At 60.7% G+C, this 56,965-nt stretch carries 50 protein-coding genes (1 of these 50 cut by a window edge); 26 read left to right on the top strand and 24 right to left on the bottom strand.

Translation table 11 applies throughout. The features are described 5' to 3' along the window. The coding region (locus tag HJ536_RS21220) for a DUF7507 domain-containing protein (RefSeq protein ID WP_338082437.1) at positions 1–1,610 on the bottom strand (1,610 nt) is incomplete at its 3' end. A gap of 412 nt (positions 1,611–2,022) precedes the next feature. On the opposite strand from HJ536_RS21220, the gene repA reads away from it, so the two are divergent. The 5 genes from repA (at position 2,023) to HJ536_RS13140 (ending at position 10,644) form a co-directional block, all read left to right on the top strand. Further along, positions 2,023–3,210 (top strand): plasmid partitioning protein RepA, encoded by a 1,188-nt coding sequence (repA, locus tag HJ536_RS13120; RefSeq protein ID WP_177158045.1) that lies wholly within the window; start codon positions 2,023–2,025, stop codon positions 3,208–3,210. Then, on the top strand, positions 3,207–4,181 hold the full coding sequence (gene repB / locus HJ536_RS13125) for a plasmid partitioning protein RepB (RefSeq protein WP_177158046.1): 975 nt from the start codon (positions 3,207–3,209) through the stop codon (positions 4,179–4,181). Before repA ends, repB begins: the two co-directional genes overlap by 4 nt. Before the next feature lie 188 nt (positions 4,182–4,369). Next, positions 4,370–5,578: a plasmid replication protein RepC gene (gene repC, locus HJ536_RS13130; protein ID WP_177158047.1), complete on the top strand. Its 1,209-nt coding sequence runs from the start codon at positions 4,370–4,372 to the stop codon at positions 5,576–5,578. Between the two features lie 120 nt (positions 5,579–5,698). Then, on the top strand, positions 5,699–6,925 hold the full coding sequence (locus tag HJ536_RS13135; protein WP_177158048.1) for an exonuclease SbcCD subunit D: 1,227 nt from the start codon (positions 5,699–5,701) through the stop codon (positions 6,923–6,925). Then, on the top strand, positions 6,922–10,644 hold the full coding sequence (locus HJ536_RS13140; RefSeq protein WP_177158049.1) for an AAA family ATPase: 3,723 nt from the start codon (positions 6,922–6,924) through the stop codon (positions 10,642–10,644). The genes HJ536_RS13135 and HJ536_RS13140 overlap by 4 nt, the downstream gene beginning before the upstream one ends. 24 nt (positions 10,645–10,668) lie before the next feature. On the opposite strand, the gene HJ536_RS13145 is transcribed toward HJ536_RS13140, so the two are convergent. Beyond that, complete coding sequence (locus HJ536_RS13145; RefSeq protein ID WP_177158050.1) at positions 10,669–11,154, bottom strand: CYTH domain-containing protein; 486 nt, start codon at positions 11,152–11,154, stop codon at positions 10,669–10,671. Positions 11,155–11,360: 206 nt separating this feature from the next. Here HJ536_RS13145 and HJ536_RS13150 point away from each other — a divergent pair, with 206 nt between their 5' ends. Further along, a complete protein-coding gene (locus HJ536_RS13150) occupies positions 11,361–11,744 on the top strand; it encodes a response regulator (protein WP_177158051.1) in 384 nt (127 codons plus the stop codon). 257 nt (positions 11,745–12,001) lie between these two features. Here HJ536_RS13150 and HJ536_RS13155 read toward each other — a convergent pair whose 3' ends face one another. The 4 genes from HJ536_RS13155 to HJ536_RS13170 form a co-directional block, all read right to left on the bottom strand. Continuing rightward, on the bottom strand, positions 12,002–12,541 hold the full coding sequence (locus HJ536_RS13155) for a DoxX family protein (RefSeq protein ID WP_177158052.1): 540 nt from the start codon (positions 12,539–12,541) through the stop codon (positions 12,002–12,004). Then, the gene (locus HJ536_RS13160; protein ID WP_177158053.1) at positions 12,529–13,254 is read right to left on the bottom strand and encodes an HvfC/BufC N-terminal domain-containing protein; all 726 of its coding nucleotides are present in this window, start codon (positions 13,252–13,254) and stop codon (positions 12,529–12,531) included. Before HJ536_RS13160 ends, HJ536_RS13155 begins: the two co-directional genes overlap by 13 nt. Further along, entirely contained in the window at positions 13,251–14,084 is an 834-nt protein-coding gene (bufB, locus tag HJ536_RS13165) for an MNIO family bufferin maturase (RefSeq protein WP_177158054.1), read from the bottom strand. The genes HJ536_RS13160 and bufB overlap by 4 nt, the downstream gene beginning before the upstream one ends. Before the next feature lie 64 nt (positions 14,085–14,148). Continuing rightward, a complete protein-coding gene (locus tag HJ536_RS13170; RefSeq protein ID WP_177158055.1) occupies positions 14,149–14,454 on the bottom strand; it encodes a BufA1 family periplasmic bufferin-type metallophore in 306 nt (101 codons plus the stop codon). Positions 14,455–14,608: 154 nt separating this feature from the next. Between HJ536_RS13170 and HJ536_RS13175 the strand changes: the two genes are divergently transcribed. From HJ536_RS13175 to HJ536_RS13185, 3 genes are all read left to right on the top strand, one after another. Further along, on the top strand, positions 14,609–15,160 hold the full coding sequence (locus HJ536_RS13175) for a sigma-70 family RNA polymerase sigma factor (protein WP_177158056.1): 552 nt from the start codon (positions 14,609–14,611) through the stop codon (positions 15,158–15,160). Further along, positions 15,142–15,741, top strand: coding sequence for an NrsF family protein (locus HJ536_RS13180; protein ID WP_177158057.1), 600 nt, complete (start codon positions 15,142–15,144; stop codon positions 15,739–15,741). The genes HJ536_RS13175 and HJ536_RS13180 overlap by 19 nt, the downstream gene beginning before the upstream one ends. Before the next feature lie 85 nt (positions 15,742–15,826). Then, the gene (locus tag HJ536_RS13185) at positions 15,827–16,699 is read left to right on the top strand and encodes a CheR family methyltransferase (RefSeq protein WP_177158058.1); all 873 of its coding nucleotides are present in this window, start codon (positions 15,827–15,829) and stop codon (positions 16,697–16,699) included. A 6-nt stretch (positions 16,700–16,705) separates the two neighbouring features. On the opposite strand, the gene HJ536_RS13190 is transcribed toward HJ536_RS13185, so the two are convergent. Next, positions 16,706–17,734 (bottom strand): AbrB family transcriptional regulator, encoded by a 1,029-nt coding sequence (locus tag HJ536_RS13190; protein WP_177158059.1) that lies wholly within the window; start codon positions 17,732–17,734, stop codon positions 16,706–16,708. An 81-nt stretch (positions 17,735–17,815) separates the two neighbouring features. Here HJ536_RS13190 and HJ536_RS13195 point away from each other — a divergent pair, with 81 nt between their 5' ends. Then, positions 17,816–18,490 carry a GntR family transcriptional regulator gene (locus HJ536_RS13195; protein ID WP_177158060.1) on the top strand — a complete coding sequence of 225 codons (675 nt, stop codon included), beginning with the start codon at positions 17,816–17,818 and terminating at the stop codon, positions 18,488–18,490. Between the two features lie 41 nt (positions 18,491–18,531). Here the strand turns inward: HJ536_RS13195 and HJ536_RS13200 are convergent, their stop codons facing one another. Beyond that, entirely contained in the window at positions 18,532–19,179 is a 648-nt protein-coding gene (locus HJ536_RS13200) for a TetR/AcrR family transcriptional regulator (protein WP_177158061.1), read from the bottom strand. 91 nt (positions 19,180–19,270) lie between these two features. On the opposite strand from HJ536_RS13200, the gene HJ536_RS13205 reads away from it, so the two are divergent. Next, complete coding sequence (locus tag HJ536_RS13205) at positions 19,271–20,548, top strand: prolyl oligopeptidase family serine peptidase (protein WP_177158062.1); 1,278 nt, start codon at positions 19,271–19,273, stop codon at positions 20,546–20,548. A gap of 61 nt (positions 20,549–20,609) precedes the next feature. On the opposite strand, the gene HJ536_RS13210 is transcribed toward HJ536_RS13205, so the two are convergent. Next, positions 20,610–20,819 carry a hypothetical protein gene (locus HJ536_RS13210; protein WP_177158063.1) on the bottom strand — a complete coding sequence of 70 codons (210 nt, stop codon included), beginning with the start codon at positions 20,817–20,819 and terminating at the stop codon, positions 20,610–20,612. A gap of 649 nt (positions 20,820–21,468) precedes the next feature. Here HJ536_RS13210 and HJ536_RS13215 point away from each other — a divergent pair. Then, entirely contained in the window at positions 21,469–23,508 is a 2,040-nt protein-coding gene (locus tag HJ536_RS13215; RefSeq protein ID WP_177158064.1) for a multicopper oxidase family protein, read from the top strand. A gap of 12 nt (positions 23,509–23,520) precedes the next feature. On the opposite strand, the gene HJ536_RS13220 is transcribed toward HJ536_RS13215, so the two are convergent. Further along, entirely contained in the window at positions 23,521–23,964 is a 444-nt protein-coding gene (locus HJ536_RS13220; RefSeq protein WP_177158065.1) for a MarR family winged helix-turn-helix transcriptional regulator, read from the bottom strand. A gap of 149 nt (positions 23,965–24,113) precedes the next feature. Between HJ536_RS13220 and HJ536_RS13225 the strand changes: the two genes are divergently transcribed. The 4 genes from HJ536_RS13225 (at position 24,114) to map (ending at position 28,989) form a co-directional block, all read left to right on the top strand. Then, the gene (locus HJ536_RS13225) at positions 24,114–26,018 is read left to right on the top strand and encodes an FAD-binding monooxygenase (RefSeq protein ID WP_177158066.1); all 1,905 of its coding nucleotides are present in this window, start codon (positions 24,114–24,116) and stop codon (positions 26,016–26,018) included. Between the two features lie 200 nt (positions 26,019–26,218). Beyond that, positions 26,219–27,073, top strand: coding sequence for a hypothetical protein (locus HJ536_RS13230; RefSeq protein WP_177158067.1), 855 nt, complete (start codon positions 26,219–26,221; stop codon positions 27,071–27,073). Positions 27,074–27,171: 98 nt separating this feature from the next. Then, entirely contained in the window at positions 27,172–28,170 is a 999-nt protein-coding gene (locus tag HJ536_RS13235) for an aldo/keto reductase (protein WP_177158068.1), read from the top strand. 69 nt (positions 28,171–28,239) lie between these two features. Beyond that, positions 28,240–28,989: a type I methionyl aminopeptidase gene (map, locus tag HJ536_RS13240; RefSeq protein ID WP_177158069.1), complete on the top strand. Its 750-nt coding sequence runs from the start codon at positions 28,240–28,242 to the stop codon at positions 28,987–28,989. Positions 28,990–29,001: 12 nt separating this feature from the next. Here the strand turns inward: map and HJ536_RS13245 are convergent, their stop codons facing one another. From HJ536_RS13245 to HJ536_RS13260, 4 genes are all read right to left on the bottom strand, one after another. Then, positions 29,002–32,634 carry a hypothetical protein gene (locus HJ536_RS13245; RefSeq protein ID WP_177158070.1) on the bottom strand — a complete coding sequence of 1,211 codons (3,633 nt, stop codon included), beginning with the start codon at positions 32,632–32,634 and terminating at the stop codon, positions 29,002–29,004. A gap of 248 nt (positions 32,635–32,882) precedes the next feature. Next, complete coding sequence (gene arsJ / locus HJ536_RS13250) at positions 32,883–34,148, bottom strand: organoarsenical effux MFS transporter ArsJ (protein ID WP_177158071.1); 1,266 nt, start codon at positions 34,146–34,148, stop codon at positions 32,883–32,885. Then, entirely contained in the window at positions 34,145–35,143 is a 999-nt protein-coding gene (locus HJ536_RS13255; protein WP_177158072.1) for an ArsJ-associated glyceraldehyde-3-phosphate dehydrogenase, read from the bottom strand. The genes arsJ and HJ536_RS13255 overlap by 4 nt, the downstream gene beginning before the upstream one ends. Before the next feature lie 8 nt (positions 35,144–35,151). Further along, positions 35,152–35,976, bottom strand: a complete 825-nt coding sequence (locus tag HJ536_RS13260) for an arsenate reductase/protein-tyrosine-phosphatase family protein (RefSeq protein ID WP_177158073.1) — start codon at positions 35,974–35,976, stop codon at positions 35,152–35,154. A 197-nt stretch (positions 35,977–36,173) separates the two neighbouring features. On the opposite strand from HJ536_RS13260, the gene glf reads away from it, so the two are divergent. From glf to HJ536_RS13275, 3 genes are all read left to right on the top strand, one after another. After that, complete coding sequence (gene glf, locus HJ536_RS13265) at positions 36,174–37,346, top strand: UDP-galactopyranose mutase (RefSeq protein ID WP_177158074.1); 1,173 nt, start codon at positions 36,174–36,176, stop codon at positions 37,344–37,346. Between the two features lie 160 nt (positions 37,347–37,506). Then, a complete protein-coding gene (locus HJ536_RS13270; RefSeq protein WP_177158075.1) occupies positions 37,507–39,177 on the top strand; it encodes an alpha/beta hydrolase family protein in 1,671 nt (556 codons plus the stop codon). Positions 39,178–39,306: 129 nt separating this feature from the next. Continuing rightward, on the top strand, positions 39,307–40,005 hold the full coding sequence (locus HJ536_RS13275) for a tellurite resistance TerB family protein (RefSeq protein ID WP_177158076.1): 699 nt from the start codon (positions 39,307–39,309) through the stop codon (positions 40,003–40,005). A 55-nt stretch (positions 40,006–40,060) separates the two neighbouring features. Here the strand turns inward: HJ536_RS13275 and HJ536_RS13280 are convergent, their stop codons facing one another. From HJ536_RS13280 to HJ536_RS13320, 9 genes are all read right to left on the bottom strand, one after another. After that, positions 40,061–41,212, bottom strand: a complete 1,152-nt coding sequence (locus tag HJ536_RS13280) for a zinc-dependent alcohol dehydrogenase family protein (protein ID WP_177158077.1) — start codon at positions 41,210–41,212, stop codon at positions 40,061–40,063. A gap of 99 nt (positions 41,213–41,311) precedes the next feature. Continuing rightward, positions 41,312–42,766: a xylulokinase gene (gene xylB / locus HJ536_RS13285; protein ID WP_177158078.1), complete on the bottom strand. Its 1,455-nt coding sequence runs from the start codon at positions 42,764–42,766 to the stop codon at positions 41,312–41,314. 54 nt (positions 42,767–42,820) lie between these two features. After that, positions 42,821–43,498 (bottom strand): HAD family hydrolase, encoded by a 678-nt coding sequence (locus HJ536_RS13290; RefSeq protein ID WP_177158079.1) that lies wholly within the window; start codon positions 43,496–43,498, stop codon positions 42,821–42,823. 46 nt (positions 43,499–43,544) lie between these two features. After that, a complete protein-coding gene (locus HJ536_RS13295) occupies positions 43,545–44,606 on the bottom strand; it encodes an ABC transporter ATP-binding protein (protein ID WP_177158080.1) in 1,062 nt (353 codons plus the stop codon). A gap of 12 nt (positions 44,607–44,618) precedes the next feature. Then, on the bottom strand, positions 44,619–45,671 hold the full coding sequence (locus HJ536_RS13300; protein ID WP_177158081.1) for an NAD(P)-dependent alcohol dehydrogenase: 1,053 nt from the start codon (positions 45,669–45,671) through the stop codon (positions 44,619–44,621). Between the two features lie 4 nt (positions 45,672–45,675). Beyond that, positions 45,676–45,927, bottom strand: a complete 252-nt coding sequence (locus HJ536_RS13305) for a DUF2160 family membrane protein (protein ID WP_228028719.1) — start codon at positions 45,925–45,927, stop codon at positions 45,676–45,678. 4 nt (positions 45,928–45,931) lie between these two features. Continuing rightward, positions 45,932–46,768 (bottom strand): carbohydrate ABC transporter permease, encoded by an 837-nt coding sequence (locus HJ536_RS13310; protein WP_072704501.1) that lies wholly within the window; start codon positions 46,766–46,768, stop codon positions 45,932–45,934. A gap of 5 nt (positions 46,769–46,773) precedes the next feature. Continuing rightward, positions 46,774–47,649 (bottom strand): carbohydrate ABC transporter permease, encoded by an 876-nt coding sequence (locus HJ536_RS13315; RefSeq protein ID WP_177158082.1) that lies wholly within the window; start codon positions 47,647–47,649, stop codon positions 46,774–46,776. Between the two features lie 123 nt (positions 47,650–47,772). Next, positions 47,773–49,206, bottom strand: coding sequence for an extracellular solute-binding protein (locus HJ536_RS13320; protein WP_177158083.1), 1,434 nt, complete (start codon positions 49,204–49,206; stop codon positions 47,773–47,775). Between the two features lie 217 nt (positions 49,207–49,423). Between HJ536_RS13320 and HJ536_RS13325 the strand changes: the two genes are divergently transcribed. Genes HJ536_RS13325 through HJ536_RS13355 form a run of 7 tightly spaced genes read left to right on the top strand, consistent with a single transcriptional unit; the run spans position 49,424 to position 55,852 of the window. Next, entirely contained in the window at positions 49,424–50,407 is a 984-nt protein-coding gene (locus HJ536_RS13325; RefSeq protein ID WP_177158084.1) for a sugar-binding transcriptional regulator, read from the top strand. Positions 50,408–50,432: 25 nt separating this feature from the next. Then, positions 50,433–51,317 (top strand): sugar phosphate isomerase/epimerase family protein, encoded by an 885-nt coding sequence (locus tag HJ536_RS13330; RefSeq protein ID WP_177158085.1) that lies wholly within the window; start codon positions 50,433–50,435, stop codon positions 51,315–51,317. Between the two features lie 18 nt (positions 51,318–51,335). Next, a complete protein-coding gene (locus HJ536_RS13335) occupies positions 51,336–52,328 on the top strand; it encodes a tagatose kinase (protein ID WP_177158086.1) in 993 nt (330 codons plus the stop codon). Next, positions 52,328–53,608 carry a D-tagatose-bisphosphate aldolase, class II, non-catalytic subunit gene (locus HJ536_RS13340; protein ID WP_177158087.1) on the top strand — a complete coding sequence of 427 codons (1,281 nt, stop codon included), beginning with the start codon at positions 52,328–52,330 and terminating at the stop codon, positions 53,606–53,608. Before HJ536_RS13335 ends, HJ536_RS13340 begins: the two co-directional genes overlap by 1 nt. A 12-nt stretch (positions 53,609–53,620) precedes the next feature. Then, complete coding sequence (locus HJ536_RS13345; protein ID WP_177158088.1) at positions 53,621–54,352, top strand: SDR family oxidoreductase; 732 nt, start codon at positions 53,621–53,623, stop codon at positions 54,350–54,352. A 27-nt stretch (positions 54,353–54,379) separates the two neighbouring features. Next, positions 54,380–55,108, top strand: a complete 729-nt coding sequence (locus HJ536_RS13350; RefSeq protein WP_177158089.1) for an SDR family oxidoreductase — start codon at positions 54,380–54,382, stop codon at positions 55,106–55,108. Positions 55,109–55,117: 9 nt separating this feature from the next. Beyond that, positions 55,118–55,852, top strand: coding sequence for a GolD/DthD family dehydrogenase (locus HJ536_RS13355; RefSeq protein ID WP_177158090.1), 735 nt, complete (start codon positions 55,118–55,120; stop codon positions 55,850–55,852). Positions 55,853–55,856: 4 nt separating this feature from the next. Here the strand turns inward: HJ536_RS13355 and HJ536_RS13360 are convergent, their stop codons facing one another. Next, positions 55,857–56,965, bottom strand: partial view of a DUF4087 domain-containing protein gene (locus HJ536_RS13360; protein WP_177158091.1) — the 3' portion only. The gene runs 28 nt beyond the window's last position; only the last 1,109 of its 1,137 coding nucleotides appear in the window; the start codon falls outside the window, past its right edge — the gene reads right to left on this strand; the stop codon is at positions 55,857–55,859.

Here is a 56,965-nt window from a genome sequence, read left to right on the forward strand (position 1 = left end):
GCCGAGAGGGTCGCGGTCAGGGCGGTGCTGTCGGCGCGCTGGAAGTCATCGCTCAGGGTCAGGCCGGTCAGGGTGGTGTTGCCCGCGTTCTCGGCGGTGATGGTGTAGGTCAGCGTATCGCCAAGGCTCACCACGCCGTCACTGTCCGCGTCCGTGTGGGCGACGGTCTTGGTGACGGTCAGCGCGGGGGCGCGGGTCAGGGCGCGGGTCGTCGGGGTGCCGTTGCCGTTGCCGGTCGTCTGGTTGCCCGAGGACGAGCTTTCCACTTCAAAGACGCTGGTGGGGTCGTTATCGACGCTCAGAGCCTCGACGGTTGCGAGGTTGCTGATGGTGCCGCTGTCCAGATCGGCCTGCGAGAGGGTGTAGGAAACGGTGAAGGTCAGCGTATCGCCAACCTCGAGGAGCGCGCCATCGGTCGTGCTGGCTCCGCTGCCGGATTTGACGGGGGTTCCCAAAGCCAATGATTGGTTGGTGTTCGCGCCGTTCGTTAACGTATCGCTCCAGCTCAGATCATAAAGGGACACGTTGCCAGAGTTGGTCACGGCCACTTCGTAGATCAGAATGTCGCCGGCCTCGGCGCCGTCATCCAGTGCGCTGGCGTCGACAGATTTCGTCACCTGCATTTTGGGCAGAGGAGTGACGCCGTCGGTGATGGTCACTTCGTCTGTGGTGGAATCCTCGAGCAACCAGCCCGCTTGGTTATAGATCATCGCCGAGACATCATAGGTCTCGCCCGGGGTCAGATCGTTGCCGGTGGGGATCTCAATGCTCCAACTGCCGCTGTTGCCATCGTCAGAGGGCTCGGTGACTCCGTTGCTGGCGGTGTAGACCTGACCGTTGATCAGGATCACCAGATATTCACCGGTGCGCAGGGTCACGGTGCCAGAGACGATCGGTGTCGTGTCAGAGGTCGTCTGGGAATTGACGCTGACAGGGCCAACGGGGCGCTGGTTCTCTGCGGTTGCCAGATAGGCGTTCAGGGCGTCCAGAATGCCCGAGCCATCGGCGGAACCGCCCACATCCTCGCCAGTGTCGATCCCGCGGGGGGCGCTGGTCAGCGGTTTGATGTCGGCCAGCCCGATGCCGAATTTGCTAACGCCAAAGTTTGAATCCGCCGAGATATAGTAAACGCTTTCCCCGCCCACGGTAGTGTAGACATCGCTGGCCGGAACCAGATCCAGAACATCCTGCATCTGGATGCCCGCAGGCAAAGTGCTGCCGGTCGGCATGGTCAGGGCTAACGGCGAAATATCCGAATTCGGCAAGAAGCCGAACAGCATTAGGCTGCCCTGTTCCTTGAGCTGCCAACCGATCCGGCCTGCGATGTCATAGACCGCGTTCCCGCGGCGCAGACGCAGGGTGCCCGCAACGTCGTTCCCTTGGGCGCCAGAGCCGATGAAAAGGCCGGTCGCGCTGACCTGACTAAAGAAGGTTGCATCGAACCCCAAATCGGCAAACGTGACGACCGTGTCCGCGTCCTGATTGTTTGACCCGCGCAAGCCGACAAACCCTTCGTTGAAGGGGACGGTAATCACTTCGGCAAGGGCGCTCGTCGCGCCGAACAAAGTCAGAGCAGCTGCGGCAATGGCCGCCTTCAGAATTTTTTTCACGGGGGGTCTCGGGCTGAAACTAAATCAATGCTTCACTCGTATTCGGTTTATAGCATCATTCAGAGCTACGCGCAGGGAGTGCGCGGGCAGCAATTAGATGGCGCGGGTATACTCGTGATGGAATGGGCAGCCTTTGGCGCGTGCAGCATGACGATTTCGCGTGATCGAAAGGTTGGTTTGGGCCGCTGATTGTGGTTCTGCGGGTGGCCAAAGCACGCGATCGGTTCGCGTTGAAACCGCTCTGAACCTGTGGAAAAGTCACTAAGTTCCTTAGATTTCAAACCCTCTGCCGTAGGGGGGTACGGACCCTATTCGTAGAAAGTGCTTGCAAGAATCTGGTCATCTGTGGATATTCACGGAAAAAGACGACTAAACGACTATTTCCGTGACCACGGTACGGCGGAGCAGGCCAATGAACAAAAACATGGTTCAGGAAGATCTGAACACCGTTATCCGCGAGCATTCCGAATGGCTTGCCACCCAGTTGCATGCGCAACGCGAGAGCCTGTTTCCACCGGATTCCCAGAAAGAAATGCGCAAATTCACCAGTGGTGAGGCCGCAAGCCTGCTGGGAGTGAACGATTCCTATCTTCGTAAACTGAGCCTTGATGGCAAGGGGCCTAACCCCGAGGTGACCAAGGGGAACCGCCGTCTTTATTCGGTTTACGATATCCATGACCTGCGAATCCTGCTCGAGAAAACCGCCCGAAAACCGGGGGATTACCTGCCCGGTCGCCGCGAGGGCGATCATTTGCAGGTTATCGGGGTCATGAACTTCAAGGGCGGGTCGGGGAAAACCACGACATCTGCCCATTTGGCGCAGCGTTTGGCGCTGACCGGTTATCGCGTGCTGGCCATCGACCTTGACCCTCAGGCGTCGTTAACCGCGCTGCACGGGGTTCAGCCCGAATACGATCTGGAAAACGGCGGGACGCTCTATGATGCGATCCGCTACGAGGACCCCGAGCCGATCACCAATGTGATCCGCAAAACCTATATTCCGGGGCTGGATCTGATCCCTGGAAACCTTGAACTGATGGAGTTCGAGCACGACACGCCCCGTGCCTTGGCACAAGGGAATGCGGGTCTGTTCTTTTTCCGTGTGCGCGAGGCGCTGGATCAGGTCGAGCAGGATTATGACGTGGTGGTCATCGACTGTCCGCCGCAGCTGGGGTTCCTGACCATGTCCGCGCTTTCGGCCTCGACCGGTGTGTTGGTGACGATCCACCCTGAAATGCTGGACGTGATGTCCATGAGCCAGTTCCTGCGGATGACCGCGGACCTGATGGATGTGATCGCTGAATCCGGTGCAGACATGAAGCATGACTGGATGCGCTATGTCCTGACCCGTTTCGAGCCGACGGATGCGCCCCAGAACCGGATTAGTGCCTTCTTGCGGACCATGTACGGGGATCGGGTGCTGAACGCGCCGATGCTGAAGTCTACCGCGATTTCCGATGCGGGTCTGACGAAGCAGACCCTGTATGAGGTCGAGCGCAACGCCTTTACCCGCACGACGTACGACCGCGCGCTGGAAAGCGTGAACGCGGTGAACGACGAGATTGCCGTTCTGATCCAGCAGCATTGGGGTCGGCTATGACGGACAACAAGAAAAAGCGCCTGTCCATGCTGGACAACCTCGCGCGGGCGGGGGCCTCCATGCCTGCGGGCGGGGCCAGCATGATGAACACCAACCGCGCCCTGCGGTCGGCCCGTGATGCGGTGGATGGTCATCGCATCTGGGATCTGGACCCCAGCACGGTGCGCGATGAACGCTTTGCGGACCGGTTGGACCCTGCCGATGTAGCCGACCTGCGGGAATCCATCGAAGCGAACGGCCAGACCGTGCCAATTCTGGTGCGGCGTGACCCCGAGAATTCTGAAACCTACCTGCTGATTTACGGTCGCCGCCGCCTTGAGGCGGTGCGCAGCAGCGAGAGCGTCACCAAGGTTCGCGCGATGATCGCGAATATGGATGATGACGCGGCCGTTCGCGCTCAGGTTGTTGAAAACACCGGGCGCCGCGATCTGAGTTTCATCGAGCGCGCCTTGTTTGCGCAGCAGTTGATGGACGCGGAGTTCGGCTCTCAGGCCCAAGTGGCCGAGGTGCTGAACGTGACCAAGTCGGCGATCTCGATGGCGCTGTCCGTGGCGCGATCGGTCGGGCTGGAACTGGCGCAGGCGATCGGCCCGGCCCACGGCATCGGCCGCCCCCGGTGGGAGGCACTGGCCCGTGATCTGGACGCGGCCTCCCTGCCCCGTGAAGAATTGGCAGAGCTGGCCTTGGCGGTCCGCTCGCGCGAAATCGAAGAAGGCGCGGACCCCTCGGTTCTGGCGTTCGATGCAGTGGCCAAGCGTGTGCGCAAGGTCCTGAGCGTTCCCAGCGCCAAGCCCGCGACGGCGGCGCAGATTATTCAGGCGGATGGACGTGCGCTGGCACGTCTGGCCCGCACCAAAACCGGCGTGAAACTGGATTTTTCCGCCGAAGATCAAGCATTTGTGGACTGGCTAGAAGAACAAGCACCCGCCGTCCTCACAGAGCTTCACGCCCGCTGGAAACAGCAGGGCTGAAGAAAACGAGCAGTAGAAACACAGGAAACAGGAGGCACGATCCGGTAAAAGAAAAGGTCCCGCAAAGCATTCACCTCACGAGACCCTAACTTTGATCTTAGCACCTTCAAGGTAATGGTCCAATGCGCTCACCGCAAGTCGTTTTTGATTCGCGGACCGGTATTTCTTTGCCTTCGTGATGAAAAAATATGGGTTATTCCCCCGTCACGCCCTTCAGGCGCGCGGTTGATGCCGTGCACCTTGAGAATGTGCGCGTGCTGGACGCCCCGCGACCCGCGCATTCGGTGAACAAGTGGGAGGCCTTGCGAGAGCTGGCCACTGCACGAACCAGCTATGGCCTGTCCGATCGGGACATGACGGTGCTTCAGGCGCTGATCTCGTTCTATCCGGCGACCGATCTGGAAGGGGCCGAGATGATCGTCTACCCGTCCAACGCCGCGATCTGTGACCGCCTGAACGGGATGCCCTGTTCGACGATGCGCCGGCATATGGCTCATCTGGTCCATGCGGGGATCGTGGTGCGCCGCGACAGCCCTAACGGCAAACGCTATGTCCGGCGGGCAGGCGGGGATCAGACGGCCTATGGGTTCGATCTGTCTCCCTTGGCGATCCGCTTTGCCGAGTTCTGTGAACGGGCCGAACTGATCCGTGCCGATATCGAAGCACAAAGCCGCCTGAGAGAGACCGTAAGCCTGATGCGCCGTGATCTGGCGGGGCTGGTCGCCTACGGCCGCGAGAGCCGCCCTGATTTGGGTCTCTGGGATCAACTGGGGGATCTGGCCATTCTGGCAGCACGGGCCCTGCGCCGTAAGCTTGGCATCGAGGATCTGCGCGCAATGTTCGGCGAACTGAAGACGGCTTTGGACATGGTGCGTACCGTTTTTGATCCTGTTGTTTCAGAAGATATGAGCACCAATAATGCTGAATCTGAGCAGCATTATCAGAATTCAAATACACAAAGTCATGATTTTGAACTTCGCGAAGAAACTGCGAAAGCGGCGGGTGTGGTTCAGACCCTTTCGGCCCAAGAGCCTGTGGAAGCCGAAATCGTGCCCTCGACGGAAGAAGCCCCCCTGCCCCGCGTTCCGCTGGGATTGGTTCTTGCGTCTTGTACCGAAATTCACAGCTATGCGGATGGCCCGATCCGGCACTGGCATGATTTCGTCCGGGTTGTTGCTGGCGTCAGGCCGATGATGGGGATTTCCCCGTCGGCCTGGGAGGACGCGAAATCCGTTATGGGCCCAGAGGAAGCCGCGATTGTGCTGGCGGCGATGCTCGAACGCTTTGCCGAGATCAAATCACCGGGTGGCTATTTGCGCAGCCTGACCAACAAAGCGGCCAGAGGCGAATTCTCGTCCGGGCCAATGGTGATGGCGTTGATGCGGCGGGCGGCATGAGGCCCCCTGCCCTACCGGGGTCACATCCGTGCGCTGGCAGCGCAGGCGGGTTAAGGTATCTGCAACCCGTTCATGGGCTCTGATATAGCAGCGGAAAAGAACAGGCATCGAAGCAGCAAGATGAAGATCCTTCACACGGCCGATTGGCACCTTGGACAGACCCTGAACGGTTGGAGCAGAGAGGCAGAGCACGCCCTTTGGTTCGAGCATTTGCGCGATGTTCTGGTCGAGGAAAAGGTCGACGCCATGATAGTGGCGGGTGACATCTACGATGGAATTAACCCTTCCGGTGACACCCAGAGGTTGCTGTACCAGAGCCTGCGAAGCATCAAATCCGCCTGCCCTGCCCTGCGCATTGTGATGACCTCCGGGAACCATGATCCGGTGGCTAGGCTAGAAGCTCCTGCCGCTATTTTGGAAGAGCTCGACGTGCACGTGATCGCGACCGTTCGGCGCAAAAACGGTAAGGTTGACGGTGCGGCCCACATGATCCCGCTTTTGGACAGTACCGGCCAGGTGCGTGCCTATGCCTGCGCGATCCCGTTTCTGCGGAGCGCGGATTTGCCGGGCTTGTCCTTTGACGAAACCCATGACGGCTCGCCTATTGTCGAGGCCGCGCGTCGGTTTCACGCTGATCTGGCCGCGCAAGCTGTGAAAATTGCGAGCGGCCTGCCGATCATTGCCGTTGGCCATTTGCACTGCCACGGAGCGACCGAAAGCGATGGTGTGGAACGGCGCATCCTGATCGGCGGCGAACACGCGATCCCCGAGGATGTTTTTCCCCAAGCCTTCGATTACGTGGCTCTCGGGCATTTGCACCGTCCGCAAAATCTGGATCACGGCCGCATCCGATATTCCGGGTCCCCCTTCCCTCTTTCTGCGTCAGAAGCCGGTTATGAGCATGGGGTGACAATTCTGGAGGTGATGCCAGAGGGGCTGGATATTCGCCACCGTCCCCTACCCCGACCCGCCGAAATGTTACGCTTTCCTGCGGTCGGAGCGATGGAGATCGAAAAGTTCACAGCTGTGATCAAGGATTTCACAGTGCCAGAGGATTTACCCAGTTCTCTCTATCCCTTGGTCTACGTTGAGATAGAGGCTACCGGCCCCGCCGCCCCGTTGATGGAACAGGCCCAGAAATTACTGGCATCGGCCCCTGTTAGAACGGCTGGTATCCGCATTCTCAGAGCGGTCGAAACAGTGGACGCCCCTGCCCCAATGTTAACCCTGTCCGAAACCGATCCGGAAGCCCTGTTCCGTAGCAGCTTCGAAACCGTGAATGGCACGTCCCCATCCATCGAACATATCGCCGCCTTCCGAGAAGCCATGACCGGAGAAGACCCATGAAAATCCTGTCCATCTCTGGCGCCAATCTGGCGAGCCTTTCAGAACCGTTCACCATTGATCTATTGGCGGAACCACTGCGTTCGGCCGGTCTATTTGCGATAACGGGCGAAACGGGCGCTGGAAAATCGACTCTTCTGGATGCGATGTGTCTGGCACTTTATGGTGAGTGCCCTCGCCTTTCGTCCTCCGGCGTTAACGATGATTTGCCCGAGGTTGACCAGACCATCAAATCCAGCGACGCCCGTTCGATCCTGCGTCGCGGTGCGGCCTCCGGCTGGTGCGAGGTTTGCTTCGAAGGAACGGACGGCCTGACCTATGCCTCCCGGTTCGAGGTGCGCCGGGCCCGTTCCAAGTCAGATGGCAGACTTCAGGCCCCTTCCCGCAGCCTTCGTCGCATTAACGATGGCCAAGTTATCGAGACACAGATCACAGCTGTGAACTCTCGGGTCGTTGAATTGACTGGCTTGGCCTATGACGAATTCCGTCGAACGGTGCTCTTGGCGCAAGGTGATTTCGATGCGTTTCTCCGGGCGAATGGGACGGAACGTGCCGCCTTGTTGGAGAAGGTCACCGGGACAGAAATCTACCGTCAGGTTTCGCAGCGAATATTTACGATGAAGGATGCGGCCCATCAGAAGCTGGACACGTTAACCCTTCGGCGGGATGCCGCAGATGTTTTGCCAGATGATCAGCGATCGGACCTGCTTCAGGAACGAGAAACTCTGCAGCAGGATTTAATGTCGCTGTCGGCCCAGTTAGCTGATTTTAGTCGTGACCTTAACGCACATGAACGGTTTGCGACGGCTCACGGCAGACTGGCGGATGCCGCTGTTGCCGAGCAAAAGGCCAGAACAGATCACCAGAATTCTGAACCAGATCGGAGCGTTTTATCGCGAATGTACCGAGCGGCGGATCTACGTAGCGAAGTGACAGCGCACAAATCCTCAGTTCTAATGGTCCAGCGCCAGCGTGACGAGCGCGCATTGATCGAAGACTCGATTTCGGTGTTTGAAGCCGAGGTTGCTGCGGCGGAAACGAAGCAGACTGACGCCAAGAACGCGCATCTTCAAATCGAGGATATTTTCAAATCCTTTGGCCTAGAGTGGTCGAAGGCAGAGGCTTTGGACGCGAATATTCTGACGGCCAGAAGTGAAAGGACTTCAGCGGAAGCCACTTGTGCGTCTGCTGCTGAGGCATTGAAAGAGTCAGAGGGTGCATTGATCGCGTTGCAAGCTGAATGCAGATTGCAAGAAGAGGCGCTTTCTGCGGCGAATGTCGAGTTGGAGGCCATGCCGTCGATGGAGGCATTGGCCGCGCGTCAAGATGATGTCCAAAACTGGGTGCAAGAGCGTGAAGCTGCAGTTCGCTTGGTTCGTGACGCGGTGATTGGTCTGGATCAGAGTGCGGCGTCGCGAGAGGCTGCGGAAAATAGCCTGCGGGTTTTGTCTGAAGCTATCGAGGAAGATAAGCGCGAATTTTCCATCGTTCAGGAGGCACTATCTGTTCAAGAGGCAGAACTTTCTAAGATCGAGAAACGCAAGCCGTCCGAGCAATCTGAGCGGTTAAGAAAACGCCAGTCGGCGATTGAGGCTCTTCTAAATCTCGCTCAGGTCCACGAGACAGCGTTGGAGAAGCGTGGCCGCGAAACTTCGACTCTTGAGGCGGCAAACATCCAAGTTGCCAACGCCGAAACAGAATTGACGCGATTGGAAGCGCGCATTCTGGGTCAAGAGGCAACGGTGCGGGCGCTACTTGCGCCGCTGGATCGGGCGGAGGCGGCGGTATCTGCTGTCGCAAATCAGCTGCGTAGTCATTTGGAAGACGGGGAGCCATGTCCCGTTTGCGGTGCGGTGGAACATCCCTTGGTTGAGGACAGTGCTTTGGCGTTTCAGGCGCAAGCCCTTCGAACAGAGGTCGAAAATGCGAGAACGGCGCTCTCCACATCTCGTACGGAGCACGCTGCGACCTTGCGCCGTTTAGATGCGGCAAGGTTGGAAGCAAATAGGGCGACCTTGGAGATCACGGAACTTGATGGGCGACTTGCAAGGAGTGTTGCTGATTACGCGCTTGCTTCCGAGCGGGCATCCGAGGCGGGTATCACTCGGGTGCCTGCGTGCACCCTTGAGACGGTCAGAGAGTTGCAGCAGCTATCCGAAAAGTATGAGATCGAATTGGCGGAGGTTTCAGCGGCGCTCGTCGAGCAAACCCGATTGCGTGAACAGATCACCAGCCAGCGACAGCAACTTGACCAGATTTCACAACGGATGGGGTCTGCTCAGGACGCGCGAGAGAAGGCTATTGCAGACCAGAACGCGGCGAGCCTGTCGGTTCAGCGGACTGAGGCTCAGGTCGCTGCAGGGCGGGCAGAGAAGAGCCGCTTGGATCGGGTGCTGGAGCAACCGCTTGGCGCAATAGGGAGTTTGGTCGAAGAGCTTGATCGCGACCCGGATGGTGTTGCGCAAAAGATGGACGCTGCTGTGGCCAAGTGGGAAAACCTGAAATCCCAAGCGGAAGAGGCCGGTCGCCAGATGCAGTTTTTGGCGCCTCGTATCGCGCAGTGCGAGGCCAAGGGGCAGGGGGGCGCTGCAGGGCTCCAAGACGCGCAGAAACGTTTGTCAGATCGTAATGAAGCACTTGCGCGGATGGTTGAGGAACGGTCCGCGCTTTTGGGTGGCGAGGCCACTGGGGCACATCGGACACGCCACAACGACATGCGCAGGCAGTGCGCGGATGCGTTGAGTGCGGCTCAGGAGGCTTTGGCGCAGAAAAAGGCCGAATTTTCAGCCGCATCGGCGAAATTAGATAGTATTAACAATGCTTTGAATGCATCCGTCACTGCTGAACATGAAGTTAAGCTGGCGCTAGAGGCAGCTTTGGCCACTGCTGGCCTGACTTTGGAAGAAGCGACAGAGCTTTTGGCCCAATCTGCGCAGATCGAACCGCTCGAGACGCGGTTGAAAGCTGTAGATGACGCGCTGGCTGCGGCCGTTGCCAACTTGGAGGCGCGCAAGGCAGACCTGAAGCAAATCGAAGAGCAGGGCATTCCTGAAACACCTGCCGCGCAATTGCTGGACCAGAAGCAAGCCTGCGAAGCGCAGCAGGCAACGCTTTTGAAGCGGGACGGGGAGATCACTGGCCTCTTGGCGAGCGATGATAAACGACGCGATGCACTGCGGTCCTTGAATGACCAGATCACAGAGGCGCAAAAGCAGGCGGATGTCTGGACCGCAGTGAATGCTGCGGTCGGGTCGCGGAACGGGGACAAGTTCGCTCGGATCGCGCAGTCGGTCACGCTGGGGCTTTTGGTTGAGCGGGCGAACCACCATCTGGCTGATCTGAAACCGCGCTATCGGTTGATGATCGGAGGCGGTGAACTTGGCTTGCACATCGTTGATCGGGACATGGCCGATGAGGTGCGTTCGACGCGATCCCTTTCTGGCGGCGAAAGGTTTCTGGTGTCGCTCGCGTTGGCACTGGCTCTGTCGGGGATGGGGCAACATGGCGGCCTCGCCGCGACCTTGTTTATCGATGAGGGGTTCGGATCTTTGGACGCGGAAAGTCTGGATGTTGCGATGGACGCGCTCGAGGCGTTGCAGGCCCAAGGCCGGACCATCGGCGTCATCTCTCATGTGGAGGCGATGAAGGACCGTATTCCGGTTCAGGTGCGCGTGACCCGCCGCGGGGCTGGGGCAAGCACGGTTGAGTTGATCGGGGGATAAGGGGCGGGCGTCGTTAGGACGCTCTTAACCCATCCGCAGATAGGGTAGGCCGTGGAGCGCAAGGGCCTTGTTCTTGAAACCCTTCTCGGTGGTGACGTCCGTCCCGAACCAGCTGGGGGCGGCGAAATTGTTCGCCTCCGCGGGGGAGGGGAATTCGACCTCGGCCAGCATCAGCGGCGTCAGGGTGCCGCCAAAGACGTCCAGTTCGACGGTGCGGCCATCGGGCAGGGCGCCGGTATAGCGGGTCTTTTCGACCTGCCGCCCCTTGGTGGTGGGCCAAAGGGTTTCGAATTGCTCGGCGGAGATCGGGGTCTCGTGCTCGGCCCGGGTCAGGGTACCGCCCGATTTGACGGTGATGAAATAGGCCGATCCCTTTTGGCGCAGGCGCACTTCGGTGCTGTCCTCGGGGCCAGTGATATAGCCTTGCCTGATCTCTTCGGCATGGAAGCCGTCCAGAGGGGGGCAGTTGCGGATCAGGAATTTCCGTTCAATTTCGGTCGGTTCAGACATCAGCCGTCAATCCTTTGGACAGGATTATCATGCAACGCCAGATAATTCACTGCAACCGCGCTTTTCGGACTGGTTGCATGGAACAGGGGCCAAAACCCAAAGGTGCCTTCTGTAGGACAGTGGATGAATAATTTTTCCGCCAGGTCAGGAACTTTCCTGCAAGCATGGAGTTCCATCAGGTAACGTAGGTCAAATCGAGGCGTGAATTGCCACAGTCAAATGGGTTAAAGGTTCTGGTAGTCGAGGACGAAGCGATCGTTGCTATGGACCTTGCCGATATGCTGGCGGACTGGGGGCACTCGGTCGTCGGGCCTGCGAACCGTGCTGCCGCGGGTCGAAAACTGGCCGCGACCCAAGAAATCGATTTTGCCATTCTGGATGTGAATTTGGGCGGAGGCGAGACCTCGCAGCAAATCGCCCAAACCCTGCGCGAACGGGCGATACCCTTTGTCTTCTTGTCGGCCTATAGCGCGAGCTCGATCGAATACCGCATCGACGAAACCGTTATGAACAAGCCCCTGATCCCTCACGTGCTGGAAAATCATCTGAACCAACAGCTCGCTGCACGGGGCGTCGCTCACGGGGAATAACAGCCTCTTCGGGTATGGGTTTTGCGAAATCTACGGAAATACTCTCCTTTGGGGCTAGTTCCGAAGATTTCTTCGCTAAAAGATAGTTTGCATTTTGCGAATATGTTGTGTCATCGTGATCTTACGGGTCGCCCCCTGACACTCTGGACCCGGGTTAAGAAATTGCGGCGTAGACAGTTTTCTTTTCTCCCTTCCTCCCCCGACTGCTCTACGCCGCGATTTCCAAAACTTTCTGAACATTGATATTTTCGGGTGCGCTAGGCCTCGGTGCTACGCCGTTGCAGATAGCTGTCCGCAGACAGGAACCCGCCGCCGCTGAGGAACAGCGACGCCAGCAGAAACAGCCAGAACAGGCGTTGATCCGCGATCACAGCATCGGGGTGACGGTCAAAGAGCGCGCCGATGGTGCTGGCATCCACAGCATGACCAAAGATGTCCGTCAGGGTCAGAACCACGATGAAGCCGATCATCCCTAGGGCAGACAGGCGGGTAAAGAGGCCGACGATGACCAGAGCGGGCAGCGCGAATTCCGCCACCGTACCCGCCAGAATGACTACATGCGCTAGGACGCCCAAACCAGACGGATCATATCCGGCGGCCTCGAACTGGCGCGGGAAGATTTGCGCATAGGCGTTCACGGACAATGCGAAACCGTCGATCTTGGTCAGGGCTGATTGCCAGAAATACCCCGCCAATGTGGCGGCAAAGGCCAGTCGGGCGATCAGGCCTTGCAGGGCAAAAGCATGGGGCATCGGTGCGGTTTGCAGGCCGATCAGGCGCGAAATCAGGTGGGGCATGGGAAAACCTTCGGGTTGGCCAGCGCACCAGCGCCGAGCAGGCAGGTCAGGATGTGGGCGGGGTTCACGTCTCCCAATGCCTCGCCCAAGGGAACGCCATTCGCCAAAGCAAAAAGCGTGCTTGCCGTACCAGCGGGGGCAGGGTGGACCTGAACCGCCATCGCGGGGCGGGTGATCAGGACTTCGGGCGGGGTCTCGCGGGCCAAGTCCGGTACGCCGATGCACTGGGCCCAAACGGCCAAAGCTGGCTGCACGGTGCGCAGCGCACGGGCTGCGGGATGCGGCTGCACACAAAGCGTCACCAGCGCGTCAGGGGCCAGTCGGGCCAACTGCTCTCCGGTCAACGGGGGGGCATCCGCTGCGTGATAGGCCTCTCGCCTAGCTTGCTCAATCGCGGCAACCTCAGGCAAATAGGGCAGGGCGGCGACGGGGGCGAACCCACGCAGCCAATTGGGAAAAGCCGCCCCGTAGAACGCCATAACCGGTGTCTGCGGGGGATGGGCGCGGACAAATTCGCCCCCCATCGCGGCAAAGAACTCTGGCCCCACTAGTTGCGCGATGGCGGGAAAGGCGGCCTGCAACGCCTCGGTCAACGAGACCACCACGTTGTTGCGGTAGACATTGAAACGGGTTGCGGCCTCGGTCACGCGGATCTGGGGCGGGGGCGGCAGATCGGGGATCAGGACCGCTTGAATAAAGGTGCCTTGGGTCATGCGGCCAGCCTTTGACGCAAGATGCGGTCGGCGCGGGCGGCTTCGGCTTCTAGGGTCGCGAAATCGGGGACGTCGTTGTCCCATTCGATCAGGCTGGGGCGCGGGCCGGTGCGGGCGATGGTGCGCTCGTAAAGAGCCCAGACCGGATCAGCAACATGCGCGCCGTGGCTGTCGATCAGCAGGGGGGCGCCGTCCGGCGTGGTCTGCTCTTCGTGTCCGGCCAGATGGATTTCCCCGACCAGTTCCAGCGGATAGGCATCCAGATAGGCGGTCGCGGACATTCCCAGATTAACCGCCGAAATGAAGACGTTGTTGATGTCCAAAAGCAGCCCGCAGCCCGTGCGGCGCGCGACTTCGGTCAGGAAATCGGTCTCGGACAGGGTGCTTTCGGCAAAGGCCAGATAGCTGGACGGGTTCTCCAGCAGCATCTGGCGGCCGAGGTATTGCTGAACCGTCTCCACATGGGCGCAAACGGTGGCAAGGGTGCTTTGGGTATAGGGCAGGGGCAGCAGATCGTTGAAATAGGCACCGCCGTGGGACGACCACGCCAGATGCTCGGAAAATTGGGCGGGGTTCAGCCATTCCATCAGGTCGCGCAGGCGCTTCAGGTGGGCAGGGTCCAAGGGGCCTTCGCCGCCGATCGACAAGCCCACACCATGGGCCGAAATCGGGAACTGCTCGGACAGCGCGGCCAGCATGGCGCGGCGGGGGCCGCCTTCGAACATGTAGTTCTCGGCGTGGATCTCGAGCCATCCCACGGGGCCATCGGTGGTCAGGTCTTCGTAGTGCTGCGGTTTAAAGCCGATACCGGCCGATGCGGGCAGAGCCATGGGAACCTCCTGTCAGACAAAAAGTGGCGCGGCAGGATGGGGTCACCTGCCGCGCCGTACTGGATCAGCTCTGGGGCAGGTCGCGATCCAGCGCGGTCAGCGAACCCATACGGGCGCTGCCGTCCTTCATCGCGGGCAGTTCGATCGTGGTGCAGGTGCCTGCGGGAACCAGCGACCAGGCGTTGCCCTGATAATCGACCTTCGAGGTGCCCGCGCAGGTGGTGCCGGGGCCGGCCGCGCAGCCGTTTTCGCCGGCCAGAGCGACGCCAAAGCATTTCTCCTGCGCTTCGGCATGGGCGGGGGCCATCATCGAGAACAGGCTTGCAGCTACGGCACCGGCCAGGGCGAAGGATTTGGTATGTGCGGTCATTTGGAAAACTCCGATTTGAATAAGCAGACCACGGTGTCTGCATCGGGGTATTCGGGAGGGGGCCGTGTTTGTTACGCCGGTCGCGATTGTGTGAAAGTCGGAAATATTTTCGGGGCCGTGTAACAGATGTCACCTTGCGCCAGTATACAGGGGCATGACAGCGACAGATGCCGAAATCGAAGACCTGATGCGGCAGGCGCTTGCGGGGGACCGCAAGGCCTATGCCCGATGCCTTGCGCTTTTGGCGCCGCGGATGCGCGCTATGGCCAATCGTGATTTGCCTGCCTCGCGCCACTTGGTCGAGGACGTGGTCCAAGAGGCCCTTCTGGCCATACACCTCAAGCGCGGCAGTTGGGACCCGGAGCGGCCCCTTTTGCCTTGGGTGCGGATCATCGTCCGGCACAAAGCCATCGACGCCTTGCGCGCCACTACCAAGGGCAAGCACGAGCCGATCGAGGATCACACAGACCTCGGCGCCCCCGAAGTGGACCCCTTGGCGGGCCTGCACTTAGAGCAGGCGTTGGCGCGCCTTCCTGAACGGGATGCGGCGCTGGTGCGGGGCCATGCGGTGGATGGTGTAGATGCGGAAACCCTGTCGCAACGGTTCGGCCTGAACGGAGTGGCTCTGCGGGTTGCTTTGCACCGCGCGCTACGCAAACTGGCCGACGCAGCGAGAAAGGAAGAGGAATGGACACCGATGAACTGATCGCCGCACTGGCGGCTGATGATACTCCGGCGACGCCTCCGCATCTGGTGCGGCGGATGCTGGCGGGGGCTGTGGTTTCGGCGGTGCTCATGGCGGCGTTCTGGGGCATCAGACCGGATTGGATCGCCGCCGTGCAAACCGCGCCGGTGTTGGTCAAACAGACCTTGCCCGCCGTGATCGGCCTTTTTGCCATTTTCATGCTGGCCAAAGGCCCCGAGGGGCGGCGTTCCCTGTGGGTGTTCGGCGCGATTGCAGCTGCGGCGGCCTTGGCTTGGGGGGCCGCGATGTTGGCGGGCGGCGACATGATGGGCACCAGCGTTTCGGCCTGTCTGGCCTCGATCCCCGCTTTGGCGATCCCGATGGGTGTGCCGCTGTTTCTGGGCCTACGCCACCGGATCGAACCCCGCCCCGCCCGCACCGGTACCATCGCAGGTATTCTGGCGGGGGCTGCCTCGGCCACCATTTACGCCATCCACTGCGACGAAGACAGCGCAGCGTTTTTCCTGCTCTGGTACGGCGTTGCCATCGCGGCCTGCGGGCTGGCAGGGCGACTTGCTGGCGGGCGCTGGCTGGGGGTTTGACGCAGGGTCACTAAAAAAGTGCGGGGGCAGTTCATCCGTTTTTGGATTTGCAACGTAAAGCTCGTGATCACCCGCACGAGGACCCATGATGAACGCACTAACGACAGAGTTCGACTACGCTCGGCCAGTTAATGCATCGCGGACGCTGCTGTCCGCTTTCCGCACCCGTCTGTCGGATTTCGCCGGGATCGAGGTCAAGTCTAACCGCGACGCGATGGTGTGCCACCGACTGGCATCGCGCGTTGCGGCGACGGGTCTGCAATCGCTTGACCAATATTTGAAACTCATCCTGTCTGAACCGCTGTGGGCCGCTGAATTCCGCAACGCGGTCGAGATGATGACGACCAACACCACCTTCTTCTTCCGCGAGGCCGCGCATTTCGACTTTCTGGCGAACACCATCGTTCCCGAACTGGCCCAAGAGGCCGGCCTGAACGATTTCCGCCTGAAACTCTGGAGTGCTGCCGCCTCCGAAGGGGCCGAGGCCTATACCGCCGCGATGGTTCTGTCCGAACTGCAGGCGCGTTTTCCGCGGATGGAGTACTCGATCATCGGAACCGATCTGTCCGAGGCGATGGTCCACAAGGCGCGTCTGGCCATCTATCGCAAGACCCGGACCAACGAGATCCCGACCGCCCTGCGGCGCAAATACCTGCTTCAGGGGCTCGACCCCGAGGTGGCCGATCAGGTCCGTTTCAGCCCCGAAATCCGCCGTCACGTCCGTTTTGCGCAGATGAACCTAATGGACCGGCACTATCCCATCGTGGGCGGCGTTGACGTGGCATTCCTGCGCAACGTGCTGATTTACTTCAGCCCCGAGGACCAGAGCGCCGTGATTGACCGCGTGGTGTCCCGTGTCCGCAGCGGGGGCTATCTGATCGTCGGCATGTCTGAATCCATGACCGTCAATCACCCCGATCTGGTGCAGGTTGAGCCAAGCATCTTTCGCAAACTCTAAGCGGCTTTACCCTTTGGACCACTTGCGCAGGGCTGTCCCGATCAACGGCGCACCGGTGATCACCAGAATGATCCGCAGCAAATGGTGGGTGACTACAAACCCCAGATCAGCGCCGGACACGATCGCCAGAACGGTCATCTCGGCCTGACCCCCGGGGGCAAAGGCCAACAGCGCCTCGACCGGTTGACCCCACCCGTTGCGGGACACAATCTGGGCAAAGATTTCCGACAGCACCGCCAGCAGCCCCACATAGGCCACCCCCGCCGCCACGAACTTGCGCAGCTCGGCAAAGGTGACGCCGACGAATTGAACTCCGATCCCGGTTCCGATCAGGAACTGCGCGCACAGGATCGCCTCGCGCGGGGGGCGCACGTGGATGAAACCGGACAAAGACAGCGCCGCCGTCACAATCATCGGCCCAAGGATCGAGGCTCCGAACAGGCCAATCCGCTCGGCCCCTTTCCACCCGATTATCGCGGCCAGCACCATCAGAACCAGCTCTTGCCATGGAACATCCGACGCGGGCAGGCCCACCGGATTGTGCAGGCTGGCTCCGTAAAAGTGGGTCAGCAGCACCGGCGCAACGGTCACAATAATCAGAACCCGCGTCGCATGGACCAGCGACAGTGCCCGCGGATCTCCCCCCGCCTCGGTCCCGAAAATGACCATATCCTGCAAACCGCCGGGCATTGCTGCGTAATAGGCCGTGGGCAGGTCGAACTTCCACACGCGATAGAAAAACGGCACTCCGACCAGCCCGATCAGCGCGATAAACAGCGGGATCAGCGCCACCGACGCCATCATCCCCGGAATTTGGCCGAACAGCGCCGGCGTGATCGAGGCCCCGACCGCGACCCCCAGAATGGTCCGCGCCCCGACAGAAATCTGTCCGAACCCGCGCAGTGTCACACCTGCCAGCGCCGCCCCAAGGCAGGCGAACATCGGCCCGAACAGAAACGGCAGCGGCAGTCCAAAGGTCAGAAAAACAGAGGCTCCAATGGCTGCAATCGCGACAGTAACGGCCTGCTGTTTCATCGGGGTTACTCCAAACACCATTCGTTGACCGGCAACGAATCCCTATGTATACACCTGGATACATAAATTGGGTAAACAGATATGACAATGCAGGATGACGCCTCTTTTTCCGACGCCCCCCAAGGCAACGTCGCCTATCAGCACCTGATTGATGATCTGCGGGCGGGCCGTCTGACCGCGGGGGACCGTCTACGCGAAACCGAACTGGCCGAACGCTTCGGCGTCAGCCGCACCCCGATCCGAGAAGCGATCCGTCAGCTTGAGGCGGACGGCATTGTCACCCATCTGCCCCGTCAGGGGGCAACGATCCGGTCTCTGGAATATGTCGAGGTCATGGACCTCTACGAAATGCGCGCTGTCCTCGAAGGGACCGCAGCGCGGCTCGCGGCGCGGGCGGCTTCGGATATCGAGATCGACGAACTCTGCGCCATGAACGAAGAATTGGCCGCCGCTGGCGCCACCCCCGAAGCCTTCCGTCTGAACCGCCAGTTCCACATCGCGCTAACCAACGCGGCCAAGAACCGCTTTCTGGCGAAATCCACTCAGACCCTGCAGAAAACCCTTCTAATCATGGGCCCCACGACGCTGATCCAACCCGAACGGGCCATCGGCGCGGTGCAGGAGCACATCCGCGTACTGGACGCAATCCGCGCCCGCGACGGTGCCAAAGCCGAACAAGAGATGCGCAAACACATCGAGGTCGCGCAGCGCGTCCGAATGCGCCAACTTCGCCTCCAAGAACGCAGCGAAGACTAGCTGTTTTCTTCTTTGAAAAAACACTCAAACCCGCGCGCGGCTCAGGTCCGGAGACCCCGTAGAACAATGGCAATCCGGTCCAAGATTTCCTCGGCCTGCGCGGTGCGGTTTACTTTGCCCTGACGTTTGCGCCGTGGCAGCAACGCCCCGAACACCACGTCCATCAAGAGCCCCGCCACCATCGGCAGATCATTTCGCGGCAGCACGCCCTTGGTCATCTGTTCATCCAGCCACTCCATCAGCGCCTCCCGTGACCGTATGATGCCGGTGTCGTAAAGCATCGCGTTCAGTTCGGGAAAGACCAAACTTTCGCGCGAAATCAGGTTCAGCAAAGCATCCCGTTCGTCCGCAGATTGGTCGTCCAGATCCAGCCGGAAAATGCTGCGCAAAACGTCCATCAGGGGCAGGGCCTCATCCTTGGGACGGGGCAGCTTCAGGATCAAATCCCGACGCGACAGAACAACCGCGCTGAACAAGGCCGTCTTGTCATCGAACAGCGCATAGAGGTCGCGCTTGGACATCCCCCCTTGGCGCGCGATGTCCGCCATGGTCGACCGCCCGAACCCTTTTTCAATGAACACAGCCATCGCAGCGGTCAGAATGCGGTCCCGCCGCTGGTCCGCGCTGATCGCTTTCGGACGGCCACGCGCCGTGGTCGAGCCATCTTTTTCTGTGGGGTCGGTTGACATGGATCAGGGCCCTCCCATTTAAGGAACCATATCAGTACCATTAATGCAGACTCAAGGGCGATTGCGCCCCTCGGTCAAAGGAGACAGGCAAATGATCACCCGCCGCACATTCATTCTTGGCCTCACAACGCTTGGGGCGCTCGCGTCCATATCGGCCCCCGTTTTCGCAGCGGCCGGTCAGGTGCAGTCGGCCACCGCCATCACTCAGGTCTTCGGGGACGGTCAGAGGTTTGTCGCAGTCGCGCTGACCTATGATGCCGACATCGCTGCCGCCGATCTGGACGCGGCGGCTTTCGCGGTCGAGGGACGCACCATCGTTGACGTATATCCCGCGACCTCGACCAATCCGGCGGATCGCGCGGACACTGGCCGCTATGTGATTGTCGCGCTGTCCCCTGACGATGCGGATGCCACCCTTGCCATCCAGCCCGAACGCCAAGAGATGTCAGGGCGCGGCCCGGGCGGTATGGGGAAAATCGGCACCCGCTCGATCACCGATGTCACTTGGGCCACGCCCGAGGCCACAGTCACCACCCCCGATGGCCAATCCGTCGCCACCAGCGCCGTCCGCAACCTGATTGTCGAGGATTTCCAGCAGCTTGTCTGGCAGGACCCCGAGACCGGCGACACGCTGCCCTATAACCTGTTCGTTCCGCGGGATTATGACCCTGCGAAATCCTATCCGCTGGTGAACTTCATGCACGATGCGGGCGCGTCCAGCGACAACACGCTGCACACATTGCTTCAGGGACTTGGCGCGATCTGTTGGGCCTCGCCCGAGGATCAGGCCAAGCGGCCCTGTTTCGTGCTGGCCCCCCAGTTTTCCGAGATCGTGACGGATGACACCTCCGAAGCGTCCAGCATGTTGGACACCACGATCAACCTGATCCGCCATCTGACCCAGACCTACAGCATCGACCCCGCGCGCCTTTATACCACAGGGCAGTCGGGCGGCGGGATGCTGTCGATCGCGATGAACATCAAGCATCCCGACTTCTTCGCAACCACTTTCCTAGTCGCGTGCCAATGGGATGCGGCCAAGGTCGCCCCGATGGCGGGGAACCGTCTGTTCATTCTGGTCAGTCAGGACGACGCTAAGGCCTTTCCGGGCCAGAACGCCATCACCGAGGCTTTGACAGCGCAGGGAACCCCCGTAGCCCGCGCTGTCTGGGACGCCCGTTGGAGCGCCGAACAGTTCCGTTTTGCCTTTGACGATCTGGATGCCGAGGGCGCAAGGGTCAACTACGTGACCTTTGACGCAGGCACCGTGATCCCCGAAGGGCAAACCCCCAACCCGGGGACAGGACACATTAACACATGGCACTACGCCTATGCGATCGAGCCGATCCGCGAATGGGTTCTAAGGTAGGACGTCACCCGTCTCGCACCCTTTGAAATATGTCGGGTGGATGCGGGCGAAAGAGGTGGCCTTAGGCCGGAACGACTGCAAGGGCGTTTTGCATCGCCTTTGCTCTTTGATGCAAAATGTCAGCCGCCAAATTCGCTTCGGCAGTGACGGCATTTCGAAAGATTTTCGAAGTGCTGTTACACTTGTTCGAAAATGCAACAATACCTTCCAGTGTTGCATCGCTGAACTTGTCTAGTGGAGATAGCTTTATCTCCGAGAGTAGCAATTTCATTTTTTCCGCCGTTTCGAGTTAGTAAGAAGATATTAGAGAAGGCCGTTTCTTTTCCAAATACAGCCTCCCGAACGTATTGCAGATATCCGAAGATAATTTCGTTTTTTGTAATAAATTTCAGATCTTTGACCGAGTGGTCTAATTCTCGCAAACAAAACCTTGCAAATATTGAATGCCATTAAGCGACATAGTTTTTGTCGCTTTTAGTCTATTTTCGGGCAAGGAAGGCACCTGAACGACACCACGACTCACGTAACGTCAAGCGACGAATGACGTAACGTTCCCACATAAACCAGTGGTCCAAACCGTCCCGCGCTGCTTTCCGGATGTAAGTCAAGCTGTCTAGTTAGTGGTCCTCTTTCGTCCACTTGGTGCCAGATCATCCAAGCCACACAATTTTCGCGTGCACTCCATGCGGAATTTGTGATGCTTCTAATTTCGAAACAAATTCATTGCGTATATCGGCAATCTCTAGCGCGGTGGCGGGATTTGCGCCGTCTGCCTGCTGCGGGACGCCCCAAGTTCGAAAAAAGTCCCCGGAAATTCGGTCTATTGTTTCCATTAAATCGTGGAATCAACCTAAAGTAGAGCGTACCTTAACCAATAAACCAAAGTTTATACCGTTCATTTTTTAAAGAGGATCACGAAAATGACCGCTATTGGCCAGCGCGTTTATGATGACTACGCATTTACAAACGACTTACCAATCAATCCCAAGATCGACACACGGTACACCCGGACCCTGACGTTACAAATCCAAGAGGGCGAGCAGTTCCTCGGGATGTATGACGAGGCCGGGCACAAGCTGAAAACCACAGTTTGGGGCTATTCGGTTCCGGGAATGACACCGGGCTTCCACGGCCCGACCATCGTGGCTTATGAAAACCGTCCACTCAAAATCACTTGGGAAAACAAACTGGACGTCGACGCCCACCTGCTGCCGGTGGATGAAACGATCCACATGGCCCATCCCACCGAAGGCTCGATCGCGAACGGGGTCATTCCGATCGTCAGCCACCTGCACGGGGGACACACGGACGCCGATTATGATGGCGGTCCCGAGGCGTGGTACACGCCCGATGTGACCACCTCGACGAAAACCACTCTGCTGTCCGGGTCGGCTCTTGGGTCGTTGCCGATCGTGGGCGGGCTGATCAGCTCGATCGAGAACTGGTTCTCGTTCAGCAAAACCTGGTACAAACAGAGCGGCAGCTACACCGCCCCCGACGCCACCCCCGGCAGCACCGGGTCGGACTATGTGGGGAACACCTTTACCTATGACAACGACCAGCAATCCGCGCCGCTGTGGTACCACGACCACGCACTGGGGATCACGCGCCTGAACGTCTATGCGGGTCTGGCGGGGATGTACCTGCTGCAGGACTGGGACCGGATCAATCTGGCCAAAGAAAACATCCTGCCGAACGTCAAGGATGTCGTTGATATCGTCATTCAGGACTACTCCTTTGACGATGCGGGGAACCTTTACTACCCCGGCCATGCTGGCGACATGCTGCCCGATGGCTCTGGCACCATGGTCATGGACGAGATCGACGACGAGTTCTACGAACAGAACGGCATGGACGCGGTGTCGGCGCTGCCCGAGTATTTCGGCGATGTGATCCTTGCCAACGGGATGGCCTGGCCCAAACTGGATGTCGCGCAGGGCGAAGTGCAGGTCACCCTGCTGAACGGGTCGGACTCGCGCTTTTACAAGCTGCAGCTGGATAACCCCAACATCCGCGCCACTCTGGTCGGCACCGAAGGCGGCCTCTTGCCCAACGCGCGCAAGATCTTTGACGGCGACGGCGTGCAGGAAAAGAACGAGTTCCTCATTCTGGCGCCCTCCGAGCGGGTCGAAGTGGTGTTCGATTTCTCGAAACTGTCAGATGGCGAAAAGGTCACCCTGCTGAACACCGGCCCCGCGTGGGAGCCCTATAAGGGCATCAACTATGCCACCGGCGAGCTGAACGTCGCCGAAGCGGCAACCATCGATGACTCTGTTGGCTCGATCCTGCAGTTTGTCGCGGATTCCAGCCTTGAGGCCGAGAACCTGCTGGTCAAGCACAACACCAAGCTTGATAGCGACTATGCCTCGATCAAGAAGCGCGACATCGACCACACCCGCAAACTGGGTCTGTTCGAGGGCACGGACGAGTTCGGCCGCATCAAACCCCAGCTTGGCACCGCCGAAGCGGGCAAAGTGCACACCGACGAAATGACGCCGGATGGCAAGTTCGGTCCGCTCAGCTGGATGGCCGACACCACTGAGAAAGTGCAGCTGGGGGACTCGGAATACTGGGATATCTTCAACTTTACCGAGGACGCGCACCCCGTGCACATCCACCTCGTGCAGTTCCAGAACGTCCGCAAATACGCGATCGACTTCGAAGACAACGATGAAAACGGTGTTCCTGACGATCTGACCGGCGACGGCAAGATCACATATGGTTACGAGCGCAAAGGTGCCGTGCTTGGGGAAACCTGTGACATCATGGTCTTTAACAAGAAAAGCCTGCCCTTCCGCGCCGAGGAAAAAGGCTGGCAGGACACCACGATCGTTGGCCCCAAAGAGATGCTTCGCGTTGCGGCCACCTATGACAAACCCGGCGAGTTTGTCTGGCACTGCCACATCCTGAGCCATGAGGATAACGACATGATGCGCCCCTTCCTGGTGGAAGAGGTCTAAGGTCTTGGCCGGTCAGGGCAGTTCGCTCTGGTCGGCCGCCGCATTGATCACCTTGCGGGCGAGGGACAGGAAGATCTCGACCTCGGCCGCATCCAATCCCCCCAGCACTTCGGTTTGCAGGTCTGTCACCACGGGCAGAACCTGATCGAACGCTGCTTGGCCTTGGGCAGTGCCGCGCACCTCTTTGGCGCGGCGGTCCCGTTTGCTGGTTTGACGCTCGACCAATCCCTTCTGCACCAGCCTGTCGATCACCCCGCCAATCGTGGCGCGGTCATAGGCGATGTGCGCCGCGACCCCCGCCTGATCAATCCCGGGGTGGGTCAGGATCGCCTCGAGCGCCGCGAATTGCACAGAGGTCAGGTCCATTCCCATCTCTTGCATCCGGCGGGTGAAGACCTGCGTGGAATGCTGGTTGAGTCGCCGGATCAGGTGGCCCGCCATGCTGTGCGCTTTCATTTTCGCCTCCTAAAAACCTGAGAAAACCTATGCAAGACAGTATATTGACGGAAAATGATTTGTATACTTATTTATGTTGACCGAAAATAATAAGTATAGATACTAATTTCCCGAAGGCCGCCGCACCTGCGGCCCAAGGGAGGGACACCATGCAATTCTATCTGAACGGTTTTCGGGGCGGCGATCCTGACATCCAGAACGCAGCGCCGAACCGCCGCGACCGCACCCGCTTTGCCCCTTTGCCGGACAAGGTGGACGTGCTGATTGCGGGCTGCGGACCGGCGGGCCTGTGTCTGGCCGCGCAACTGGCGCAATACCCCGAGATCGACACCATGATTGTCGAACGCAAACCCGGCCCCTTGGAAAAGGGGCAGGCCGACGGTGTGAACACCCGCACGATGGAGATGTTTCAGGCCTTCGGGTTTGGCGAGAAGGTCAAGCGCGAGAGCTATTGGGTGAACCAGACCACCTTCTGGACGCCCGATCCGGCGAACCCTGCGCATATCCGCCGCGTGGGCCGTGTGCAGGACGTGCCGGATGACTCTTCGGAAATGCCCCACACGCTGATCAATCAGGCCCGCATCCACGAGCTGTTCCTGGATGTGATGAGCAACTCTCCGTCCAAGCTGGAGCCCGAATATGGCTGGCAGGTCGTTGACCTGACCGTCGATCCGACCACCGACGATCACCCCGTCACCGTGACGCTGGAAAACACCAGCATCAACCCCGGTGACCGCAAGACTGTGCGCGCAAACTATGTGGTTGGCTGCGATGGCGCGCGGTCCAATGTCCGCACCGCCATCGGGGGCACCTTGCACGGGGATGCGGCGCATCAGGCATGGGGCGTCATGGATATTCTGGCCAACACGGACTTTCCGGACATCCGCCAGAAATGCCTGATCGCCTCGGCCACCGAAGGGAACATTCTGATCCTGCCCCGGGAAGGGGGCTATCTGTTCCGCATGTATGTAGAACTGGAAAAGCTGAACCCCGACGAGCGGGTCTCTAGCCGCAACTTCACCGCCGATCATATGATTGCCGCCGCCAACCGGATCATGGCGCCCTATACCGTAGATGTGAAGCAAATCGTCTGGTGGTCCATCTACGAAATCGGCCACCGCCTGACCGACCGTTTCGATGACGTTCCCGAGGGCGAAGATCGCAACCCCCGCGTCTTTACTGCAGGCGACGCCTGCCACACCCACAGCCCCAAGGCGGGGCAGGGGATGAACGTGTCCATGCAGGATACCTTTAACCTTGGGTGGAAGCTGATCCACGTGCTGACCGGCCGCGCCGATGCGCGTCTGCTGCGCAGCTACTCGGCCGAACGCTGGGTCGAGGCAAAGCGCCTGATCGACACCGACCACGCTTGGGCGCGGATCATGTCGGCCCCTCCGGGTCAGTCGAAACTGGACGGCGCAGGGATACCGCGCTTCCAGAAGCAGTTTATCGAGAACCTCGAATTTACGGGCGGTCTGGCGGTGAAATACGATCCTTCGGATTTGGTTTCGACAGCCGCCCATCAGGATTTGGCCACCGGAATGCCCATCGGCAAGCGGTTCCACTCGGCCCCGGTTGTGCGATTGGCCGACGCGATGCAGATGCAACTGGGTCACGTGGCCGAGGCCGACGCGCGCTGGCGGCTCTATGCCTTTGGCGGACGGAACGACACCTCTGAGGGCGGGGCGATCCACGATTTGGCGGACTGGCTGGCGCATGATCCGGCCTCGCCCATCGTGCGGACGCGCCGCGCAGGCGAAGACATCGACGCGCTGATCGACGTGCGGGCCATTTTCCAGCAGACCTTTGACCAGCTGGCGTTTGAAAACATGCCCGCGCTGCTGAAACCCGAGAAGGGTCGCTATGGCCTGTGCGACCATGAAAAGGTCTTTTGCACCGATCACAAAGGGCTGGGAGACATCTATGATATGCGTGGGATCGACCGGGAAAACGGCTGCCTGATCGTGGTGCGTCCCGACCAGTATGTCGCCCATATCCTGCCCTTGGACGGCTATGCAGAGCTGGCCGCGTTCTTTGCGCCCATCCTGATCTGACGGGCCCGCATCGGTAACTGTGACCTACACTCCACAGGCCCGCGTCATGACATCGCCGTGATTGGACATTGGCGCGGGCCTGATCTCTATTTGCAACTGCAGCATGGGGTGATTTGCGCCCCGATGCCGTGCGCGGCCAAGGCAGTGCCGCGCCATCCCCAGAACAAATAGACCTCCTCAGGCTTTCAGAGAGATACCGGATGAAACGCGCGATCCTTGGCACTTTGGTCACGGTCTGCATCGGCACGGGTGCGGCAGCGGAAATGTGTGATTATCGCCCTAGTGCGCTGATGGGGGCAGGGGCCAACGCGGCCAAACAGCACTCGGGCGCGGCGGTGGCAACGGCTGGCTCGGCGGCCAAGGCAGCCGGATTTTACACCCTGACCCAAGTGGTAAGTGGCGGCACCGTCACCGCGGCAGGTGCGGCTGGCGCAGGCGCAGCGGCCACCGGCACCACAGGGCTGCTTGGCAGTATGGGCGGCGTTGCGGCGGTTCTGACGGCCCCCGCCACCATCATCGGGGCGGCTGTGTTGGGGGGCGGCAGCCTGATTTACGAAGGCTACTGCTATTACGCGGTGGATGACCGCAAAACCGACCCCGCCGAGGTTTTGCCCGTTTTGCAGAACCTTGGCGAAAACGCCGATCCCGACTTTTTGCGGTTCGTGGACCTGACCGTTCCCGCAGACCAGTTGGATGAGTCCGTCACCAAAGAGGATCTGGAGATCGGCGAAACCCACATCCTGAAGGTCGCCAAGGAGTGGAACACCCACGGCCACCCGATGACATGGACCAACTATCGCGCCTCGCGCCTTTATATCGTGAACGGACAACTGAGGTACAAGGATTTCGGCCGCGACACCCGTATCGGGGACCTTGGTTTCGTCGTCGCCCAAGCGGGCGCGGATGCCTCCAATCCCGAGGCTGCGGTTGCCCCCGAAGGCATCGTGTCTGATCTGCCCGTCGAGGCTCCGACCGAAACGCCTGCCGAGGCCACCCTGCCAGAGGCCCCTGCCGTGGAAATGCCCGCCGAGGCTCCGGCGCAACCGGCCCAATAACGCGCCTTTGACGCCTCGCATCCGGATGCGGGGCGTTTTTCCCTTTGCCTGCCGGCTGATCCGGTGTTCGATGCCCGAAGCAACCAGAAGGAGCTTCCATGGAACAGCGCCCCCTTGGCCATACCGGCAAAAACGTGTCCTCCATCGGCCTCGGAGGCATGAGCTTTTCCGATTTCTATGGCAAGACCAGCCGTGAAGAGTCCTTTGCCGTCATGGACTTGGCACTGGAGCTGGGGATCAACCACATCGACACCTCGAACATCTACGGGATGGGCAGGTCCGAGACTGTGATCGGCGAATTCCTGAAGGCCCACGGCGGCGAAAGCCCCTTTGTCATCGCGACCAAGGCGGGGATCACTTCGGACCCCGAGACCGGCGCGCGCTGTTATGACAACTCCGAAGCGCACCTGCGGCGCGAGTTGGAGGGCAGCCTGAAACGCCTCGGGCTCGAGCAGGTCGATCTGTTCTACATCCACCGCCGCGACACCCGCATCCCGATCGAGGACGTGACCCACACGCTGGTCACCCTGAAGCAAGAGGGCAAAATCGGCGGCTTCGGCTTTTCCGAAATCGCGCCCTATTCCCTGCGGCAGGCGGCGGACATCCATCCGGTGGATGCGGTGCAGAACGAATATTCGCTGTCAACCCGCCTGCCCGAGATGGGGCTCAATCAGGAATGCGCCCGTCAGGGGACCGCGATGGTGGCCTTTTCGCCGGTGGGTCGGGGCCTGCTGACCGACACGCCCCCCGATGCGACGCGTGCGGCGGGCAACCCGTTTCTGGGGAGCAACCCGCGTTTCGTCGGCGCCAATCTGGACCGGAACCTGAAGGCAGCGGCAGCTTTTGCGGCTTTGGCGGCCGAGATGGGCTACAGCACCGCCGGTCTGGCGAATGGCTGGGTTCTGGCGCAGGGCCAGCACATCCTCTCGATCCCCGGAACGCGCTCGGTGGATCACCTGCGCCAGTTGGCCCAAGGCGCGACAATGACCCTGTCCCCGTCGGACATGGCCCGCATCGAAGAGGTCCTGCCCGTGGGGTGGGCCGCTGGCGACCGCTATTCCGAGGCGCAGAACATCGGGCCCGAGCGGTATTCGTGATCAGAGCGGGCGGGACATTCCCCGCCCTCGCGGCTAAGGTCGCCGGATACATTCAGAAAAGGGCCCACCATGACCATCACCCAACCCGAGGAACTGGAGGCTCTGAAAGCGATCGGCCGGATCGTCGCGCGAACCATGCACACGATGGCGCAATCCATCGAACCGGGCATGACCACGCGCGAACTGGATGATATCGGCCGCGCCCTGCTGGAGGCAGATGGCGCCCTGTCCGCCCCTGAAAGCATCTACGACTTCCCTGGTGCGACCTGCATTAGCGTGAACGAAGAGGTGGCCCATGGCATCCCAGGTGACCGCGTGATTGCGGTGGGGGATCTGGTGAACATCGACGTCTCTGCCTCCAAGGACGGGTATTTCGCGGATACCGGCGCGACCTTCTGCGTCGGGGCGGTGCATCCGCGCTTAGAAAGGCTGTGCAAAGACGGGAAACGGGCCACCCAGATCGGGATCAATCAGGTCGGGGCCGGCAAGCCCTTGGCAGGGATCGGGAACGCGATCGGCAAATTCGCCAAGGATCGCGGCTATACCCTGATCCGCAATCTGGCCAGCCACGGTGTGGGCCTGTCCCTGCACGAATACCCCGAGGAAATCGCGACGTGGCCCACCCGCGGCGACCGCCGCACGATCACCAAAGGGCTGGTCCTGACGGTCGAGCCATTCCTTTCCACCGGCGGGCATTGGGCCGCCGAGGCAGAGGACCCGTGGACCCTTTATGCGGAACCACCGGCACCGTGCGTTCAGTACGAGCACACCGTTGTGGCCACGGACAAAGGGCCGATCATCGTGACGCTACCCCACTGACCCCGCGGGGGATCAGAAGATTTCGTAGACGATATAGGGGCGGATTTCCTCGATATCGTCGATGCCCTTGAAGCTGACAAAGTCCTGATCCGACAGGATCAGCGTCAGCATCCCGTCGATGATATCGACTTGGCCGGGCAGGGCGCTCGTGGGGGCAAAGGTGCTGTCCATACCCATCCGGCCCGCATCCGCGTATTCCGGCATGTAGGTAAAGACCAGCGTATCGCCTTCGTCCCCGTTGAAATCAGTGATGATATCCCAGCCGGGGTTGGTCTCCATCACAAAGCGGTCGGCGCCCTCGCCGCCGGTCAGGATGTCGTTGTCTGCCCCGCCATTCAGTTCGTCGTCGCCAATACCCCCGAGCAGTTCGTCGTTCCCACTAAGGCCATAAAGGGTGTCATTGCCCTTGCTCCCGTCCAGAGCGTTATCGCCGCCACTGCCGTAGATTGTGTCGCCCGCTGTGCCGCCGCGCACGCATTCGATGCTGTCCCAGACGTCGCCTTCGAGATCGCCCGGGATGATGCTGCCTCTGGCCAGATGGATCCACAGAGACTCGTCAAAGTTCGAGAAGTCCACCCAGTCATTGCCCGCCCCGCCATAGTACATGTCGTTGCCATCGCCAGCTGTGTAAACGAACGTGTCGCTGCCCGCGCCGCCGTACAGGGTGTCGTTGCCAAGGCCCCCTTGCAGGGTGTCGCGCCCGCCCTCGCCATAGATGATGTTGTCATCGCTGCCGCCGGTCAGGTAGTCGCCATAGCTGGTGCCGATCAGGCCTTCGACCCCGTCGACGCGGATCGTGCCCTCTCCGGTGTTTTGGGCGCGCGTGAGCCCGAGGTTGAACGTGACCCCTTGGATCGCGTCGTCAAAGCCGAGATAGTCGAAACCGTCTTCGCCATAGACATAGTCGGTGCCGATGCCCGCAATCAGGGTATCGCTTCCCGCCCCACCATAGAGCTGATCGGTTCCGCCTGCCGCGACCAACCGGTCCTCGCCATCGCCGGCGACCAGAGAGTTGTCTGAATCGTCCCCGATGATGGTGTCGTTCCCGCCATTGGTGATCACAGTCTCGAATCCGTAGATTTCATCGGTGCCCTCGCCGCTGGCGGTGCTTTCGGCAAGGTTAACGGTGATATCCGCCTCGGTTCCGAATTGCAGCGTGTCCCAGCCGGCGCCGCCATACATGGTGTCGTCGCCCATGCCGCCCTGCACCGTATCAAGGCCGTCATTCGCGACCAGAAGGTTGTCGCCGCTCGAACCTGTGATGCTGTCGTCGCCATCGCGGGTCTCGACCTCTTCGATGTTGGCGTAGCTGACGATCAGGCCGTTTTCGTCATCATATTTCAGGTCCTCGAGCGTGACGACGCGGTTCATCTTTCCCAGAAAGATCAGGCGGTCATAATCATCGCCGCCGTCGATAAACTTTTCGCCCGTTTCGACGTAGAACCAATCTTGGCCTCCGCCCCCTTCCAGAGTGTCGGTGCCACTGCCTGCATAGATGGTGTCGCTGCCCCTGCCGCTCTCGACCCGGTCGTCGCCAGGGCCAGTGTAGATTTCGTCGGCTCCATTCTCTCCGTATATGGTGTCGTCGCCTGCGCCGCCGATCAGGGTGTCCCCATCGTTGCCGCCATACAGGACATCTGCGCCTTCTCCGCCTTCGATGCTATCGGACCCTATCCCGCCGTAGAGTTTATCGTCCCCTCCTTTGCCCAGAATAGTGTCGTCTTGGTTCCCGCCCGTAACGGTCTCGTCGGCTTCTCGACCCGAGAACATCAGCGCCAAGCTCAATTCGACGTTGATCTGCTCGAAGTTTTTAATTCGGCCAGAGTTTCTCGGGGTCAGATTGTCCAGACCTACGTCATAGGCGTACCGATTATTGTCCGTATTGATAGACACAAGCCTGGTTCCGAAGTGGTTGAAAAGAACCCCATCCGATCCATCTTGACCGTCGATCGTGGAAAGAACCTCATAGACTTTGAAAGTATCGTCGTTTTCACCGCCGCGGACAACATTGTCACCGGCCAAGACCTTGAGAACATCTTCCCCGAGACCCCCCGTCACAGTTATACTGCCGGTGTTGACGCGAATTTCGTCATCACCAAGGGCGCCGTCGACGAATGTGAAGTTGTTGTCACTGTCCTGCTCCAGGATGAACAGATCGTTTTTCGCAGAACCAAGGATTTTTTCGAAGCCCGAGAAATCCACAACCTTCGCATTGCCGGTGGAGTACTCTGTGATCAAATGGGTGCCGAGGTCGAGTTTAAAACCGACCACAAGATCAGTACTGTTGAATTTCAGAATGTCTCTTCCGTTTCCGCCGATCAGCGTGTAGTTTTTCGATGAAATCTGGTTGATGATCATCGTGTCATTTTGTTGCTGGCCGTCAAAGGTGCCGCCATCAGTGACCCAGATGGTATCCGCGCCCCTGCCGCCATACACAAGGTCCACCCCGTCGTCCGCGATCAGAGTGTCTTTGCCGTTTCCGCCAATCAGCGTGTCATCACCATCGCCCCCATAGAGCATGTCATTGCCGCCATCGCCATAAAGCTTGTCGTCGTTCGCCTCGCCGTAAAGGGTGTCTTTGCCGCCGTACCCACGGATGGTGTCATTGCCGCCGCCGGCCTCGACCATGTTGGCAGCGCTGTTTGCATAGATTTTGTCTGCGCCATCGTCCGAGATGACGTCCTCGATGATCGAGCCATCGAAAATATAGAGGTTCCGCGTTCCCGCCACGATGTCCGAATAACTGTTAGGTTTCAGCCGGACAACGCTGCCGTAGCTCAGATCAACCTCGGACGAGCGTAGGTTCAGGGTATCGTGCCCGCCTGTGTCAATGATCGTCAGGCCGGGCGTATTATGAAAGCCTTGCTCGAGCTGACGTTGATCAAAGCGGACGTCGAAAACATCATTCAAGAAGTCATGGCTGGCAGTCCCATTAAAGCCCCAGCGCGTGTCGTCCTCTTCCATGCTGAAGTCGATGTTATAGGTTAGTGCCAACGCACGCAGATCGACCTCGCGATATCCCGCCGCGCGATGGCTGAATCCAAAGCCGTCCTGTCCGAATTCGTCCGGCTCGATGTAGGACATGATGGACCAGCCGCTGCTGTCATTTGTAAATGTCCGCGCGGACCCGTGGTCACCGGATCCGTTGTACGTTCCCAAGTGTCCAAGCCCCAACAGATGGGACATTTCGTGGATAAATGTGATCACATAATTGTGGTGTGCATAAGGGTCATCAAAATCAAAGGCATCGGGTTCATACAGAATATCCGGATTGACCTGATAATAGCCTGCATCCCCGAACCAGCCTAAGTCGGGCTCCGCATGTGCGTAGTCGGTGCCCCAATCCAGAAAATCTTCTTTGTGGATATTCACATCCCCATCGTCCCCATCGCCGACGCGGTAGCTGATCGTGATGTTCAGGACGTCGGCCACATAGCCGAACGCTTCGCGGACGATTTTTTTCATCTCCTCGGGGATGCTGTCATCCTCGTCGAAGTGGACCGTCAGGTGGTTGTTCTTGGCGTGGTCGCCAGAGCTCGAGAAGTTGAATTTGCGCCAGTGGCCGTCCCCAGGTACGGTCAACGCTTCTTCCCAATATCCATTCCGGACGAAGTCCACCATGTCACTGACTGATCCGCGCCGCATGTGCTGACTCCTCGGGCTGGGTTTCGTTAGGACAAGCCTAGCAAGGAGCGGAAATATCTTGGGGGTGTCGGGTCTTATCTTTGGTTGTGAGGGGGGTGGAATTCGGGCGGGGGTATACCTGACCGAAGTGCCGGACCGCCTGTTTCGGCGGCATTTACCCTGCGAGATGGCCGGTTTTTTAGGCCGACCTATTGGCCCCGCACGAGGGGCTTCGAGGGGCCGTTTTGATCGGCCCCTCGAAACAGTTTTCAAGCGGTTTGTGCAGTGGCCGGATCGGTCAGGCGCCCTGCGATCAGCGCCGACAGCGCGACCATCACCGTCGCTGTGCCCATCACCATCGGCAGGCCCCCGATCTGGTAGGTCAGGCCCGACAGCAACGTCCCGATCAGGCGCCCCGCGGCGTTCGCCATATAGTAGAACCCGACATCCATCGTGACCCGCTCGGACTTGGTAAACGCAAGGATCAGATAGGAATGCAGAGAGGAGTTCACCGCGAAGATCCCGCCAAACACCAAAAGCCCGATCACTAGCGTCACCGTCAGCCACATCTCTGGGGCAGGGGACATCGCCACGGCCAGGGTCAGCGCCGCCGGAACTACGAACAGCAGTCCGGCCCAAGTGCGGGCAGCGCGGATCAACTCGCCCTCGGGGCGGGCATTGGCGCGCAGGATTTTGGGCGCGTTGGCCTGAACGACACCGTAAAGGATGATCCACAGCGCCATGAACGTCCCGATCATGAAGAACGCCGCGCGGTTGCCTGCCTCGGACCCGTCAGACAGCACCGCATAGAAATAGATCGGGATGCCGACCACGAACCATACGTCCCGCGCTCCGAACAGGAACACCCGCGCGGCCGACAGCCAGTTCACATTGGCCGATTTCGAGAACACTTCCGAGAATTTGGCCCCCTTGCGCCCCTTGGGCAGGCCCGAGGGCATGAACAGCACCACCGCGCACAGGATCACGGCCAGCACGATCGCCATCCCCAGAACCGCGCCGACAAACCCGAAGACCGCCAGCAAGGCGGCCCCCAGCAGAAAGCCAACCCCTTTGACTGCGTTCTTGGAGCCTGTCAGTACCGCAACCCAGCGGAACAGCCCTCCGCCCGTGGTTGGAGCCAGCAGCTTGACCGCGGATTTCGATGACATCTTGGCCAGATCCTTGGCGACGCCGGAGAGGCCCTGCACCCCCATCACATAGGCGACCGACAGACCGATCCCCCACGCGGGGTTCAACTGGGACAGCGCCAGCAGCGCCACCACTTGCAGCCCCAGCCCCGCATAGAGCGTCGAGGTCAGCCCGAACCGCGCCGCGATCCATCCCGCGCCAAGGTTGGTGACCATGCCCGCAACCTCATAGAGGATGAACAGATAGGCCAGTTGCACCGCGCTGAACCCCAGCGTGTGAAAGTGCAGCAGGACCAGCATCCGCAGCGCGCCATCGGTCAGCATGAACGCCCAATAGGCCGCCGTGACAGCGATATAGGCCGACAGGCCCTCGGGGCGCTGGCTCACAACGAGGCCCCGACCATCAGCGCCACGTCGATCAGGCGGTGCGCATAGCCGTATTCGTTGTCGTACCACGCATAGATCTTCAGCTGGGTGCCGTTCACCACCATGGTCGAGGGCGCATCCACGATCGTAGAGCGTTTGTCATTGGTGTAATCGGTAGAGACCAGCGGGCGGGTCTCATAGCCCAGAATGCCCTGCAGCTCGCCCTGCGAGGCTGCCTCGAAAGCCGCGTTAACCTCGGCCTCGGTGGTGGGGCGCTCCAGCTCGAACACGCAGTCGGTCAAAGAGGCGTTCAGCAGCGGCACGCGCACCGCGTGACCGTTCAGGCGGCCTTTGAGCTCGGGGTAGATCAGGGTAATTGCGGTGGCGCTGCCCGTAGTCGTCGGGATCAGCGAGTTCAGCGCGGAACGGGCGCGGCGCAGGTCCTTGGCCGGTTTGTCCACGATGGTCTGTGTGTTGGTCACGTCATGGATCGTGGTGATCGAGCCATGCTTGATGCCAAAGGTTTCGTGGATCACCTTCACGACCGGCGCAATGCAGTTGGTGGTGCAGGACGCGGCGGTGACGATGCGATGCTCGGCGGAGTTATAAGTGTCGTTGTTGACGCCATAAACGATGTTTGCGGCGTTTCCGTCTTTGACGGGGGCGGAGACGACCACCTTTTTGACGCCAGCCTCGAAGTAGGGCGCGATCTTGGCTTCGGTCTTGAAAACGCCGGTGCAGTCGATCACCACATCCACGCCGTCCAGCGGCAGATCGGCAATATCGCGGGCACCCACAAAGGGAATGCGGGTGCCGTTGATCGTGACGCTGCTGTCATCATGCGAGAAGTCCGCATCCCAACGGCCATGGACGGTGTCAAACTCCAGAAGGTGGGCGTGCATCTCTGGGTCGCCGACAGCATCGTTGATCCAGGCGATTTTCGCGCCGCTTTCCAGCAGGGGTTTGAGGGCCAGTTTGCCCATACGGCCAAGGCCGTTGAGTGCGTATACAGTCATGGTTCTTCTTACTCGGTCTGGTCGCGGCCGATGTCATCGACGGCGGATTGCAGGGCAAGGCGATCAAGGCTGGAGACATCCAGCGCGGTGAACACCTCGATCCGGCGCTTGAGCGCGCCGTAAGCATGTTGGAAAGCCAGCGCCTTTTCGGCGTCGGTGCCTTCGGCTTTGACGGGGTCGGGCATGCCCCAGTGGGCGCTGACAGGCTGCCCCTCCCATGCGGGGCATTCCTCGTTTGCGGCGGTGTTGCAGACGGTAAACACGAAGTCGAACACGGGCGCATCGGGGCCGGTGAATTCGGACACATGTTTGGACCGCAGGACATCGATATCATGCCCTTTGTCCGCCAGAACCTGCACCGCAAAGGGGTTCAGTTCAGTGTTCGGCCGCGTTCCCGCCGAATAGGCATTGAAGCGGTCCCCTGCCAGCTGGCGCAGCAGGGACTCTGCGAAAATGGAGCGCGCCGAGTTGCCGACGCAAATGAAAAGGACGTTGTATTTCCGGTCAGTCATAGGAACATTTCCCGCGCTATTGGGCATACACAAGTCAGGGCGGCCGCGGCAGCAGTCCACCAGCAGGAAATCGAACATCTGTCGTACGTTCGCCATATCCGCCGTGTAGAGCAGCGATGTGCCCACACGGGTTTGCTGCACCAGTCCGGCGCGCTGAAGCACCGCCAGATAGGTGGACATGGTGCTGGATTTGACATCCAGCGCAGTGGCCAGTTCGCCAGCCGGAACACGATCCGGATACCGGCGCATCAAGAGCCGGAACACCGCCAATCGTACCGGATGGCCAAGGGCTGTCAGTTGGTCATGTGTTTCGATTTCCATATTTCATGAATTACTGAAATAAAGGAGTCGCGCCAAGTGAATGTTTTGTAACGGGCCTTGGGACACTTATTTGCGCGCCAGAATTTCGTAGCAAAACATGGGCAAAGCTTCGCCGCCGAGAATACCAGCCTGACATTGCAACAGATGGTAAATTCGGCTCTATAGGGCCCGACATGTTTTGACGAAGGTATTCGACGATGACTTTAGCATCTTCCGCCGCTAGCAAGGTTCTGATCGTGGGCGCAGGCCTGTCCGGAGCCGTGATTGGCCGCCATCTGGCCCAGTCGGGCTACGAGGTTAAAATCGTCGACAGCCGCGACCATATCGGCGGCAACTGCCACACGGAGCGCGACGCGGAAACGGACGTGATGGTGCACATCTACGGTCCGCACATCTTCCACACCGATGACGAAGAGGTTTGGAATTATGTGAACGAATTCGAAACCTTCATGCCCTACAAGAACCGCGTGAAGACCACCTCGAAGGGGCAGGTGTTTTCGCTGCCCGTAAACCTGCACACGATTAACCAGTTCTTTGGCAAAACCATGCGCCCCGACGAGGCGCACAAGTTCATCACCGAAGAGCAGGCTGACACCTCGATCAGCGATCCGCAGACCTTCGAAGAGCAGGCGATGCGTTTCGTCGGCAAGGATCTCTATGAGGCGTTCTTCAAGGGCTACACCATGAAGCAGTGGGGCTGTCACCCCAGCGAACTGCCCGCCTCGATCCTCAAGCGTCTGCCTGTGCGCTTTAACTACGATGACAACTATTTCTTCCATAAATTTCAGGGGATGCCCGAAAACGGCTACACCGTGATGATCGAGCGGATGCTGGATTGCCCCGGCATCACCGTGGAGTTGAACACCACCTTCACCGCCGATATGGCCGAAGGCTATGACCACGTGTTCTATGCCGGTCCGCTGGACGGGTATTTCGACTTCAAACTGGGTCGTCTGGGCTATCGCACTCTGGACTTCGAGCGGTTCAACTATCAGGGCGACTATCAGGGTTGTGCGGTCATGAACTATGGCGAGGTGGACGTGCCCTACACCCGCATCACCGAGCACAAGCATTTCGCTCCGTGGGAAAGCCACGAGGGGTCGGTCTGCTACCGCGAATTCTCGCGCGAGGCAGAGCCCGCCGACATCCCCTACTACCCGATCCGTCAGGTCAAAGAAAAAGCCCTGCTGAACGAATACGTGGATCTGGCCAATGCGACCGACGGTGTGACCTTTGTGGGGCGCCTCGGCACCTACCGCTATCTCGACATGGACGTCACCATCCGCGAGGCCTTGGACACCGCCCGTGGGTTCGTTGCGGCCCGTGAGCAGGGCGACAAGGTTCCCGCCTTCTTCGTCGCGCCGGTTTGATCAACGCCTTGGCGGCGGTCACACGCGGATTGTTGCCATAAACGACACAAAGTGAATTAAGTGCTTTGATGGTCGGCCCGAAATCGGGATCATCCCCCTTGGATGGTTCAGATTTCGGGCCGGTCTCGTTTTATTTGCTTGGTTCATTATGGTGTTCTTGATGTCTGCTTCGGGCAACGCGCTGGATCGCGCGATCTCTCTTTCCATTGCTGGAACCTTTTCCCATGTCGTCTACGGCGAGGACCGCCTGCCCGCAGCCTATCGCGGCAAGGGCGATGGCGGGATGGATGACGATTACTCGGGTTATCTGGCCAAATCGGCTTGGACGGTTCTGACTCCGAAATTGTCAGGTTCCACAGGCACCTATGCCAAAGGCGGGCTCTATAGCGGGGACATCGGCAGCGGGGATTTCGATGCTCAGGCGCTGGTGGCGGAGACGACCCTGAAGGACGGGACCAAGGTTCTGGTGCTGACCTTTCGCGGGACCGATGATACGCTGAACGCGATCAAAGGGCAGACGTTTACCAAGTCCGGATTGCAGGCCTATTACGACGGGTTCTCGGCGCTGCTGGATGCGGTGGTTGCCTATGCGAACAAGGCATCGAACGGAATTGACGCGGTTGTGGTGACGGGGCACAGCCTTGGCGGGTCGATGGTGGACCTGTTCATGATGCAGGATCGTAGCCGTTTCAGCGACAAACTCGACGTTCAGGCTGTGGCAGTGGGTTCGGCGGGGCTGGTGAGTTCGCTGGTCAAAAACGTTGATCTGACAGGATATACAGCGGTTGCCAATGACGGTGATCTGGTGGTCGATCCGACCCTCAAGAACAGCTGGCTGGCCACGCAGGTTCTGCGCGCGAATGTGCATATCGGCGACGATCTGGTGTTCGAAATGCAGAACCTGAACTCGGTTCCCAGCGGCTCCAGCGTTTATAGCGTGACCTATCCCGTTGGCCTGCAACACGAAAGCAAACTCTATTCCGAGAACCTGATCGCGCTCGGGACGGACCCTTTGGCCGGGTTCTTCAAGGGGGATCGGGTGATCATGGGGAACGGGATCGACGCGGATGGCGACAATGTCGAAGCGACCGGCACCGACAAGGATGACCCCAGCGCCGACGACAAAGGCAGCCGTGCGCTGACTGGCACGAATGGCACGGATTACATCATCGGGCGCGAAGGGAATGACGCCTTGCTCGGGAGGGGCGGCGCGGACCTGCTGTCCGGTGGCAAGGGCAAGGATACCCTGAAGGGCGGCGATGGCGCGGACCGTTTGGATGGCGGCTCCAGCAATGATCAGCTGTGGGGCGAGGGCGGGAATGATCGCCTTTGGGGTGGGGACGGGAACGACCGGATCAGCGGCGGCGGCGGAAATGACAGCGCCGCGGGCGGCGATGGCAAGGATCAGCTCTACGGTGGCACGGGCAAGGACGTGCTGAAGGGCGGCGCAGGCGCGGACAAGCTCTATGGCGGGGACGGGAACGATGCCTTGGGCGGCGAGGGCGGCGCGGACCTGCTGTTCGGAAACCGTGGGAACGACATCCTGCGCGGCGGTGATTATCGGGACACTCTGGTCGGAGGCGAGGGGAATGACACGCTGGTGGGCGACACCGGGCCCGATGTGTTTGTGTTCAGCGCGGGCGACGGGCGCGATGTGATCCGCGACTTCGAGTTGGGCATGGACCGGCTGTCCTTTGACGGGCTCAAGGCGCGCGACCTGCATCTGTCATATTCCGGCGATGATACGGTGATCCGTGCAGATGGTCTGCAGATCACGCTGAACGGCGTGCATCTGGACGGTCTGGACAGCGCCGATCCGCTGTTCGGTTAACCCGTTCGGCGGAAAATCCGGCCTTGGACGTAGAATATGTGAACGGGCTTCGGCCCTGCTTGCGGTTGAACGGGCCGTGCAGGGTCCCCATCTGAAACCCGACACCCTGCACAAAAGGAACCAGACCTGATGGACGTGAACAAACTGCTCGAAAGCTTCCTTGGCACCCAGCGGCCTGCTCAGGACGGCACAGCCAGCCAGTCTAACGGACTGCCCTCGGGGCTCGTGGGCGGGGCGGCTGCGGGTGGTTTGATTGCCCTGATGCTTGGGTCGAAAAAAGCCCGAAAACTGGGGGGCAAAGCCATCAAATACGGTGGCATGGCGGCGGTCGCGGGGCTGGCCTACAAGGCCTATTCCGATTGGCAGGCGCAAAAGGCGCCCACCGCGCCTTCGGGTCCGCTGGAACTGCCCAAGCCCGCCCCGAACAGCGGCTTTGACATCGAGCATGACAAGGACGTCGCCGGTGCGGATTTCCGTCTGGCGGTCATGCGGGCCATGATATCCGCTGCGCAAAGCGACAACCATATCGACGCCGAGGAACACAAGCGCATCCGCGCTCAGGTGGAAAATCTGGGACTGGCGGCGGCGGAAAAGGCAACCCTTTATGAATATTTCGGGGCACCTTCGGATGCGGCGGCGATTGCAGGATTGGCGCGGACTGACGAACAGCGCGCCGAGATTTATTTGGCCTCGGCCCTGTCGATTGATCCCGATACGACCGAGGAACAGACCTACCTGACCGCCCTGGCGCAGCACCTGAACCTGCCTGCGGGGCTGCGCGGTCACCTAGATGCCGAAGCCGCTGCGGCCCGCGATCAGATGGTGTGACCCTGCGCTAGACCGAAAAGGGGGCCGCCCTAGAGCGACCCCACAAGTGCCGGATTCAGTCCATCGTGATGATGTGCCGGATGGTTTTGCCCCCGGCCAGCAGATCGAAGGCGGCGTTGATATCCTCTAGCGGACCGCTTGAAGTCATCAGCCGGTCCACCGGCAGCCGCCCCTGTTTGTACAGGGCGATATAGCGGGGGATGTCCCGCGCGGGCACGCCGCCCCCCAGATAACTGCCCCGAATGGTGCGTTCTTCGCCCACCAGACGGACCTGCTGGATCGAGACGTTGACCGACGGGTTCGCAAGGCTGGCCGTCACCGTCTGCCCCCCGCGCCGCGTGATGTTGTAGGCAAAGTCAAAGGCCGGCCCGACCCCCGCCGTTTCGATCGCCGCATGAACGCCGCCGCCGGTCAGGGCTTTGACCTGATCCACCGCGCCTTTGGCCCGTGAATTCACCACGGCGGTCGCACCCAGTTCCTTGGCAAAGGCCAGTTTGCTATCGTCTACGTCCACCGCAATCACCTCGGCAGCGCCAGCGGCAAGGGCGCCAAGCACCGCCGACAGCCCCACGCCGCCCAAGCCGACCACCGCCACCGTCTGGCCCGGCCGGACTGCCGCCGTATTCACCACCGCGCCCATGCCGGTCAGGACGGCGCAGCCGAAAAGGGCGGCTTTGTCCAGCGGCAGATCCTTGTCAATTTTGACCAGAGATCGCGCGGACACCACCGCATATTCCCCAAAGGCCGACACGCCTACATGGTGAAAGACCTCCTGATCGCCCGCATGCATCCGCACGCCGCCGCCAAGCAGTTCGCCCTGATTGTTCGCAGCCGCACCGGGTTCGCACAGGGCCGCGCGGCCTTCGGCGCAGGGGGCGCAGTGGCCGCAGGACGGCACGAACACCATCACCACATGGTCCCCGACGGCCAGATCGCGGACCCCTTCGCCGCATTCGACCACAATACCAGAGGCCTCGTGCCCCAACGCCATCGGGGTCGGGCGCGGGCGGTCCCCGTTGATCACCGACAGGTCGGAATGACAAAGGCCCGCAGCAGCGATTTTTACCAACACTTCGTCGCGGCCGGGGGGATCAAGGCGCAGATTCTCGATCGCCAAGGGCCGCGTTTGCGCATAGGGCTGCGCGACGGGCGCATGGTGTAGAACGGCCGTGCGCGTCTGGCGCACTGCGGGCGATGTGTCGGTCATGTTTCCTCCCATTCCATCAAGGTGATGGCTCCGGTTTCCAGCCTAAGCCATTCCGAAGAACACGGTCAAAAGGAACGCGACGTTGTAGGGCTTCGGGGATTACAGAGGCGCCTGTTTTTGCCAATGATAGCTGGCGCGAAAGGCATCATAGGCGCTGTCAAACGTCCCCTTCAGCGCGGTGACGGGCTGGATGCTGGCGGACAGGGCGGGCGGTGTCATGATGTCTGTGACGTCGGTGCCTTGATCGGCGGCGATCCCCAAGCGGGCTGCGCCCAAAGCCGCCCCGAATTCGCCGGAAGCAGGCAGGCGGATGGGCGTGTCCAGCACCGTCGCGATCAGCGACAGCCAATAGGCTGACCGTGTGCCGCCGCCAATCGCGATCAGCTCGTCAAAACTGGCGTTGGTGGCGCGCAAAGCCTCAAAGCTATCGCGCAGGCCAAAGGCAACGCCTTCGAGAATGGCGCGGGTCATGTCGGCGCGGGTCGTCCCTGCGCTAAGGCCCGCGAAGTTCCCGCGCACGTTGGCGTCGTTGTGGGGGGTGCGTTCGCCAGACAGATAGGGTTGGAACCGAGTGGTGCCGGGGGTGATCAGATCAGGCCCCAATGCGGCGGTCAGTTCTGCGGGTTTGGCACCTGTGATGCGGGAAAACCAGTTCAGACTGTCGGTCGCGGACAGCATCACGCCCATCTGGTACCAGCGGCCGGGAATGGCATGGCAGAAGGTGTGCACTGCCGTTTCGGGGGCGGGCGCATATCCGTCCCGCGCCGCCAGCAGCACGCCAGAGGTTCCAAGCGAGACAAACCCCTGTCCTTCGTTCAGCGCGCCGATCCCGCAGGCTGCAGCGGCGTTATCGCCCGCGCCGCCCGCGATGACCACGCGTGGGGACACGCCCCAGCGGTGGGCCAGTTCGGGGCGCAAGGTGCCTGCGGCCTCGGTCCCCTCGACCAAGCGGGGCATTTGATCGCGGCGCATATGGCCAAGGGTCAGCAATTCGTCCGACCATTCCCGTTTGCCCACGTCCAGCCAAGAGGTGCCCGCGCTGTCAGACATGTCGGCCACATGGTCGCCGGTCAGATACAGGTTCAGGTAGGCAGCGGGCAGCAGCACTTTGGCGATGCGCTCGAAAATTTGGGGCTCGTGGGTGCGGACCCATTCCAGTTTGGGCGCGGTAAAGCCGGGAAAAACGATGTTGCCAGACAGATCGCGGACGTTGGGGGTGCGGTCCAGTGCGGCGGCCTCGGCGTGGGATCTGCTGTCGTTCCACAGGATGCAGGGGCGCAGAACGGTGTCGCTGGCATCCAGCAAGGTGGCCCCATGCATCTGCCCCGCCACCCCGATCCCGCGCAGATCGGCGAACTGGGGATAGGTGGTGCGCAGCTCCTCGACCGCGGAATCCAGCGCGGCGATCCAGTCGGCGGGGTTCTGTTCGGACCAGCCGGGATGAGGATGGGACAGCGGATAATCGCGTTCGGTCGCGCCGATGGGCTGGCCTTCGGCATCGACCAACAGGGCGCGCAGGCCCGATGTGCCCAGATCAAGACCCAAATAGCTCATGGCTTTACTCGTAACTCGTTAGCTGACCTGTGATTTATCATACAACTTTTCCCTTCACCGGATCAACATGGCATTCAGAGTCTCGGGGATCGTGTCGCAAACGCGCTCGGCCCCCTTGGACAGCAGTAGGGTGCGATGGGCTTCGCGCATGGGGTCCAGATGGCTGCCTCCGACGAAACCGACCGCCCGCATCCCGGCGGCAAGGGCGCCTTGGATGCCGTGGGGCGAGTCCTCCATCACCACGCAATCTGCGGGATCGACACCCAGTTCTCGGGCGGCAAGCAGAAAGAGATCGGGCGCAGGTTTGCCCCGTTCCACCTGATCGGCGCTGAACGCGGCCCCTTGAAAATAGCCGGCCAAGCCCGAAACACCCAGCGTTTCCCCCATGCGCCGGATCGATCCACCGGTCGCAATCGCCACGGGAATGCCCATGTCCCGCAGGGTGTCCAGCATGGCGGCTGCGCCCTCGATCTGGCGCAAATCCGTGCGGTAGCGGGCAAAGAGGCGGGCCTCTACCCGATCCACGAAATCATCGGCGCAGGTCTTGCCGGTTTGCTCGGCCACATGCTCGCAGATCACCCGCATCGACACCCCCAGAAAGCGGTCCCGAATGTAGTCATAGGTCACCTGAGGGGCGCCCATATCCTGAATTTCTTCGGTAATTGCGCTGATCGACAGGATTTCGCTGTCCACCAGACACCCGTCCAGATCAAAGATAACGGCTTGAGGCATTGGCTTTCCTTGGCAGAGAGGGGCGCCGCGCGGGCGCCCCTTTTGGTCACAGGCGCTGCTCGGACACGCGGTCGAACAGGTGAACATTCGCGGGGTCGATGGCAAAGTGGACCTCGGCGTTCGGGGCCGCTTTGAACCGGTCTTTTACCATGGCGTCGATGAAGTCGCTGCCATGTTTCGCAAAGACCTGGGTTTCCGATCCGGTCGGCTCGACCACAACCACGCGCAGGGGCACCCCGTGATCGGCGATCGAGATATGCTCGGGGCGGATGCCATAGGTGACCTTGGTGCCATCGGGCACCGAAGTGTGGGGCAGGGGCAGCATCAAGCCGCTGTCCGAGCGGAACTGGCGCAGTCCGCCCTCGGTCACGATGGTGCCGTGGATGAAATTCATCGAGGGAGAGCCGATGAACCCCGCCACAAAGACGTTTGCAGGGTTGTCATACAAATCAAGCGGCGCACCGATCTGTTCGACCCGTCCGTCCCGCATCACGACGATTTTGTCGGCCATGGTCATGGCCTCGATCTGGTCGTGGGTCACGTAGACGATGGTGGTGCCAAGGCGCTGGTGCAGTTCCTTGATCTCGACCCGCATGGTGACGCGCAGTTTCGCGTCGAGGTTCGACAGCGGTTCGTCGAACAAGAAGACCTGCGGATCGCGGACGATAGCGCGGCCCATGGCGACGCGCTGGCGTTGGCCGCCGGATAACTCCTTGGGGTAGCGTTTGAGGTACTTGGTCAGATCCAGAATATCGGCGGCGCCGCGCACTTTCTGATCAATCTCGTCCTGCGGCCGTTTCGCCATTTTCAGCGGGAAGCCGATGTTGTCGTAGACCGTTTTGTGGGGATACAGAGCGTAGCTCTGGAACACCATCGCGATGTCCCGTTCCTTGGGCGGGACGTTATTTACCACGCGCTTACCGATGGAAATGGTGCCGTCGCTGATCTCTTCCAGACCTGCCAACATCCGCAGCAGGGTGGATTTGCCGCAACCCGAAGGGCCGACCAGAACCACGAACTCGCCGTCGTTGATGTCCACGTTCACGCCGTGCATCACCTGAAGCGAGCCGTAGCGCTTGATCACGTTGTCGATTTTTACCTGAGCCATTGGGGTCGTTCCTTATTGCGGCAGTTCGATCTGCATCTTCACGTCGGCCACAGGGGCGGACGCGGCGATCTCGAAGGCGCGCACAGAGTCGTTGAATTCGAAATTGCGGGTGATCAGCGGTTTCACGTCGATGGCCCCGCTGGCCAGCATCCCCACGCAGCGCGGGAAGACATGGGCGTAGCGAAAGATATTCTCGACCCGCGCTTCGCGGACCATTGCCGCGCCCGCGTCATAGGCGATGGGATCGGCCTGTCCGCCGATGAAGACCACGCAGCCACCGGGGGCCAGCGGCTGGAACACGCCAGCTGCGGCTTTGGGCGCGCCGGTGGCCTCGAACACGATGTCTGCGCCCCAGTTTTCGGTCGCAGCCATGACGGTGGCGGTCAGGTCGTCTTTGCCCGCGTGGACGGGGGTGATAGCGGGGGACAGGCTGGCAGCGATCTCTAGTTTTTTCTCTGCCAGATCGGTCACGAAGACCCGCGCGCAGCCTGCGGCCAGCGCCGACAGGGCTGTGACCAAGCCGATCGGGCCAGCGCCCAAAACCACCGCCACATCACCCGGTTTGACCCGCGCTTTGGTGGCCGCGTGGACGCCCACTGCGAGCGGTTCGACCATCGCGCCCTCGGCAAAGCTGACGTTATCGGGCAGCTTGAAAGTGAAATCGGCCGGATGCACGCAGGTCGGGCGCAGGACGCCGTGAACGGGGGGCGTTGCCCAGAAGCGGACGGCGGGGTCGATGTTGTACATCCCCAGACGCGCGGCCTTGGAGGTGGGGTCGGGGATGCCCGGCTCCATACAGACGCGGTCGCCAATCGCCAGATGCTGCACGTCAGAGCCAACCTCGATCACTGTGCCTGCCGCCTCATGGCCAAGGATCATGGGTTCGGTGACCTCGAACGGGCCGACTTTGCCGTGGGTGTAGTAGTGCACGTCCGATCCGCAGATGCCGACGGTGTGCAGCTTGATCCGGACATCGCGGGGGCCAAGAGTTTCCTCGGCCTTCGAGATTTCGGGGAAATCGCGCAAGGACAGCTCCAGCTTGCGCTCCATCACGAGTGACTTCATGGAATTAGCCTTTCGAAATGATCAGCACGGCCAAGGCCAGCGCGATTGCGTTTGAAATCCAGATGCTCAGGCCCATCGGCTCGATGAACCGGAACCACAGCAGCGAAAGTGCGACCCAGATGACGACCGAGATGAACAGGCGGTCGAACCAGTTGGTCTCGATCGGCAGGAAGCCGGCTTTGGAGGAGGACACCGCAGGGGTGTCCTCTTCTTCGTGGTGGGCCGAGGACAAGGGCGTGTTATCGTGATTGCTCATGGGGTTAGCCTTTCACTGCGCCAAAGGTCAGGCCCGCCACGATGTGCTTTTGCACAAGGCCAAAGACGATCAGGGCCGGGATCAGGGTAAAGACCGAAATGGTCGCCATGATGCCCCACTCGGTGCCCGTGGTGGTGACGTATTCCGACAGGCCTGTCGTCAAGGTGCGGGCGTTAAAGTTCGTCAAAGTCGCGGCCAGCAGGTATTCGTTCCACGCAAACACCCAAGTCAGGATCAGCGTGACGGCAAGACCGGGGCGGCAGAGGGGGAAGACGATCTCGGTGATGACTTTCCAGCTCGAGGCACCGTCCACATAGGCGGCTTCGTCCAGTTCCTTGGGGATGCCGTCCAGCGTGGGGCGCAGGGTCCAGATCGCGAAGGGCAGGTTGAAGGTGCAGTAGACCAAAATCATGCCGATCCGCGTGTCCAAGAGGCGAAAATCACCGACCGCGTAGACTTGGGTCATCAAGAGGAACAGGGGCAGCAGGAATACGGCGGGCGGGGCCATCCGGTTGGTGATGGTCCAGAAAAACAGGCTTTCCTTACCGGCCATTTTGAACCGCGACAGGGCATAGCAGGCAAAGAACCCGAGGATGGTACACAGCAGCGCGTTGCCCGTGGAGATCACCAGCGAGTTCACCATGTAGCTGCGCAGCAGGCGATCGCCCCAGACCTTGGCGTAGTTGCCCCAATAGGGGTCCGACAGGATCACATCAGGGGTCGAGAACAGCTGCACCGCCGGTTTCACCGAGATGACAAACAGCCAGTAAATCGGGAACAGGGTCAGAAAGCTGACAAGGCTCCAGAAGACGATGGCAATGATCGGATTGTTCTTTTTCATCGCGCTCAGTCCTTCTTGTTACGGGGGGCCAGCATGGTGACATAGAGCAGCCAGCACGCGACGATGGTGAGGTAGAGGACGATGACCGAGATCGTTGATCCGTAGCCGTAGTTCGTCTTGGGGAAGACCTCTTTGAAGATATGCACGCCCACAAAACGGGTGGCCGATCCGGGGCCACCACCGGTGAGCATCCAGACCTCGTCCACGGTGCGCAGGGCGTCCATCAGGCGGATAAAGACGGTGGCCACAACGGCGGGGGCGATCATCGGCACGGTGATGTGAAAGAAGATCTGGCGTTTGTTCGCGCCGTCGATCTGGGCTTGCTCGAACGGATCAGGGGGCAGGGACACCAGCGCGGCAATCAGGGTCAGGGTGACCAGCGGGGTCCAGTGCCAGATGTCCATGATGATGATCGTGGTGAACGCGGCCACGGGCGAGGTCCCGATGTTCACGGTGATCCCGAACCATTCGTTCAGGTAATGGGGGATGATCCCGATGGACGGCGTCATCATCAGCTTCCAGACCGAGCCCACGATGATCGGGGCCATGATCAGGGGCAGGGTGTGAATGGTGCGGAAAATGGCCTTGCCGGGGAATTCCTTCATAAAGGCTTGGGCGAGGATATAGCCCACGACCAGCTCGGAAATCACCGCGAACAGGACGAACAGTACCGTCACGCCGACCGAGTTCAGAAACTCTGCGTCAAAGACGATTTTGCGGAAGTTGTCCGCCCCGTTGAAGATCATGTGGGGGTCAGCGGCGAACGGGTTCCATTGGTGGAACGACACGTAAACCACGTAAATAAAGGGCAAAACGCCGAAGAAGAACAGAATGGCCAGCGTCGGCGCCAGCAAAATCCATCCCAGTCTGTTGGATTGCATCGTCATGCTCCCTGTAATGTTCGATGCGCGAAAATGCTCCGGCGCGCAGCTGCGCCGGTCAAAGGGGGCCGCCACCCCATAGGGGAAGGTGACGGCCCTTGGGCTCGCGATTGGGAGGATCGCTTACTTGCGGTAGCCCAGTTCGGTCAGGGTCGCTTCGGCGATCTCGGCCATCTGGTCCAGACCGTCGCTGACGCTGACGTCACCGGTCAGGATCTTGTAGAAGGTCGGGGCCACGGCCTCGCGCAGCTGCGCGTGGAACGGATAGGCGGGCGCGCCAGCGAACAGGTAACCCTTGTCCTTCAGCATGTCGTAGTAGCCGCCAAGCTCCTTGTTCATGTCCTGAACCTTGGGGTCGTCATAGGTCGCGGTATTGGTCACGCGCGGCGCTGCAACGGCCCAATCGGGCTGGACTTCGTTCTGACCGATGTATTCCAGGAACAGGGCTGCCGCCTCTTTGTTCTTGGAGGTCGAGGGCAGGCCGAACGCGCCGCCGTCATAGTAGCCGATATAGCCCTCGCCCGCTTCGGCTTCGGCCAGAACACCGTCGGACAGCGGGGGCAGGGCGACGCCCACTTTGCCCACGACCAGCGATTTCTCGGGGTCCGAGGCGATCCAGCCCGCGTTTTCACCATACACCAGACCCTGCGCCGCACGGCCCGCGCCAAAGGTGGTGCCGACCTCGGTCCAGGTGGACTGGTTCGATTCAGGCGGCGCGTACTGGCGCAGGTCCAGCCACCACTGAAGCGCCTCTTTGGCAGTGTCCGAGTTCATCTCGCCGCCGTTCGCAACCGATGCGGCGTAGTTGTTGTCGGCCTTGATGCCCCAGTTGTAGATGCCAAAAGTCGGCGCGATGGTTTCGACGTATTCGTACCACGATGCGGGGTGTCCGGTGTGGCCCTGAACGGTCGCGCCCCACAACTGAAGGTTGTTTTTCTGTCCGTAATCGTAGAAGAACTTGGCGATCTCGGTGTACTCTTCGTGGGTGGTCGCCGGGGTCAGATCACGGCCGGTGGACTCTTTGAAAGCGGCCTGAATATCGGGGTCCCCGAACAGGTCGGTGCGGTAGAGATAAATCTTGATAAAGGCTTCCATCGGGATGCCATAGAGGTGCCCGTTCGACCCTTTGAAGTAGTCCGCGAAGGTGGTGAAATTGCCTTCGTCATAGGTGGGGGCCTTCAGCTCGGGGTGGTCCGCCAGTAGCTGGGTGGTGTCGGTCAAGAAGTCCCGTGCCAGATACGAATAGATGATATCCTGTTCGATATACACCATGTCGTAAATACCTGTTCCGGCTTCCATATCTTTGATCGCCTTGTCGAACATCTGGTCCCACGAGGTGGTCTCGATATCGACGCGAATACCGGTCAGTTCTTCGAACTGGGGCGCCAGAACTTCGCGGATATAGAGCGACGGCGGCGACGATTCCGTCACGCCGCGCAGGGTCACGCCCTGATAGGGGGCGGCGGCCTCTTTCCAGAATGCATCATCGGCGTTCGCCATGCCTGCCGCAAAGGACAGAGCCAGCGCGGACGCGGCAAGCTTGAATACGGTGTTCATGATTTTCCTCCCTTGGAATTCGGGCTTCCAGCGCGCCCCAAGCACACCAATGCGTTGAGTCGCCCTGCCTCCCCGCCGCAATTCATGCATTTGTAAACTGATTCATGCAAGTGTTAAAATTTCAAATGTTGGGATTGCCATACATATGTTTTGTATGTCATCGTGTGCTTCGATGCAGTAAGCGGCAACGCACCGCATCAAGGAGGAAAGTCGAACCATGGCACGCGAGCTGATCGAGGACAGCGAAGCCTTCATCACGGAGGTTTGCTGGCACTACTACGTGAACGAGATGACCCAGGCCGAAGTCGCGCGCCTGATGGATGTCACCCGTTTGCGGGTAAATCAGGCGATCCAGCGGGCGCGTCAGTTGGGCATGGTTAAGATCCAGATCGAGTCCCCCTTCACCACGCGGATCGAGATGCAGGAAAGCCTGAAAAGCACCCTTGGCATCGACCGCGCGGTGGTCACGCCCGCGAACCGCGATGCCTATGATTACCACCAGCCTACGGGGGCGGCGCTGGCCGCTCTGCTGACGGAACGCCTGCGGGCGGGGGGCTGGTCGTCGTTCGGAGTGTCGTGGGGCTTGACCTTGGATGCGGCGATTGCCCGTCTGACCAAGCAGAACCACCCCGATCTCGAGGTCGTCTCGATCCTCGGGGGGACGGCGCAGGGATCGTCGTTCAATTCATTCGGGATCGCGTCGGGGTTCGCGCGGGCTTTGGGCGCGCATTATTCGATCCTGACCGCCCCGATTTACCTGTCCGAGGGGCTGGACCGCGATCTGTTCCTGTCCCAGTTCGCCCTGCGCGAACATTTCCAGAAGTTCGATAATCTGGATGCGGTGCTGCTGACCTGTTCGAACGTGTCGAACAAGTCGTTCCTCGTCAGCCACGGGCTGCCAAACGAACTGACCCCCGCCAGCCTGATCGAACAGGGCGCCATTGGCGACGTTCTGGGGCAGTTCCTGGATAAGGACGGCAACTCCGTATCCAAGGCTGTCGATGACCGTGCGGTGGGCATGCTGCTGGAAAAGGTCCAGCGCGTGCCCGAGAAAATCATGGCCGCCGCTGGCCCTCACAAAGTTGAAATCATCCGTGCGGCCTGCAAGCGCGGGCTGGTGGATACCTTGGTCACCGACGATGTGACCGCCGAATTACTGATGTCTGCAGAATTATCTGACGCACCACCGACCGCCAAATAGCGGTCGTTTCGGGAGGAAAACTGGAATGAAACGCCTTGGAATACACTCCTTCGTCTGGACGGGAGGCCAGACGCAAGAGGGTCTCGAGATGGCGCTCGAGAAATCGGCCGAGCATGGTTATCGCTGCATCGAGTTCGCCTATCTGCGCCCCGAACTGTTCGATCTGGACCGGCTGGCCAAGAAGAGCCAGGAATTGGACGTACAGATCGGCGTGACCATGGGTCTGCCCTTGGACAAGGACGTCTCGTCCGAGGACCCCGATGCCGTCGCCGCAGGCAAGGCCATGCTGGCCGATGCCGTGCGTGCTGTTCGTGACGTGGGCGGCGATAAACTGGGGGGCATCCTCTATTCCGCGCATACCAAGTATAACCGTCAGCCCACCACGGATGGTTGGAAGAACTCTGTCCAAGCGATCGCCGAGACGGCTGAAATCGCGCAGACCGCTGGCGTTGATCTGGTGCTGGAACTGGTGAACCGCTTTGAAACCAACCTGCTGAACACCACCGCGCAGGGGCTGAAGTTCATCGCTGAAACCGGCAATGACCACGTTCGCCTGCACATGGACACCTTCCACATGCAGATGGAGGAGGCCAACTTGGCCGCCGCGATCCGTATGGCGGGGGACAAGATCGGCTACTTCCACATCGGGGAATCCAATCGAGGTTACCTCGGCGATGGCACGATCGACTGGGATCCGGTCTTCGATGCGCTAGTCGAGATCGGCTACAACCGCGACGTGGTGTTCGAAAGCTTCTCGACCGCGATCGTGGACGAAGGGCTGTCGCTGGCCTGCGCCATCTGGCGCGACACATGGACTGAAAATGACCCTTTGGCCGCCCACGCCAAGCAGTTCATCGAACTGAAATGGGCCGAGGCCGAACGCCGCCGCGCCACCAACATCCGCGCCTGATCCGCAGGACCATCCGACATGACTGACCAAACCAACCTAGCGCCCGACGCGCTGGGACCGACCCTTTGCATCGGCGAGATACTGGCCGAGATCGTGGCAACCACCACCGGAGAGGGGTTCTTGGACCCCGTTCCGATGGTGGGGCCGTATCCTAGTGGCGCACCCGCGATTTTTATCGATCAGGCGGGACGCATCGGGGGATCGGCCGCCATGGTGGGGTCCGTGGGCAATGACGACTTCGGTCGCGTGAACATCGCGCGGCTGGAACGGGACGGCGTTGACGTGAGTGGCATTCGCACGGACTCGGTCTTGCCCACGGGCACCGCCTTTGTCCGCTATCGCCCTGATGGGGCGCGGGATTTTGTTTTCAACATGTGGACCTCGGCGGCGGGGGCTTTGGGCTGGACGGAGGACGTTCAGGCGGTCTGCGCCCGAGCGGGCCACCTGCACGTCATGGGCACTTTGCTGGGGCATCAGTCGATCTGGGAAATCACCGAACGCGCCGCAACGATGATCAAGGCGCGCGGCGGCACGATTTCCCTGGACCCCAACATGCGCAAGGAACTGCGCGGGGATGGCGAAACCGGCCGCCGGTTCGCGCAGATGGTGGGGATGGCGGACCTGCTGCTGCCCTCGGGGGATGAACTCTATCTGGCGGCTGATTTGACCACGGATGCTAGAGAAGAGGACGCGTTGGAACGCCTATTCCATTTTGGCGTCAAAGAGGTGGCAATCAAACGCGGGGCGCAGGGATCAACCTGCGCACTGCCCAATGGGGCCCGCACCCACGCGCCTGCCTTTGCGGTCACGGAAATCGACCCGACCGGTGCGGGCGACTGCTTTGGAGGGGCCTATGTGGCGTGCCGCCGCCTCGGGATGCCGCCCGAACAAGCGCTGACCTATGCCAACGCCGCAGGGGCGCGGAACGTCACCTTCCGTGGCCCGATGGAGGGCGCAGGCACCCGCACCGAACTGGACCAATTCATTTCAGAAACAAAGCGATTGACCTGATGCCCCTAGCTCTGACCGACCTCGCGCCGCGGTATCACAGCGGCGAGCCTGCCGGAATTACTTCGGTCTGTTCCGCCCATCCCTTGGTGCTGCGCGCGGCCCTCAGGCACGGGCGCGACACCGGCGCGACCGTCCTGATCGAGGCGACCTGCAATCAGGTGAACCACCTTGGCGGCTATACCGGCATGACCCCCGTTGATTTCGCTGCGATGGTCTATGATCTGGCCGAAACTGAAGGCTGTCCCCGCGATCTGATCGTGCTGGGGGGGGATCATCTGGGGCCGAACCCTTGGCGCCATTTGCCCGCCGATCAGGCGATGGAACAGGCTGCGCAGATGGTCGCCGCCTATGTCGCGGCGGGGTTCGGTAAGATCCATCTGGATGCCTCGATGGGCTGTGCGGGCGAGCCCGAGGCGCTGGACGACACCGCCACCGCCCACCGCGCCGCCCGTCTGGCCCGCGTGGCCGAGGACACCGCGCAGGCGCAAAATCTGCCCGCGCCCCACTATATCATCGGTACCGAAGTCCCGCCTCCCGGCGGCGCGGACCACGAGCTGACCACAATCGCTCCGACTGCCCCAGATGCGGCCCGCCAGACGCTGGCGATCCACCGGCAGGTGTTCACCGAACAGGGGCTCGAGGCCGCTTTCGCCCGCGTTCTTGGGCTGGTCGTCCAACCGGGCGTCGAGTTCGGCAACAAGAACACGATCCTCTATCGCCCCGAGGCCGCCAAGGGCTTGACCGCCGTGCTGGACGACACCCCTCAGGTGATCTTCGAAGCACATTCCACCGACTACCAAGGCACCGCCCCCTTGGCCCAACTCGTCCGCGACGGGTTCCCCATTCTGAAGGTCGGACCGGAACTGACGTTTGTGCTGCGAGAGGCGCTCTATGCCCTCGACCTGATCGCCAGTGATATGCTGCCCGACTATGGCGCGCGGCCGCTCTTCTCCGCGATGGAGGCGCTGATGACCCGCCAGCCCGCCAACTGGGCCCGCCATTACCACGGGTCCGAGGCCGAGCAGCGCGTCCTGCGCCATTATTCCCTGTCCGACCGCATCCGCTATTACTGGACCACGCCCGAGGCACAGTCGGCTGTCCAAACACTGCTCGATGCCCTGCGCGGCCATTCCGTGCCGCTGCCCCTGATGTGGCAGCACTTGCCTGCCGCCGCCCGCTTTGCCGGAGCGCCGCTGGACCCCGAAGACCTGCTGATCTGGCGCGTCACCCAGAGCCTTCAGACCTATCACGCCGCCTGCACCGGTGCGGCCCATCGTTAAAGGATTTCCCGAATGTCCCAAGATTTTCAGGGCAAACGCATCATTGTCACCGGCGCAGGCAAAGGCATCGGCCGCGCCTGCGTTCAGGAACTGTCCCGCCGAGGTGCCACCGCCATCGCCATCGCCCGCACCCGGTCCGATCTGGACAGCCTTGCCGCCGAGACGGGGTGCGAAACCATATCTGCCGACCTGATGGACAACGCTGCCGCCCGCACCGCGATGGGGCAGGCGGGCCTTTGCGATGGCTTGATCAACTGCGCCGGGACCAACGTGTTGGAAACCGTGCTGGAGATGACCGACGAAGGCTACGAGACCGTCATGGGCATCAACCTGCGCGCGGCCCTGATCTGCGCTCAGGAATTCGCCCGTGCCCGCGTGGCCGCTGGCGGCGGCGGGGTGATCCTGAACGTCACATCGATCGCGGGGCATCGGGGCTTTGACAGCCACATGGTCTACGCCGCCTCCAAAGCGGGGCTAGAGGGCGCGACCCGCGTCATGGCTCGCGAGCTTGGCCCGCACGGGATCCGCGTGAACGCCGTGGCTCCGACCGTCACCATGACCGAACTGGCCGCCGCCGCATGGTCCGACCCTGCTGCCAAAGACCCGATGATGGTTCGCCACCCTATGGGCCGCTTTGCCGAGGTCGAGGACGTCGCCCGCTCCATCCTGATGCTGATGGGGGACGACGCGCCCATGGTCACTGGCGCGGTCCTGCCCATCGACGGCGGCTTCCTTGCCGTCTGAACCCGATTTTATCTATGGAGAACTGAAATGGCTGAACGCCTGAACGGAAAAATCGCCGCCATCACCGGTGCGGCCTCTGGCATTGGTCTGGCGACCACCCGCGCGCTGCTGGCCGAAGGGGCCACGGTCGTGATGGTCGACCGGGACACCGCTGCGCTGGATAAACTGGTCGCCGAGCTTGGGCCCAACGCCATCGCCCAAGTCACCGACCTGCTGGACACTGCCAGCTGCGATGCGATGGTCCCTGAAATCCTAGAAAAAGTGCCGCATATCGACATCCTTTATCTGAACGCAGGCACCTATATCGGCGGTGATCTGGACGAGACGAACCCCGCCGCCATCGACCGGATGCTGAACCTGAACGTCAACGCGGTGATGAAGAACACGCTGGCCGTTATCCCCCATATGAAGGACCGCGGCATCGGCGATATCTGGGTCACCTGCTCGGTCGCGGGGCATAGCGCCATCGCGTGGGAGCCTGTGTATTCCGGTTCGAAATGGGCGATCACCTGTTTCGTTCAGACCATGCGCCGCCAGTTGCGGACCCACGGTATTCGTGTGGGACAGGTGTCACCCGGTCCAGTGATCTCTGCTCTGCTGGCGGATTGGCCCGAAGAAAACCTGCGCAAGGCCAAGGAAAGTGGTTCGTTGATTGACCCCGAAGAGGTCGCGGACGCCATTGTCTTTGCCCTGACCCGCAAGCGGACCGTGACGATCCGCGATCAGGTGATTTTGCCCACGAACTTTGACATCTGAGGTGACGCGATGACTGATTTCACCGGTAAATCCGTTCTGCTGACCGGCGCGGCCGGTGGGATCGGCGTTGCGATGGCAGAGGCTTTTGCCGCTGCCGGGGCGCGTCTGGCGCTGGTTGATCGGGCCGATTGCACTGGGATGATCGCGGACCTGCCGGGGCAGGGGCACAGCGCGTGGACGCTGGACCTGACCGACGCGGATGCCATCGCGCGCACCGTTCCCCTGATCGGGCAGGCCGCGGGCATCGACATCCTGATCAACAACGCGGGCCTAGGCGTGGTCGCCCCCGCCGAGGAGCAGTCGGTCGAGATGTGGGACCTGACCCAGACGATCAACCTGCGCGCGCCGTGGCTGATGGCGCGCGCGGCGTTTCCGTTCCTGAAGGCCAGCGGGGCAGGCCGGATCGTCAATATGTCCAGTCAGGCAGCCCTGGTTGCGATTGCCGAACACGCGGCCTATGGCGCTAGCAAGGCGGGGCTGATCGCCCTGACCAAGGTTCTGGCGCTGGAATGGGCGCAGTACGGGATCACGGTCAACGCAATCTCGCCAACGGTTGTCGAAACTCCCATGGCCCTTGTCGGTTGGAGCGGCGAAAAGGGCGAACAGGCCAAGCGCGACATCCCCGTGGGCCGCTTCGCCCGCCCGTCCGAAATTGCCGCAGCCGCGATGTATCTGTGCTCGGATCAGGCGGGGATCATCAACGGCGAAAATCTGGTGGCGGATGGCGGTTACACCATCCGCTAGGGGGCTACTTGGGTAGCTTTTTGTCGCCCGAGCAGGCCTTGAGCGGCTTTTGCTGGAATTTGGCGACGTTTTGCACATTGGGGCCAGCGTGGGTCATGTCCAGACATCCGCAATAGCGGGTCACCCGTACGCCTTGGTCCTGCGCATAGGACGGGTCCGACCGGAGCGCCCCAAAGGTGCTCAGACCAGCCACCTCGACCCCATTCGTGGTCAGGGGCCAAACTCGCTCTGCATCGGTCAGTTCCACGGTCATCGGCGCGGGGCCGGCAAAGCTGAGCCAACCACAGCGCCGGTCGGTCACGGCAGGCTGCGTCAGGTCAGCGGCGGGTTGGTACGTCAAGGTGTTTCCGCGCGGCAGATAGGTCAGATCCAGCCGCGACGGCTCTAGCGTGACCGCATAACAAAGGGGGGCGGCCGCATCCCCGACGGCCAGAAACCCTTCGGGGGCGATAGAGGTGCGGCCGTCGCAAGTCTGCTGGAACCACGCTGGATCAGAGGACAGCACCTGTCCGTCATAGCTCGATATCATCAGGTATCCCGAGCCAAAGCTCATGAATTCAATCACTTCCTTCGTGTCTGTCGTCGACTGCCAGCGTCCGACCATTTGCGCCAATTGAACCGCCGTGTCCGGCGAGGGCGCGGGGACAGAACCCGTCTGACCCTCCGGGAACAGCCCCCAACTGCGCCCCGCCCCGACAAAGTCGATGCCGTTGATATGGGGCCAGCCGTCGCCCTCGGGCGGCGTGTCGACCACAAGCATCATCTGGTCGAACTGCTGGCGATCAATGCTCAGAAGCGGCTCTAGCGTATGCCACTGACCGGTGGTGTTTTCGGGCGCCGAGGCCTCGGCCTTGATCTGGAAGAGTTGATTGTCGCTGATTTGCGTGTCGCAGGAGGTCAGATGAAGCTCGTGTTCGACCAAGCTCCCATCCAGCGTCAGGCAGAACCCATCGCCCTTGGCCTTGGAGGTCAACGCATAAAGTTGCAACTGTCTCGCGGGCAGCGTCACGGGAACCAGATGCCAAAATTGGGTATCGCTGTCATGGCATGGCGCCATGACGGGCGTCATATCCAGCCAGCCGCCTTGCAGCAGATCAAGGCAGGCCTCGGTGC

Source organism: Donghicola mangrovi (genome assembly GCF_013377535.1).
Lineage (GTDB): Bacteria > Pseudomonadota > Alphaproteobacteria > Rhodobacterales > Rhodobacteraceae > Donghicola > Donghicola mangrovi.

What these genes read in the sequence shown, in the direction of transcription:
- repA (WP_177158045.1), top strand. Translation starts at nt 2,023, where the DNA reads ATGAACAAAAACATGGTTCAGGAAGATCTGAACACCGTTATCCGCGAG.
- repB (WP_177158046.1), top strand. Translation starts at nt 3,207, where the DNA reads ATGACGGACAACAAGAAAAAGCGCCTGTCCATGCTGGACAACCTCGCG.
- repC (WP_177158047.1), top strand. Translation starts at nt 4,370, where the DNA reads ATGGGTTATTCCCCCGTCACGCCCTTCAGGCGCGCGGTTGATGCCGTG.
- HJ536_RS13135 (WP_177158048.1), top strand. Translation starts at nt 5,699, where the DNA reads ATGAAGATCCTTCACACGGCCGATTGGCACCTTGGACAGACCCTGAAC.
- HJ536_RS13140 (WP_177158049.1), top strand. Translation starts at nt 6,922, where the DNA reads ATGAAAATCCTGTCCATCTCTGGCGCCAATCTGGCGAGCCTTTCAGAA.
- HJ536_RS13145 (WP_177158050.1), bottom strand. Translation starts at nt 11,154, where the DNA reads ATGTCTGAACCGACCGAAATTGAACGGAAATTCCTGATCCGCAACTGC.
- HJ536_RS13155 (WP_177158052.1), bottom strand. Translation starts at nt 12,541, where the DNA reads ATGCCCCACCTGATTTCGCGCCTGATCGGCCTGCAAACCGCACCGATG.
- HJ536_RS13160 (WP_177158053.1), bottom strand. Translation starts at nt 13,254, where the DNA reads ATGACCCAAGGCACCTTTATTCAAGCGGTCCTGATCCCCGATCTGCCG.
- bufB (WP_177158054.1), bottom strand. Translation starts at nt 14,084, where the DNA reads ATGGCTCTGCCCGCATCGGCCGGTATCGGCTTTAAACCGCAGCACTAC.
- HJ536_RS13170 (WP_177158055.1), bottom strand. Translation starts at nt 14,454, where the DNA reads ATGACCGCACATACCAAATCCTTCGCCCTGGCCGGTGCCGTAGCTGCA.
- HJ536_RS13175 (WP_177158056.1), top strand. Translation starts at nt 14,609, where the DNA reads ATGACAGCGACAGATGCCGAAATCGAAGACCTGATGCGGCAGGCGCTT.
- HJ536_RS13180 (WP_177158057.1), top strand. Translation starts at nt 15,142, where the DNA reads ATGGACACCGATGAACTGATCGCCGCACTGGCGGCTGATGATACTCCG.
- HJ536_RS13185 (WP_177158058.1), top strand. Translation starts at nt 15,827, where the DNA reads ATGATGAACGCACTAACGACAGAGTTCGACTACGCTCGGCCAGTTAAT.
- HJ536_RS13190 (WP_177158059.1), bottom strand. Translation starts at nt 17,734, where the DNA reads ATGAAACAGCAGGCCGTTACTGTCGCGATTGCAGCCATTGGAGCCTCT.
- HJ536_RS13195 (WP_177158060.1), top strand. Translation starts at nt 17,816, where the DNA reads ATGACAATGCAGGATGACGCCTCTTTTTCCGACGCCCCCCAAGGCAAC.
- HJ536_RS13200 (WP_177158061.1), bottom strand. Translation starts at nt 19,179, where the DNA reads ATGTCAACCGACCCCACAGAAAAAGATGGCTCGACCACGGCGCGTGGC.
- HJ536_RS13205 (WP_177158062.1), top strand. Translation starts at nt 19,271, where the DNA reads ATGATCACCCGCCGCACATTCATTCTTGGCCTCACAACGCTTGGGGCG.
- HJ536_RS13210 (WP_177158063.1), bottom strand. Translation starts at nt 20,819, where the DNA reads ATGAAATTGCTACTCTCGGAGATAAAGCTATCTCCACTAGACAAGTTC.
- HJ536_RS13215 (WP_177158064.1), top strand. Translation starts at nt 21,469, where the DNA reads ATGACCGCTATTGGCCAGCGCGTTTATGATGACTACGCATTTACAAAC.
- HJ536_RS13220 (WP_177158065.1), bottom strand. Translation starts at nt 23,964, where the DNA reads ATGAAAGCGCACAGCATGGCGGGCCACCTGATCCGGCGACTCAACCAG.
- HJ536_RS13225 (WP_177158066.1), top strand. Translation starts at nt 24,114, where the DNA reads ATGCAATTCTATCTGAACGGTTTTCGGGGCGGCGATCCTGACATCCAG.
- HJ536_RS13230 (WP_177158067.1), top strand. Translation starts at nt 26,219, where the DNA reads ATGAAACGCGCGATCCTTGGCACTTTGGTCACGGTCTGCATCGGCACG.
- HJ536_RS13235 (WP_177158068.1), top strand. Translation starts at nt 27,172, where the DNA reads ATGGAACAGCGCCCCCTTGGCCATACCGGCAAAAACGTGTCCTCCATC.
- map (WP_177158069.1), top strand. Translation starts at nt 28,240, where the DNA reads ATGACCATCACCCAACCCGAGGAACTGGAGGCTCTGAAAGCGATCGGC.
- HJ536_RS13245 (WP_177158070.1), bottom strand. Translation starts at nt 32,634, where the DNA reads ATGCGGCGCGGATCAGTCAGTGACATGGTGGACTTCGTCCGGAATGGA.
- HJ536_RS13255 (WP_177158072.1), bottom strand. Translation starts at nt 35,143, where the DNA reads ATGACTGTATACGCACTCAACGGCCTTGGCCGTATGGGCAAACTGGCC.
- HJ536_RS13260 (WP_177158073.1), bottom strand. Translation starts at nt 35,976, where the DNA reads ATGGAAATCGAAACACATGACCAACTGACAGCCCTTGGCCATCCGGTA.
- glf (WP_177158074.1), top strand. Translation starts at nt 36,174, where the DNA reads ATGACTTTAGCATCTTCCGCCGCTAGCAAGGTTCTGATCGTGGGCGCA.
- HJ536_RS13270 (WP_177158075.1), top strand. Translation starts at nt 37,507, where the DNA reads ATGTCTGCTTCGGGCAACGCGCTGGATCGCGCGATCTCTCTTTCCATT.
- HJ536_RS13275 (WP_177158076.1), top strand. Translation starts at nt 39,307, where the DNA reads ATGGACGTGAACAAACTGCTCGAAAGCTTCCTTGGCACCCAGCGGCCT.
- HJ536_RS13280 (WP_177158077.1), bottom strand. Translation starts at nt 41,212, where the DNA reads ATGACCGACACATCGCCCGCAGTGCGCCAGACGCGCACGGCCGTTCTA.
- xylB (WP_177158078.1), bottom strand. Translation starts at nt 42,766, where the DNA reads ATGAGCTATTTGGGTCTTGATCTGGGCACATCGGGCCTGCGCGCCCTG.
- HJ536_RS13290 (WP_177158079.1), bottom strand. Translation starts at nt 43,498, where the DNA reads ATGCCTCAAGCCGTTATCTTTGATCTGGACGGGTGTCTGGTGGACAGC.
- HJ536_RS13295 (WP_177158080.1), bottom strand. Translation starts at nt 44,606, where the DNA reads ATGGCTCAGGTAAAAATCGACAACGTGATCAAGCGCTACGGCTCGCTT.
- HJ536_RS13300 (WP_177158081.1), bottom strand. Translation starts at nt 45,671, where the DNA reads ATGAAGTCACTCGTGATGGAGCGCAAGCTGGAGCTGTCCTTGCGCGAT.
- HJ536_RS13305 (WP_228028719.1), bottom strand. Translation starts at nt 45,927, where the DNA reads ATGAGCAATCACGATAACACGCCCTTGTCCTCGGCCCACCACGAAGAA.
- HJ536_RS13310 (WP_072704501.1), bottom strand. Translation starts at nt 46,768, where the DNA reads ATGAAAAAGAACAATCCGATCATTGCCATCGTCTTCTGGAGCCTTGTC.
- HJ536_RS13315 (WP_177158082.1), bottom strand. Translation starts at nt 47,649, where the DNA reads ATGCAATCCAACAGACTGGGATGGATTTTGCTGGCGCCGACGCTGGCC.
- HJ536_RS13320 (WP_177158083.1), bottom strand. Translation starts at nt 49,206, where the DNA reads ATGAACACCGTATTCAAGCTTGCCGCGTCCGCGCTGGCTCTGTCCTTT.
- HJ536_RS13325 (WP_177158084.1), top strand. Translation starts at nt 49,424, where the DNA reads ATGGCACGCGAGCTGATCGAGGACAGCGAAGCCTTCATCACGGAGGTT.
- HJ536_RS13330 (WP_177158085.1), top strand. Translation starts at nt 50,433, where the DNA reads ATGAAACGCCTTGGAATACACTCCTTCGTCTGGACGGGAGGCCAGACG.
- HJ536_RS13335 (WP_177158086.1), top strand. Translation starts at nt 51,336, where the DNA reads ATGACTGACCAAACCAACCTAGCGCCCGACGCGCTGGGACCGACCCTT.
- HJ536_RS13340 (WP_177158087.1), top strand. Translation starts at nt 52,328, where the DNA reads ATGCCCCTAGCTCTGACCGACCTCGCGCCGCGGTATCACAGCGGCGAG.
- HJ536_RS13345 (WP_177158088.1), top strand. Translation starts at nt 53,621, where the DNA reads ATGTCCCAAGATTTTCAGGGCAAACGCATCATTGTCACCGGCGCAGGC.
- HJ536_RS13350 (WP_177158089.1), top strand. Translation starts at nt 54,380, where the DNA reads ATGGCTGAACGCCTGAACGGAAAAATCGCCGCCATCACCGGTGCGGCC.
- HJ536_RS13355 (WP_177158090.1), top strand. Translation starts at nt 55,118, where the DNA reads ATGACTGATTTCACCGGTAAATCCGTTCTGCTGACCGGCGCGGCCGGT.